Origin of the sequence: Exiguobacterium sp. E4787, assembly GCF_018618375.1 — a bacterium.
Classification (GTDB): domain Bacteria; phylum Bacillota; class Bacilli; order Exiguobacteriales; family Exiguobacteriaceae; genus Exiguobacterium; species Exiguobacterium chiriqhucha.
Map to the genome: position 1 here is coordinate 1 of NZ_JACSLY010000012.1, position 57671 is coordinate 57671.

Consider the following 57671-nt stretch of genomic DNA (forward strand, 5'->3'; position numbering starts at 1 on the left):
CTCACATACTAAATTTCACAGGTGACAGTTATCGCGTCACGCATGCGTTGTCGAAACACTAAAACCTAGCTGGCAAAGTTCTGTACTTTTCGTTGCATTATTGTGCACATTTGTATTGCAAAATACACGTCACAGCCGACGGAACATGGACGATTGAAATGATTCAAGAAATTTCAGACGAAGTCGTTTCAGGAAACTCAAGTAGTAAAGGCGATACAGCCTTATTCATGGGGTTAGAAGATGGTGCTCAAACGTTTAGCTTCACTCATGATGTTCAATCTAACTTTGCAGTTCAGGCCAATGACAGCGTACTTCTTGTAAACGAAATTGGTGCATATGAGGGATCGCAAGTTCAACGAGTCGATGATGCAGGAGTTTACTTCTTCAATATTACGGCCAATGGCAACTGGACGATTAGTGTTGAGTAACTAAATAAGAGCAAACAAAAACCACCCGTTAAAAGGTGGTTTTATCGTTGATAAGATTAATTCAAATTTTTACACGACTCTCTTTGTGTTTACCATTAACTCCATAAAGAACCATTGATAAACCAATAATTAAACAAATTAGACCACCAAGGCCCGTAGTAACAATTGAAAGTTGTTCATCGAAAAAAGCTTTACTAATACCTAAAAATAATACGAATATCCATCCTATAGTATTAATCTTATGTTTTTTTGACAATTCAACCCCTCCTCACCAATTAAAAGTTTATTAACTAATTAAAGTGATCAATACCTTACTAGCGTTATATAAGCAGCAGGATAATTAGATGTTGTATTTGGTTTAACAGTTAGTTTCACACCTTTAATTTTACCTCTCCAAATCATAATCGCTGAATCCTTCCACCAAGCTGTTTGACGGTTAGCAAGATCGGCTGCACTCCATGCTGTTGCAGTAGCAGCAATAATCGCGAAATTAGGAATTTTAGTGAGCACTGCGACTCCGGCTGCAACCGCAGAATCAGTTACTGGGTTAGAGAAATATCTTGGCCAATCATGTGTATTATCAATTGAATCAATTATCCTAAGAATATCATTTTTAGTCATATATCTAACATAACCTTTAGTGCCACCATCAGGTGGTTGAACCACGGCCATTGGTGAAATGCTAGACTTTGATAAAGAAGCAACAAACTTTGTAGGAGCAGTTAGATTTTCTTCTGGACCTACACTTTTTTGGATTTCTGAATTTCTAAATGCTGGATTTTCAAGCTTAGCTCGGTACTCTAACACATGCTCCTTTGGAACTTCAGACATAATCACTCTTGTGTCGTCTGAATATAGTACAACTTGAACCGTTTTCTCTAACGTTCCTTCTAAATTACTTTCTGCAGATGCTTTTTGGAATGGAATTAATGTTCCTGTTACCAGCATCATAGCACAAAAAATTCCGATTAACTTCTTCATTCCCTTTCCCCCTATATCTCTATTTCGTTACCAAATAAAAGGTAAATTACTTTTAAACAATAATTGTAATTACCATTTATTTCAACCTTAAAATACTTTTTATCGGGCTTGAGATACTTATGAAATAATTATCTCACCCTAACAAACTAATTAGCTTATGCTATTGAATAACTAAATGAGCGCAAACAAAAACCACCTTGTAACAGGTGGTTTTTGTTTGCGCTGTTTAAGAATTCAATTTTTCATTCTTGTATGTTTCAAGTAACTCTTCGAGCTCATAACTTCTATCAAAAATGTCTGTCGTTACGCCATCAGATACTTCCACTACACTCAAAAGTTGTCCATCTTTGAATATGCAGAACATTTCGTATAAACCACGCAGAGACTATAAATGGCACATAGCCTCTTTGCTAGACCTTTAGCATAATGCATGTTTTATAAGTCTATGCACTGAACTGACGAGGTCTATGAAAGTACTCTGAAAGAATCATAATCAAGAATAACTTTATGAGTCTCCCGAAAAAGCAAGAGATGAATTAAAACTATTCTATAAGTAAAAAGCAGACATATCTATGCCTGCTCTCCATTCTTTACCCATTCATATACCCCCGTTGCTTCATGCTGACGTAATGGTCCTCCCCGATGATGACGTGGTCGAGACAAGCGATGCCGACGATATGGCCGGCCTCGACGAGACGCTCCGACACCTCGATGTCTTCCCGGCTCGGGGTCGCGTCCCCGCTCGGATGGTTATGCACGGCGATGAAACACGCCGCCGACAGTTTGAGCGCCTCGCGGAAGACGTCGCGCGGATGGACAATCGACGAGTTGAGTCCGCCGACGAACAGCGTCTTCCGGGCGATGAGCTGGTTCTTCGTGTTCAAATACAGGCAAATGAAATGTTCCTGATTCAACAGCCGGAGTTCATCACGGAGCAGTTCATAGGCGTCCTGCGGCGAACGGATCGTCGGCGTCTCCAATTTCGGTTCCTCGACGTAACGGAGACCGATTGCAAACGCCGCGAGCAACTGCTCGGCTTTCTTCTTCGTCATACCTTCAATCTGACAGAGGTCGCTCACGGTCGCCTGCGACAGCGCCCGGAGCGTCGGGTACACGTCGGACAGCCGTCGGGCCGTCTCATGTGGGTCACCACCCCTACCCCCGATTTGGAGCAGCCGGGCGATCGCGGATTCAACACTTCGGTCGAGCACCATGGTCATTCCTTCACCAACTTTCGCTTCATTCACAGAAAGCGCGGCGATACCCCGTGTCGTTCGAGCGTCTCGACGAGTGGACGAATCGGCAGACCGACGACGTTATAAAAGTCTCCTTCGAGCCGTTCGACGAACAGACCGCCCGATCCTTGGATGCCGTAAGCACCGGCTTTATCGTACGGCTCCGTCGAATCGAGGTAGCCGTCGAGCCACGCGTCCGGGATGTCGATGAACGTGACGTGCGTCGTCGTGACGAACAAGTCTTGCCGCTCGGGCCCGATGATGCTGACGCCGGTGAGCACTTCATGCGTCGCCCCCGATAGGCGTTGTAGCATGGCTCGCGCATCGTCCCGGTCTTTCGGCTTCTCTAAAATCGTCCCGTTTAAGACGACGACCGTATCCGATCCGATGACGATGGCGCCACGGTTGTCGCGGGCGACGTCCATCGCTTTCTCGCGGGCGAGGCGTCCGACGTACTCGTCCGGATGTTCCCGTCCGTTCGTTCCTTCGATGACGTTCGAGGGGATGACTTCATGCGTGATGCCGGCCTGGGTCAACAGCTCGGTCCGCCGCGGCGACATCGAGGCGAGGATGACACGTTTCTGTGTTGGTTTCATTGTAACGACTCCTTCCATATGTGCGTAACGGGCTTCTTTTCCGTATCACACTTCACTGTAGATTGTAGGCAAACGGGCACGCGAATACAATCAGAGACCTCTCAAAAAAACGCCCCTTCTTTTCGAAGGGACGTGCGGTCACGGTGTCGTATAGTCGTACACCGGGATGTCTTTCGGTGTGAACGTCTGGGCCGGTACGTAGCGGTCTTCGACGAGTTGATCGAGGTCCGGGCGATAGAAAGCGTCGAGTTCGACCGTGAAGTCGAGCGGCTCTGCCGTCTCGGTCGTATTCGGTCCCGTCTCCGTCGGTCCGGTGAATTGGACCGTGCGCAAGATGTGAATCCGATTCATCGACTCGACCGATTCGAGGAACAAGACGAGTGACTCGTACGTGTCCGCTTGGAGCGACACCGTCGAGCGGACCGATGAGGCGTTGACCGGCGTGATTTCAACCGGTTCGGCCGGTTCAGCCGTCGCGCTCACATCGTTCGGTTCCGGCTCATCGATGTCTTCCGGCACTTCCGATTCAGCGATGATGCCGTCGGCGAAAGCGATGCTCGTCACGCGAACGTCAGACAGTTGGCTCGCCTGGGACAGCGTCTCGACGACCGTGTCGAGGGCTGCTTCGGTCGGGACACGCGTCTGCAGGCGCTGCGAATCGGCGACGTCGACGACTTCGCCTTCTTGGCGCAACAGTTCGAGCTTCGTCTGTTCGAGCGACAGTTCCCGTTCGAGCGACTTGACGTTGCCTTGGTGGATGAAATACTGGTAACCGAAGTAAGAAGGTACGGCGATGGCCGCGAACAAACAGATTGTGAAAATTAAATAAATCGTCGAGCGTTTCATTCGCTCACCACCTCCTCATCGGTCGTCTCTTCCGTCTCGCCGTCCGGTGTCTCACCATCTGGGCTCTCCCCTTCCGGCGTCTCCGGTTCGGCATCGATGAACGTGAAGGTGAACTCACCGATGTAGCGTGGGAGCGGTTCGTCTGTCGAATCGAGCACGCTCGGCGACAGCGTCGAATCTGTTTCGATGTCTGTCTCTTCCTGTTCCGTCTCCGCTTTCGTCTCGGTCGTCACGCCGAGCAGTTTGACGTTCTCAAACCGCACGTCGTTCAAGAGCGAGCGTTGGAACACGTTCAAATCGGCGAGCGTCTCGAACTGGGTGCGCACGCTCATGAGCGAACCGTCGGCGTAGTTATACGTCAACACGTAGCCCGTCGGCGGCAGTTGTTCCGTCAAGGCCCGTAGTGCTGGCACGGCCAACTTCTCTTCGGCCGTGAGCGCCGTCACCGTTTGGTCGAGCGATAGGACTTGCTGCCCCTTCGAGTTCACTTGCTCGGTCTGGTAGATGCGGACGAGCTGTAACTGTTCTTCGAGCTGCGCTTCGTTCTGTTTCATCTCGTTCACTTCATAGAACAAGTATCCAGTCGCCCCGCCGCCGATCAACAACGCGAGCAGGCTCGCGATAATCGGCCACCGGAGTGTGACATCGGTCGAGTTGATGAAGTTGGCGTCGTGCTCCTTGTCGAGCGTCGCCATTCCGAGGAGTGGCAACATCTGGTGCGACAACGGTGTCGCATGAGAGAGCGGGAGCGGGTCGGCGATACGTTTGACCGGCACCATCGCCTCGCTTTCAATCGTCCGGACGAGGTCGTCGAGGTTCGGGACCGTCCCAGAGACGAGTAACTCGTCAATCGGACGACCGTCCGTCCGGAGCGAGTAGCGATAGAAGTCGAGGAAGCGTGCGAGTTCGTTCAACCACTCGTCCGTTTGCGTCGCGAGCGTCTCCTTCGAGCCGCTATATGTATACGTGATGATTCCGTCCGTCGTCTCGGCGCGGTACGGGAGGTCCGTCTCGATGGCCCGGATAAACCGAACTTGCCCTTCCTCAAGAACGAGCAACTGGTGCGCGAACGGTGTCACGTGCCAGAGGAGCGTCGATTTGAGCGGGTCGAGTGTCTCGAGTCGGCTCACGCCGTTCGCGATGGCGACCGGGCGTGGAACGATTTTCTTCAATTGGAATCCTCGTTTTTTCATGTAAGCGCGGATGGCTTTCGTCAATTCGACCGAGACGGCGTGGAGCATGACCTCGGTCTTCGTCTCCGTCTCGCCGAGCACCTCGTAGTCGAAGGCGACGTCGTCGAACGGCAAGATGATCGAGCTGCCGATTTCCATGAACAGATAGCCGCGAATCTCATCTTTCGGAATCGTCGATGGAATCTCGACTTTACGGGACAATACCTCGGTCTCGGCCATATCGACGGCACAGACCATCCCTTTTCGTACTTTCAGTTTACGGCAAAGTTCATCGAAGGCGAGACCGAATGCGTTCTCGTCTTCAATCCGTCCCCCCACGTAGGCGCCTTTCGCCAATTGCACGGACGCGCTACGCTTGAACACGCCTTGTTTAATCACGGCCCCGTGGATGCTGAGCGCATCGAACGAGAAATACGCGACCGTTCCTTTCTTTATAGACCGGCTCATGCTGGTTTCCCCCTACATCAAATCAAAATACCAATCAAAGAAGCGTTCGCTGAACCAAAACGTCAGCATCGTACCGAGTGCGATCGACGGTACGAACGGAATCGGCTGTTTGCGATCCATCCGTTTCAAGCCGATGAGCGTCAATCCGACGATGGCGCCAATCAAGCTCGATAAAAAGAGTGCGACGAGGACGTCGCGCGGCCCGAGGACGAGCCCGATTACTGTAAATAGTTTGACATCGCCGGCCCCAAGTCCCCCCTTGGAGACGAAAAAAACGGTGGCGAGGACAGCGAAACCGAGTGCCGCTCCGGCAATCGGGCTCCACCAGGCCACACCCGCGCTATAGGCGAGCAATAGGAGGACCGGTGCCGTGAACATGAGAATCACGTTCGGGACGAGCATCGTCGACAAATCCGACATCGCCAAGGCGAGGAGCGTCGATAAGAAGACGAAGGCGAGAAGCGTCGTGAGGCTAAAGCCATATAGCCAGAAGCTATAGGCGTAACCGACCGCTCCAAGCAGTTCAAAGAGCGGGTACGTCGGCGCGATCCGCCCGCCACAGCCGCGGCACTTCCCGCGCAGGAACACGTAACCGAAGACCGGAATCAGTTCCCAAGCGGATAAGACGTGTCCACATGACGGACAGTGCGAGCGCGGTGTGACGATGGACTGTTTGTGTGGCACGCGGAGCCCGACGACGTTCGTGAATGACGTGATGACGGCCCCGAGGACGAGGCTATAAATGAGTCCGATGAGTTCAACCAATCAAGGTCACTTCCTTACTTGTAAGTATATGCCAAAAACAGAAAACCGGCTAGGCTGAGCGAGTGCCCAGCGCCAGCCGGAGGAATATAAAATGAGTTAATAACCAAATTTATGGAGTTGCAGAACCACTTGTAGTATCAACTACATTCGCTCGTTTGATATCATTCTCAGCTACAGCAGTAGATTGACCAATTGATTTGTCGCTACCTACCAGTTGAACTTTGTAAGTATACTTACCATTCGTTTCATCAATAATCACTTGTGCAACTGTGTATGAAGCATCACTAAATGGATCTTTTAAGCCATTGATGTAATCGAGTCCATCTTCACCGTCTGTAAATTCTAAAGTTGCATCCCCAGGATTAGACGTAGAGTGAATTTTAGCCGCGCTCACCATCTGTTTCGCATCGGCAACCATCGCATCTTTACGTGAGTTCTCGATAATCCCACCAATCGCGACAACGGCGATGGCTGCGATAATCCCCAAGATAACGACGACGACGAGCAACTCGACGAGTGTGAGTCCGCGCTCATCTTTCAATTGTTTGGCATCTTGCCAAATCATTTTCATTTTCTCTAACATGATTCATTCTCCCCTTTTGTGTGTTGTGCTGTGTTGTGTGCTGCATGCATTACCTTTGACCTAATAATAAGTAGAACAATTTTACTATACATTCAAAATTTAGGATTGAAAAGATGGAAATCTGCAAATAAATAAAAAGTTTCTACTGATTTTGGATATCGCCATAAATTTGGAACATCGGGACGACAATTGCGATGACGATGACCCCAACGATACTTGCCAAGACGACAATCAACAGTGGCTCGATAATCGATTTTAGGCGGTCCGTCGTCGTCTCGACCTCGGTCTCATAAAATTCCGCGACCTCGTTCAACATCGAGTCCAAATCTCCGCTCTCCTCGCCGACCGCAATCATTTGCGTCATGAGCGGTGGAAAGCTATCGTTCCGTTCGAGCGGTTCATGGAGTGGGATTCCTTGTGCCATCATCTTGCGTGCTTGAGCAAGACCTTTACGGATGACCCGGTTCGAGACAATCTTCTCGGTAATCTCGATTGCCGATAAAATCGGGACCGCCGCTTGAAGCAAGACGGCCAAACTTCGCGTCAATAACGCAATTTGCGATTTTAGGACAATTGGCCCAAAAATCGGCATCTTCAACAACAGTCCATCGATCACGTACCGTTCCTTGTCGCGCTTCAACATCCATGTGAAGACGAACAGTGCGAGAAATGCCCCGCCGAAGATGAGCCACCAATAGGCGGCGACGAAGTCCGATACGGCAACGACGATGCGCGTGATGAGCGGCAGTTCCCCGCCGAGCTGTCCGAAGATGCTCGCGAACGTCGGGACGACGTTCACCATCAGGAACGCGACGACACCGATGGCGACGATTGAGACGACGAGCGGATACGTCAACGCCGAGATGACTTTCCGTTTGACGTCATATTGTTTCTGGAGCTGGAGCCCGATTTGGTCAAGCGCCTCCTCCAAGTTCCCGCTCGCCTCACCCGCGAGTGCCATCGAACTGAAGAAGTTCGAGAATACGCGCGGATGTTTCTTGATCGCCTCCGAAAAGGCGATCCCTTCGCGTAAATCGTCCTCGACTTGGCTTAGCGTCTTCTTCAACACTTTCGATTCGGTCTGGACGCGCAAGATGGACGTCGCCCGAACAATTGGCACGCCGGCCCGGATGAGCGTCGCGAACTGGCGCACGTACATAATCAAATGTTCAATCTTGACTCGCTCGGGGAGCAAGTTCACTTCTTTATTCAGTCCGGTCGACTCGAGTTCAGCGAGCTCGGTGACGAGAATCGATTCTTGGCGCAGCTTTTCTTTCGCCTCCCGGAGCGAGACGGCGGTGACCCGCCCTTTCTTACGCTTCCCGTTCAGCAGTTTACCTTCGTATTGGAAGATGGCCATTCAGTCACCTCTCTTCATTTGGTACGGCGTTCGGGTTGATGACGCCTTGACGGACGAGCTGTTCGATCGCCATGTCCATCGTCTGCATCCCGTTCTGCCGGTTCGTCTGGATGACGGTCGGGAGTTGGAACTCCTTCTCGTTCCGAATCAAGTTGGCGACGGCCGGATTGCCAATCATAATCTCCATCGCGGCAACACGACCTTTCGGAACGTCGACGCGCGGGAAAAGACGCTGACTGACGACACCGAGCAGGACGTTGGCGAGCTGGGTCCGAATCTGGTCCTGTTGCTCGGCCGGGAACGCGTCGATGACCCGACTGACGGTCGACATCGCGCTCGATGTGTGGAGCGTCGCCATGACGAGGTGGCCCGTCTCGGCAGCCGTCATCGCCGTCGAAATCGTTTCGAGGTCACGCATCTCCCCGAGCAAGATAACGTCCGGGTCTTGACGGAGCGCGGCTCGAAGGCCGTCGACAAACTTCATGACGTCCGAGCCAATCTCGCGCTGGTCAACGATGCTCTGGTCGTGCGAGTGCAAATACTCGATTGGATCCTCGAGCGTGATGATCCGTTTCCGCTGCGTGCGGTTAATCTCGTGAATCATCGCGGCGAGCGTCGTCGACTTCCCCGACCCGGTAGGACCCGTGACAAGGATGAGACCGTACGGCTTCTCAATCAACCGTTTTAACACTTGCGGCAAATCGAGCTCGTTCATCGTCGGGATTTCCCCGGAAATAGATCGGAACGCGATGGCGACCGTGCCCCGTTGGTAATAGGCGTTGACGCGGAACCGCGATACGCGCGGGACCCCGAACGAGAAGTCGAGGTCGCGTTGCATCTCGAGCCGGCCCCGCATCTCTTCGGTCATGATCTCTTTCAAATAACTCTCGATATGGAGCGGCAACACTTTCTCGTCACCCATCGTGATGAGGCTGCCGTCGACCCGGATGATCGGCGGCGAGCCGGCGGTCAAATGGATGTCCGATGCGCGTTGTTCGACCGCTTTCGTTAAAATCACTTCAATCGATTGATGGATCATAGGCTCACTCCGTTATCACTGTTCTCAATATTTCTTCGGTGTTCGTCAGTCCGAGTGCGACTTTCTCAAGTCCATCGGCGAGGAGGAAGCGGACGCCTTGTGCTTTCGCATAGGCGACCATCTCGGCCTCTGTCGCCTGGTTCATAATCAACCGGCGCAACCCTTCATCGATCGGCACGACCTCATGGATGGCGAGCCGTCCACGGTATCCCGTGAAATTACAAGAGGCGCAGCCGTTGCCGCGCATGATCCGTTCGATAGGAATGCCTTCAGCAGCAAACAGTTCCTGTTCCCGTTTCGAGACCGGCTGTTCGTGCCCGCAGTCCCGGCAGACGCGACGGACGAGCCGCTGGGCGATCAGTCCGGACGTCGACGCGGCGACGAGGAACGGTTCGACCCCCATATCGATCAAGCGTGTGATCGAGCTGATGGCCGAGTTCGTATGTAGTGTCGATAACACCAAGTGGCCGGTCAATGACGCCCGGATGGCAATCTCGGCCGTCTCGGTGTCCCGAATCTCCCCGACCATGACGATGTTCGGGTCTTGTCGCAAAATCGAGCGCAGCCCCGACGCGAACGTCAAGCCGACTTTCGAATTGACTTGCACTTGGTTGATCCCGTCGAGCTGATACTCGACCGGGTCCTCGACCGTGATGATGTTCTTCGATTCATCGTTCAGTTCGCGCAGCGACGCATATAACGTCGACGACTTCCCTGACCCGGTCGGTCCGGTGATGAGGATAATCCCGTTCGGCCGTTTCAGCATGTCGCGGTACACCGCCTCGTTCTCGTCGCCGAAGTCGAGCTTCGTCAAATCGGTCAACCCTTCCGAGGAGTCGAGCACCCGGATGACGATTTTCTCGCCATACATCGTCGGGAGCGTCGAGACGCGGAAGTCGTACGGGCGGCCCCGAAGCGTATATTTGATGCGCCCATCCTGCGGTAAGCGGCTCTCGGTGATGTCTAAGTTACTCATGACCTTGAGCCGTGTCAGCATGACGCTTTGAATCTTTTTCGGATAAATCGCTTCGGTCCGAAGGTCACCATCGACCCGGAAGCGGACGTGCAACTGCTTCTCATGAGGGTCGAAGTGGATGTCCGAGGCGCGTTGGTCAATCGCGCTCAAGAACAGCTGATTGACGAGCCGGATGACCGGTGCGTCATCCCGCGACGCCATCTCTTCGCGTTCGAGTTCTGGTGCTTCTTCTTTTAAAATCTCGATGAGTGACGCGTCCATCTCGTAATAGCGGCCAATCGTCTTGCGAATCTGCTCGCGCGTGGCGATGCCGACCTCGATGTTCATTCCCGTCTGGAGCCGGACGTCATCGATGGCAATCAAGTCGAGCGGGTCCGCCGTCGCGATGAACAGCGTGTTCCCTTGTAGCGAGATTGGCATGATGTCATGTTTTTGGGCGATGACTTTCGGGACGAGTTTCGTCACGGTCACGTTGATGTCTTGGGCATATAATGAAATGACCGGCACGTTCAACTGTTCGTGCAACACTTGAATCAATTGCGTCTCGGTCAAATAGTTCAATCGCATGAGCGCATCCCCGAGCTTTTCCCCGGTCCGCTTTTGTGCGAGCGCTTCGTCGAGCTGGGCTTGCGTGATGATTCCCGCCTCGACGAGCATCTCGCCGAGCCGTTTTTTTGTTCGTCTCAACTTACTTCACCATCCTCTGAGGTTCCTCCCGAGGCACCTCGTGTGCGAAGCCCCGTTGTTCAATGAATGAACTAAGCGCCGCTCCACCAATCAAACCAAGAGACAGGAGGACCCATACCCACCATGCCCGCTCGAGACCTTCATCAAAAATGGTATACACACCAAGGGAAAGCAAAGCTACAAATAGTGAAATAGTAACTTTCGTCTCACGCTTTCGAATGTATGGGATCGACAAGGCGAATACCGTCAATGTGGCGAGTACCCAAAAGGCAATCAAAATTAAATATCCGATCATCCGACTGCCCCCTCACTTGGTACCGGGTCAGTGTCGTGAACCGGTGGCTGTTCTGGCTGTTCATTATAGTCATTTATGTTGTCATCTTGTACATCGTCATTTGGTAGCCATTCATTTAGCCATTCCTCTGGATTTTCTGGCAAAATCGGAATAATAATTGGTTCGGTCGGTTCTGGTTCCGGTTCTGGTTCTGGAATCGGTACAGAACTCTTTGTCAAAATTTCTGGAATTGGTTCGTAAAAGTCAAAGCCGAGTAGTTCAATCGACTCACCCGTTTCAGTAATGCGGATACGATACAATTTACCTGATTCCCCGGTTTGCCCAGATTGGGTGACAGATGAACTACCAGCAGTAAGTGAAGGTGAAAAACGAACGATATTTTGATACGGTACGCTCGTCACGTCTTCTACACGCGACTCATATGCTCCAACGAACGCCTTACCAAGTAACTGAATCGTCATTGTGTTGCCTTCTTCTAACACGATGAGCGCATAAGGCGTCTGTTCCGTGTTCTGGACGGCGAAGTTTGAACGTTCGTCAACTTTAACGTCATAGCCAAGCTCAATGCCAGCTGGAAGAGTCTCATGTTGAACACGTTCAAGGATTTGAAACGGTGTTGCCGCGAATAATTGATACATCGATGACCCAAGCGTACTAAGTGCTTCAAAGTCTTCGCCAAATGTTTTTAGACTAAAAATGTCTCCCGCTTCCATCTCAAAGCCATTCATTCGTTCAATCGCTACTCTCATTTCTGGTGTTGGACTGACAGTAATTGTCGCAACGACTTCACTCTCTGCCGTAGTCGTTTCCAAGACAATGTCTGAATTGAAGCTTGAAGCTGCCTCAACAAGTGGCGGGGTGACCATTGTGAGCGTCACTGGTTGATTATTTAAGTAGGGAGTAAGTAATTCCTCATCAACTGTCGTGACAAGAGAATATTCTCCAGAAGTTTCAATTCCATCGAGCGTCGCATCGACGTTGAACGATACGACATCTTTGCCGATTTCAAGCGCCGTTCCATCGACGAGGGTTACGATAAAGGGGGTATTATTAAAATCTTTAATTGCATTATCGAGCCGAATGATCGCTTCTTCTCTCGTCATCCCCGATACATCAATGCCGGCAACCGTTGTCTCTTTGTATGTAGCACTTGTCTTCGCCGATGCCTCGAGATAATTGACAAGTCCAATCGTCGGCAGCGATACGAGTAAGACAAGTCCAATGAGGATGGAGACATGCATTCCAAACTGTTTCATTTTAAATTCCTCCACTTTGTAAAAGTTCTCATGGGTTAGTAATCTCTCTAACAGTCCCTTTCTTTACAATCAAGTTTGTTTCTGAACTTGCCTCTCCAAAGAAAGGTAAGTCATCTAATTCAATGGATGCTGCATTGACTTTCGCCCCACCACTGATTGTGAAAGTGTCGGAAACAATGCCCCCATTCACCGTACCACCCTCGATGATTTCAACATGAGCGTTCGGCGCAAAAATCAATTTTTTCGGTGCATTGATTTGAGTCGCGCCGGTTACTTTCACATTTTGCCCACCTGACAAAATACTTCCATTCAAGGAGGCCGAACCAACGAACTCTAAGTTGGCATCTTTCGCATAAATCGAGGCATTAAATTTTCCATATCCAGAACTCTTTACTAGTTTCGTTTGACCATTAGAAGGTCCGATATATATGAACAAATCATTCCCGTCGCTTTCGTTCACATGACCGTTTAATGAAATGTTGTCAGCTAGGTAAATCGTCAAACTCCCGCCCGGTTGACTCTTCACATCTAAATGTCCGATTCCTTGAATCGAATTAACGTATAAGGACACATCCTTATCTTTTACGTTAATCGTCAAACGATAGTTACTACTCAAGTTAATGTCGTTCACTTTATAATCTTGATCCAAAATGAGCTCATAATCACTGACAATCCAGTTCGAAATATTGATATTACCTTTTGAAATCACTTGGTACTGACTGCTGCCCGCTTTAAAAGTAGTATCGGGAATCATCTTATAATTGAAATCATTTGCTGATGGAAAGTCAGGAAGTGTTAAGCCTAAGTTAAAGTCTTCTTTGTAAATTATAGGTCGCTTTTGATCCAGCCACCAATCCGGCGCCAAAATAGTTTTGGAATGAGACGAGGGTAACGTGTAGACAGCTCCGTTGATTGTCGGGTTGCCGGTAACCTCTAACATATTTTGAGCGTTCGATTCTAGGAGGATATTACCTGTCACGACCCCGTTGGCGAGCTTCATTTTTCCTTTGGAGTATATTCCTAAGTTGGAAGGAAGGGTTGGTCCCGGCTTCCGCTCGAGATCCAACGAGTAACTTGTTTGCAACGTTTTTTTTCGCACACCGACCTGTCCAGTCGATGTGATGATGTAGTCTCTAACCGTTCGATCTGATGAAACGTTACTCATCTTTACAGTTACCGTAGCCAATGGTTGAATACCTTTCTGTTTCTCAAAAGAAGAAAACACTCGAGGTTGAGTACCAGTTAAAATGTTGGCATTTACATAGTTATAGTACTGTTCATCCGTCATTTTGTTTAAATTTTCCACCTCATCGAGTGCTTGTTGAATCTGATCAAGTGTATATGTAATACCACTTTCAGCGATGTAATAGGCAGATTGTTCTTTGACTTCTCCGTCCGAAAGAGACACGGAATTCAAGCTAGACTGAATCATGCTTAAACCAATTGAAGAAAATAGTAAAATCACTATCAAGACTAAGATGAGAGTATTCCCTTTTTCTTCTTTGGCGAGGCGCCAATTATTCCAAGTTTTCAACTGCCACACCTTCCCCGATAAACAGTTTTGTCGTTACGACTTTTGAAGGCTGATTGACACCCTCAAGTTTTAAATCGATTGTTAACATTTGATCCTTGAAATTAAACGTCAACGATTCGACGCCTCGCGCAATCACTTCATTGTTTCGATAAATGACTCCATTACTCTCTTTGTATGTACGGCTATTCACAGTCAAAGCCGAGGAATTCATTTCAAACGTGTTGCTTCTGCGAACATCAGTAGTAATCATCTTAATGACTAATCGCATCTCTGCCGTTTGATGATCTCGTAATTTTTCGGATTGATTGAATTGAACAAGACCAGTCAAAATATTTGCCAATACGATTATTACAATTGAGCTAATGACTACTGTCACCAGCAATTCGACTAAAGTAACGCCTTTTGATTCATTACGGATTTTGATAACAAATTGCTTCATCCCCACCTCAAGACGCCCTCCAGTTTTGTATTAGAGTCAATCGTTGCCTCTTCAAACACTTCAATAATGACTCGATTTAAAGCTGAGGGACTATTCTCCACCCTTAAAACGATGCGCCGATTATCCAGCGGAATCGTTTTTGAGAATTCCAGCCATGCCGACCCATTTATTGAGGACGTTTGTCGATAGGTATAGCCGAGTTCTTCAACTATTTGAATTCTCGTCTTGCCACTAGTCTCCTGCCCTTTTGCTTTCATCAACTCGAATTCATTTTGAGCAACGTAAGATAAATCCATCATCGTCCGAGAAACCGTATTAGTTTGGGCACTTTGAACGAGAAGTCCATAAAAGCTTGTAAAAATAATACCGAGGAGAACAATAGAAACTAATACTTCTACTAATGTGAAACCTTTCTCACTCTCCATACTGCACCTCACTACTCCTCAAAGTGGATTCCCATTCAGTTTATCCCAATCTAAGACTATTATCCCATATCTATAATCTTTTTCTTACATTTTTTGAATATCTTTAGCTAAATGATTTCTGACTTCACTGATAAAGTAGAGCGACCCCGTCACGACGAGCGTCTCGGATTTCGGTGCTTCGAGCCATGCGGACAACCAATCCTGCCAGTCCACGTAACGAGCACCGTCCGCAATCAGACTGTCTTTCGTTCGGGTACGCGGGAAATCGAACGTCGTCTCATAGACGTCCGCGACTATCTGGAGCGACGCGACCATCGCCTCGCGGTCCTTGTCAGCGAGAATGGCTGCGAGGACGGTCACGTCACGCTCGAGTTTCAGTTGTTCGACGAGTGCGGCAACACCTTCCGCGTTATGCGCCCCGTCGAGCACGATGCGCGGCTGTCTCGAGATGAGCTCATAGCGTCCCGGATGTTGCGCCGACGCCAGCCCCGCTTGAATCGCTTCTGTCTTCCATCCAAGATGACGGGCGACCGCGACGGCACATGCCCCGTTGTATGCTTGATGATGTCCGGTCAATCCGAGCGTCACCGGAGGCAAACCGTCATAGGTCACAGTCGTCTCGGACCCGTCCTCGATTGACGTGACGAGCGGCGTGACGTCGTGAATCGGCGCATCCATCTCTCGTCCTTGTTGTTCGAGCAAGGCGATCAACCGCTCCTCCATCAAGCTATGGAACATCGGCACGCCATGTTTCATGATGCCGAATTTCTCGAGGGCAATCTCTTCGAGCGTGTCGCCGAGAATCCCTTGATGATCATGTCCAATCGACGTCACGATGGTCGCGAGCGGCTTCTGTAACACGTTCGTCGAGTCAAGCCGGCCGCCGAGCCCGACTTCCCAAATGACGAGGTCGGGCTGTTGTTCGTGGAAATAGAGCCAGGCCATGACCGTCAGTAGCTCGAACTCCGTCAACGTCTCTGGTGATGTTGACGCACAGTCACGAACTCGGTTGGCAATATTGACGAGGTCGTCCTCACGAATCGGTTCCCCGTTCAACATAATCCGCTCTTCGAACTGGATAATGTACGGTGAGATGAACGTCCCGACGTTCAACCCTTGTTTCATCGCCATCGCCCGCAAGAAAGCGACCGTCGACCCTTTCCCGTTCGTCCCCGCCACATGAATCGAAGGCAACTCTTTGACCTGTAGCGCGTTCAACATCCACTCGATTCGTTTCAAGCCCGGTTTAATCCCGAACCGCAGCTGGCCATGTAGCCAATCAAATACATCTTGTCTCGTCTCCATCTTCCATCACTCCCGTTTTCACACTTCCCTCTCATCTTACCAAAATTCGCGAAGCGCTACGCACGGAATCGGCTGTGCTATACTCGAGGCGAAGAAGGAGGAATCACCATGACAACCAACTGGAACTTCGAGGCGACCTACCTCGATCTCCGTGACATCTTTTACGACCAGGGACCGGTCCATCCGGTCGACAAGCCCGAGATCGTGCTTTGGAACGAACCACTCGCCGAGACACTCGGCCTCGACGCCGAGGTACGCCAAGACATCTCGCTCTTCGCTGGGAATCGCCAGACCGACACGTCGTTCTCGCAAGCGTATGCCGGCCACCAGTTCGGCCATTTCACAATGCTCGGTGACGGACGAGCACTCGTGCTCGGGGAACATGTCACCCCGAACGGCAAGCGTTTCGATGTTCAATTGAAAGGCTCAGGTCCGACCGAGTATTCCCGTGGAGGCGATGGACGGGCCGCTGTTGGACCGATGGTGCGCGAGTTCCTCATCAGTGAGGCGATGCACGCCCTCGGCATCCCGACGAATCGGGCGCTCGCCGTCGTCACGACCGGTGAGCCAATCATGCGTCAAGGACCGAAGCATGGTGCCATCTTGACGCGCGTCGCGTCGAGCCACTTACGCGTCGGCACGTTCCAATATGCCGCTGCGGCCGGATCGATTGATGATGTCATCGCTCTCGCCGACTATGCGATTCGTCGTCATGACCCTGACCTTGAAGGACAGCCGAATCGCTATGAACAATTCCTCGGCCGCGTCATCACCCGTCAGGCGAAGCTCATCGCGGATTGGCAACTCGTCGGATTCATCCACGGTGTCATGAACACGGACAACACGTTCATCAGCGGTGAAGGGATCGACTATGGCCCGTGTGCATTCATGGATACGTATCACCCGAACACCGTCTTCAGCTCCATCGACCGCGAGGGACGCTACGCCTATGCGAACCAACCATATATCGGGTCGTGGAATTTGGCCCGCCTCGCCGAGACGCTGTTGCCGCTCCTCGCTGACAAGCAAGAAGCCGCCGTCGATATCGCCAACAAGCTGTTGAACGACTACACGGAAACGTATAAAGAGGCGTACTTTACTGGGCTCGCCCATAAAATCGGGCTCTATGTCCGAAAAGACGGGGACGATGCACTGACGGACGAACTGCTCCGACTCATGATGGAGTCTGAGGCTGACTTCACGAACACGTTCCGAGCGCTCACACTCGACGACACGGACGCGCTCTTTTTTGCTAAACAGGACGACGGCAAGGCGTGGCTGTCCGCTTGGCAAAAACGCCTCGGGGAGCAAGGTCTCCCGGATTCAGACGTCATTCGGCTCATGCGTCAGCATAACCCGGCCGTCATTCCACGCAATCATCATGTCGAGGCCGCCCTCATGGCAGCCGAACGCGGTGACTTCGGTCCGACCCATGCACTGCTCGACGTATTGCGAAAGCCGTACGATTACGAAGCAGACTATGGACGATATGTCTCTCCCGGACCGCCTCGCAGCTATCCTTATCAGACGTTTTGTGGCACATGAACCATTCTGCTTCGGCAGGATGGTTTTTTTGGAACCTTTTTTATGTTCGAACGTAAAGTGGATAACATCACTTTTAGGAGGTTCAACATGCTTCTACTCACTTCACTCATTTCGTTAGGGTTTGCCTGCTTGATGTCAATCGAGCTATTGCAAGGACCTTTCATAGACGGCTGGGCATGGCTCATGCCCGCCTTTTTCTTAGCTGTTTCGTTTTCGACTTTCATGAGATATTTGAATAATTTTGATTGGGACGAATCGAAATGAAGATGACTGTCTTGCTCATGACGATTATCGTCGTGTCCACGTCCTATCTCGTCTACAGTTTTTATTTATCGTTGACGGGTCAGCCGATTCAGCCGCAAGTAACCGGACTCGCAATCGGCGCCTTGCTCACGTCATCTTATTTCGTGACAACCGGTCGCCTCCCGTTTTGGATAGAACCAGAGGAAGAGGACGTATAAAGGTTCTTTATTCCATCTTACTAGGATTCGGAAGCATCCTTTATGTCGTCTATGCCACTCATCTATTCCCCATTGGCCATCCTCAACCGCTCTTCTTGCATGTTTTGATTGCCACCACTGTATTTGGCATCATTTATATCGGACGCAAACACAACCCCGAACATCGATAACGATGCTCGGGGTTGTTCTTTCATATAGACTTATAGTCCGAAATGAATCATGTCCTTCTGTTCGACTTGGGCTTGAGCGATTTTCGAGATGAGTCGATGCAGTTCGTCTGATTCATGCGTGTACATTACCTGTTTGACAACTTGATAGAACAGTGCCAGTGACTCATGTGGAATGAGCGTGATCCCGCATTCGTCTAATCCGAATCCAGGACGGTCATAGGAGTGGAAATACGTGCGCATCTCGTTCAGCTCCTCGATAAACCCATCCACCCACTCTCCATCCACCGAGACACAGTCAAAACGTTCAGGTGTATACGTATCATATGATGATTGACGATTTGTTGAATCCAATACACCGAATTCGTGAGTGTACGACATAATATTCCCTCCTCCTGAATGATTGCTTACTTTATCGGAAAGTCAGCCGACCACACCTCCGGCAGCGAGTCCGAGAGGTTTAGCAACACTTCTTCCGGCACATTGCCCGTCACGACGATGAGCTTGCCTTGATCCAGATAAAACAAGCCGTTCCCTTCTGGTTGATTCAATCGATACCGCTCATTTGACACGTCTCGCCGTTCAATCAATTCTCCGTCGGCCACACTGGACGCATCGGTCACTAAAATCGTGATGCATTGAGTTTCATCATACAACGTCCACATCTCCACCGGTCGCTCGAGCTGATTCATCTCGAAGTTGTCGACAAACAGCTCTTCTTCAGGCAAATCCAACCCGTGATGGACTTTTTCGGCCGCCTCGGGAATCGTAAAGTTTTGGATGCCATGCAGAGCCCATTCCTTGTCCCGCGAATAGTTGAACACGCCGAACGAATCGTCGCGGTTTGGCAACTGAATGGCGATGAGTCCGAGGTCATCAATGACCGTCTCATAGAACACACCGTCTCTCGCTGGTCGCTCGGACGTACCATCTTTATATTGAAGTGTGTATTGGGACGTGACCGCATCGACTAGTCGAACGGTCCCTTTCGGCACGTCCTCAATCATCGAGCCGAACACTTCTTTGTCCGTCGTTACGGGCATATCCTTGGAAGACGTCTCTTCTGCACTTTCATTAATTGTCACTCCTAATTCCGTCGGTTCGATCGGCTCAGCGCGTTCCGCCACACACCCACCCAATCCCATCACTGCCAAACTTAACGTCATTCCGATTCGTCTCATGTCACGCCACCTTTACATTGTCTCCTCTCCTAAATTCCACCAAACGACAAAAAAACCTTCTTCGGAGAACAGGTCTCCAAAGAAGGTTGATGTCTTACTTACGCAACTCTTCCAAACGGGCGCGAACCGCGTCACGTTTATCGAGGTAGTCTTTTTCTTTCGCCTTCTCTTCGTCGATGACGTGAGCCGGGGCCTTGCCAGTGAAGCCTGGGTTGCCGAGTTTCTTCTGAACGCGCTCGACTTCCTTCTCGTACTTCGCCACTTCTTTCTCAAGACGGGCGATTTCTTCTTCAAAGTTGATGAGGTCGGCGAGCGGGATGAACAGTTCCGCACCCGTCATGATGGCCGACATCGACTTATCAGGAGCCGTCAAGCCACGTCCGATTTCGAGCTCAGTCGCGTTCGTGAACTTGCCAATTGTTGCTTCGTTCGCGCTCAAGTAATCTTGAGTCGCCTCATCCGACGTCGAGATGAAGAGCTGAATCGGTTTCGACATCGGGGCGTTCACTTCCGAACGGATGTTACGGACCGAACGGATGACGTTCATGACCGCTTCAAACGCTGGTACCGAGTCCGCGAAGTGGAGCTCGTCGCGACGTGTCGGGTAGCTCGCACGGACGATTGAGTCACCTTCGTGCGGCAAGTGCTGCCAGATTTCCTCTGTGAGGAACGGCATGAACGGGTGCATGAGACGCATGATCGAGTCGAGCGTGTACGCGAGCACTGAACGTGTCGTCGCTTTCGCCGCCTCGTCCTCACCATAGAGCGTGAGTTTCGCCATCTCGATGTACCAGTTACAGAACTCTTCCCAAATGAAGTTGTACAAGTAACGGCCGGCTTCGCCAAACTCATACTTGTCGACGAGACGTGTCACTTGGTCGATTGTGTCGTTCAAGCGAGTGAGAATCCACTTGTCAGCGAGCGTCTTCTCACCTGACAAATCGATGTCCTCATACTTCATGCCTTCCATGTTCATAAGGGCGAAACGGCTCGCGTTCCAAATTTTGTTCGCGAAGTTCCATGTCGATTCGATTTTCTCCCAGTAGAAACGAAGGTCGTTCCCTGGTGTCGATCCCGTGAGGAGGAACCAGCGGAGTGAGTCCGCACCGTATTGGTCGATGACTTCCATCGGGTCGACGCCGTTACCGAGCGACTTCGACATCTTGCGGCCTTCCGAGTCGCGGATGAGACCGTGGATGAGCACGTCGTTGAACGGCTGCTTCCCAGTGAACTCGAGCGATTGGAAAATCATGCGTGATACCCAGAAGAAGATGATGTCGTAACCCGTGACGAGCGCGCTCGTCGGGAAGTAACGTTTGAAGTCTGCTGAGTCCGTATCCGGCCAGCCCATCGTCGAGAACGGCCAGAGCGCTGACGAGAACCATGTGTCGAGCACGTCTTCGTCTTGGTGCCAGTTCTCACTGTCCGCCGGTGCTTCTTTGCCTACATAAATCTCACCTGTCTCGTTATGGTACCACGCCGGGATGCGGTGGCCCCACCAGAGTTGACGGCTGATACACCAATCACGGATGTTCTCCATCCAGCGAAGGTATGTGCCTTCGAACCGCTCTGGGATGAAGTTGACTTTCGTATCATCATGTCCTTGTGCTTCGAGCGCAGCTTTCGCGAGCGGCTCCATGTCGACGAACCACTGTTTCGAAAGATACGGCTCGATGACCGCGCCTGAACGTTCCGAGTGGCCGACCGAATGCGTGTGCGGCTCGATTTTGACGAGCGTGCCGTCTGCTTCCAAATCTTTGACGAGTTGTTTGCGGCATTCAAAGCGGTCGAGCCCTTCGTACTTGCCGGCGTTCTCGTTCATCTTGCCGCCTTCGTCCATGACGAGGATGCGCGGGAGTTCGTGGCGGTTCCCGATCTCAAAGTCGTTCGGGTCGTGCGCCGGTGTGATCTTGACGCAACCTGTACCGAACTCCATGTCGACGTAGTCGTCAGCGACGATCGGAATCTCGCGGTTCATAACCGGAAGCATGATCGTCTTGCCGACGAGGTGCGCGTAACGCTCATCTTTCGGGTTGACGGCAACGGCCGTATCGCCGAGCATCGTCTCCGGACGCGTCGTCGCGATCTCGATGTGGCCTGAGCCGTCCGCAAGCGGATACTTCATGTGGTAGAACGCGCCTTCGACTTCTTGATAGATTACTTCGATATCCGAAACGGCCGTCTTTTGCGCCGGGTCCCAGTTGACGATATATTCGCCGCGGTAAATCAAGCCTTTCTCATAGAGGCGGACGAACACTTCCTGGACCGCTTTCGAGAGTCCTTCGTCGAGCGTGAAGCGCTCACGTGAGTAGTCGAGACCGAGGCCAAGTTTTGACCATTGGGCACGGATCGTATCGGCGTACTCGTCTTTCCATTCCCACGTCTTCTCGAGGAACTTCTCGCGTCCGAGGTCATAGCGCATGATGCCGTCCTCACGGAGCTTCTGTTCGACTTTCGCTTGCGTCGCGATCCCGGCGTGGTCCATCCCTGGGAGCCAGAGGACGTCATAGCCTTGCATGCGCTTGAGGCGCGTCAGCAAATCTTGGAGCGTCGTGTCCCACGCGTGTCCGAGGTGAAGTTTCCCTGTTACGTTCGGTGGCGGGATGACAATCGTGTAAGGCTGTTTTGAATTATCCTCGTCTGCTTTGAATACGTCGTTCTCTAACCAGTAGTCATACCATTTCGCTTCCGTCGCACTTGGATCGTACTTCGTCGGCATGGTGATTTCGTTTGTCTCGTTGGCCATATGCCCAACCTCCTCTAATAATGTGGACAAAAAAACGGCTACTCTCGTCCTTAACGCTAAGGACGAAAGAAGCCGTATCTTCCGCGGTACCACCTTAGTTCGCCACTTGTGGCGCCCTCAAAATCGAATAACGGTCGATGGACCGGACCTTCCTACTTCGTTCAAAAGGTCAGCTCCGAGGCGACTTCCGCACCATCCTTCGCGGCCTCGCACCAAGCGGCCGCGTCTCTGAAAATGGATGTTGATTGCGTACTATTCCTCATCGTAGCTTTTGTTCGTATCTGTTAAACAATTGTAGCGACAGAAGCTGTTTCCGTCAAGATTACAATGAAAACTCTTGTTGCAGCTCTTTGAACGTCGCCTCGACCGCTGCGAGCGTCAAGTCGATATCTTCGTCCGTATGAACGGTCGAGAGGAACAATCCTTCGAACTGTGACGGTGGCAAGAACACGCCGCGCGCCGCCATCTTCTGATAGTAAGCACGGAACAAGTCGAGGTTCGCCGTCTTCGCCTTCTCGAAGTTCGTCACTTTCTCGTTCGTGAAGAAGAATCCGAACATCGATCCGGCCCGGTTCGTGTCGTGCGGGATGTTATACTTCTCGGCCGCTTTCGTATAGCCTTCGGCGAGACGGTCCGCTTTGCGTTCGAACTCGGCGTAGTGCTCAGGCTTGAGTTGCGACAACGTCGTGTAGCCGGCGATCATCGCGAGCGGGTTCCCTGAGAGCGTTCCTGCCTGGTAAATTGGTCCTTGTGGCGCGATTTGTTCCATAATCTCGCGTTTCCCACCGTAGGCACCGACCGGAAGACCACCACCGATAACTTTCCCGAGGCACGTCAAGTCCGGCGTCACGCCGAAGTAGCCTTGGGCACAGTTATAGCCGACCCGGAATCCGGTCATGACCTCGTCAAAGATGAGGAGCGAGCCGTACTGTTCCGTGATCTCGCGGAGTCCTTCGAGGAAGCCAGGTTGCGGTGGCACGAAGCCCATGTTACCGGCCGCCGGTTCGACGATGACACCAGCGATATCGTCGCCGAACTTCTCGAAGGCGATGCGGAGAGCATCCAAATCGTTATATGGCACCGTGAGCGTCTGGCTCGCCAAATCTTTCGGTACGCCCGGCGAGTCCGGGAGACCGAGCGTCGCGACGCCCGAACCGGCCTTGATGAGGAGCGAGTCGCCATGACCGTGGTAGCAGCCTTCGAACTTCAAGATTTTCGTCTTGCCCGTGTAACCGCGTGCGAGGCGGAGTGCCGCCATCGTCGCTTCCGTACCCGAGTTGACCATGCGCACCATCTCGATCGATGGGACGCGCTCGATGACGAGCTCGGCCATTTTCGTTTCGAGCTCGGTCGGTGTCCCGAACGTCCAGCCTTTCTCAGCTTGCTCTTGAATCGCCTTCGTGACGACAGGGTCGCGGTGGCCGAGGATGAGTGGTCCCCATGAGAGGACGTAATCGATATATTCGTTGCCATCGATATCGTAGATGCGTGAACCTTCACCGCGTTCAGCGAAGATTGGCGTCATGCCGACTGATTTATAGGCACGGACCGGGCTGTTTACCCCACCCGGCATGAGCGGACGTGCTTGTTCGAACGCCGCTTCTGAGCGTGTTTGTTTGTAGGTCATGCGTAGTCTCCTTCCAAATAGCGACAGACGTCTTTTGCGAAATACGTAACGATGAGGTCCGCACCGGCCCGTTTGAAGCCGACCATCGTCTCCATGACGATGCGTTGCTCATCGACCCAGTCGTTCAAAGCAGCCGCTTTGACCATGGCGTACTCTCCGCTCACGTTATACGCCACAATCGGCATATCGAGCGAGTCGCGCATGTCACGGATGATGTCCATGAACGCGAGCGCCGGTTTGACGATCATGAAGTCGGCGCCTTGCTCGACGTCCGATTGTGATTCACGGAACGCTTCACGGCGGTTGGCCGGGTCCATCTGATAGCCTTTGCGGTCGCCTTCACCAGGTGCCGATTGGGCTGCGTCACGGAACGGTCCGTAGTACGCCGATGCGTACTTGACGCCGTAACTCATGATCGGGATATGGTTGAACCCGTTTTGGTCGAGCCCTTCACGGATGGCGGCGACGAAGCCGTCCATCATCGAGCTCGGCGCGATGATGTCAGCGCCTGCTTGCGCTTGCGTGATGGCCGTCTGGACGTGAAGTGGTAGCGACGCGTCGTTATCGACGTCACCGTTCTTCACGATGCCGCAGTGGCCTGTCGACGTATATTCGCACAGGCACGTGTCCGCGATGACCGTGAGCTGTGGTGCCCACGCTTTCACTTTACGGATCGCTTCTTGGACGATGCCGTGGTCATGATACGCTTCCGTACCTTCCGGGTCTTTATGTTCAGGTACGCCGAACAAGAGCACCGATTGAATACCAAGGTCGACGATCTCGTTGATCTCGTCTTCGAGACGGTCGAGCGAGAAGTTGAAGACGCCTGGCATCGAGCTGACTTCGCGTTTAATGTCTGTCCCTTCGATGATGAAGAGCGGGTAAATCAAATCTTCTTTCCGAACATGATTTTCACGTACGAGTGCACGCATTGACTTCGATGAACGAAGACGACGATGACGGTCAAACTGGTTCATGAAAAATCCTCCCCTATACACTGTATTAATGCATCCATAGTATAACACTCAGGCACTCGGACCGGTAACGTCGACACTTCCCGGACGGCGCGCTCGGTCACTTCACCGATGGCGTACCACGTCCCGTGGAAATGGTCGAGATATGGCGTGAGGGCATGGACGGCGGACGGGCTGAGGACGAGGAGCGCCTCGATTCCTTCGAGCGCCTCGACTTCCGTCTCTGTCAGTTCACGGCCGATTGTCTCATAGACGACCCAGTCGTGGACGTTTTCGAGCTTTGCCATATGCGCCGTGTTCGCCAAGTCGCCCCGGGCGAACAAGACGACCTCGTCTGCTTTTACGACAGTCGCAAGGTCACGGAACAACGCCTCGCCTGTAAACGTCTCCGGCATGAGCGCGACGGTGAATCCTACGGTCTCGAGTGCTTGTTTCGTTTTCTCGCCGACGGCCGCGACTTTGACGTCACGCGGGACGTCACGGAGTGCCGGCACCGCTGTCTGGCTCGTCACGACGAGCCAATCGAATCGACTGATCGGCATCTGATTGTGCGTCAATCTCGTCTCGATGAGCGGGACGTGATGAACGGAAAGACCGCTCGCGGTGAGCCGGGCTCGCTGCGAAGCGGTCAGTCGTTTTGTCCCTGTGTACCAGACGTCACACATTGACCGAGGCGAGAATTTCGCGCCCGCCGCGTCCGAGCAAATCGTCTGCTACGTCTTTCCCGAGTGCGACCGCGTCTGACGACGTCTTCGTCACACGGAGCACTTCTTTGCCGTCGACCGAGGCGATGAGGCCTGTGAGTGTCACGTCGTCGCCATCGACCGTCGCATAACCGCCGACCGGTACGTGACAGCTGCCTTCGATTGCCTTGAGGAACGTCCGCTCGGCCGTTGCGGCTTTCGCCGTCACGTCGTCATGGAGCAATTGTAGAATTGCCGTCACTTCAGTGTCGTCCTTCCGGCTTTCGATGGCAAGCACACCTTGTCCGACGGCTGGGACCATCATATCGGCGTCAAGCGCTTCGAAGTCGACGCGGTCCGTCCAACCCATGCGCTCGAGCCCGGCTTTGGCGAGCAAGATGGCGTTGAAGTTTTCTGTCTCGAGTTTTTTAAGGCGCGTGTCGATGTTGCCGCGAATCCATTGAATGTCGAAATCCGGGCGGGCGGCGAGCATTTGAGCACCACGGCGCAGTGAGCTCGTCCCGATGACGGCACCTTCTGGGAGCGTCTCGAGCGTATAGCCGTTCTCGCAGATGAGCACGTCACGGGCGTCGACGCGTTTCGGCATGCAGCTGATATAGAGTTCTTCCGGCAACTCGGCCGGCACGTCTTTCATGCTGTGGACGGCGAAATCGATGTCACCAGCGAGCATCTGTTGCTGAATCTCTTTGACGAACAATCCTTTGCCGCCGACTTTCGATAGTTGCACGTCGACGATTTGATCCCCTTTCGTCACAATCTCTTTGATTTCGAACTCGTTTTGAGCTCCGGCTTTCTTCAATTGGTCGATGACCCATTTCGTCTGTGTCATCGCAAGTTGTGAGCGGCGTGAGCCGACGATAATTTTACGCATGATCGGTTATCCCCTTCATAGAAAAAGGCGACGAGATCCGCCGCCTTTTTTTGTTTTGTATTAGCGCATCAAGGCGCGAAGTGGTGCTTTCGCTGACATCGCTTCGGCTTCTTCCGTTTCTGGTTCGGCGTCAGGGACGTCGACATCCAGACCGAACGTCTCCACAAACTGATTGATGCGTGTGTTCGCATCCGGTTGCGCGGCGGCGTCTTTGATGTAATCAATCGGTTCACGAAGCATCTGGTTGATGATTGACTTCATATGCTTACCGATGACTTTTTTATCGCGGTCCGACAGATGATCGAGCTTGCGTTCGAGGCTTTCCATCGTCTCTTCTTGAATGTTGAGCGCACGGGCGCGCAATTCATTCATGATCGGGACGACACCGAGCGTGATGAGCCACGTTTGGAACTCTTGAATCGCCTCATCGATTTTGATTTCAATCTTTTCGGCTTCGATGAGACGGGCCGCCAAGTTTTTATTGACGATGCCGTTCAAGTCATCCACATCGAACAAGTGGACGCCCGGAAGCGCCCGGACCGCTGGATCGATATCTCGCGGCACGGCAATGTCGATTAATAACAGTGGACGTTCCCGGCGGAGCAATTGAGCTGCGGCGACGTCATCATAGGCGATGACCGCTTCTTTCGCACCGGTCGAGCTGATTAAAATATCGGCGTCAAGCAAGCCACAAGCAATCTCACGGATTGAGTGGGCCCGGCCTTTGAACTTGTCGGCGACCGCTTTCGCTTTGCTCTCGGTCCGGTTAAAGACCGCAATCTGTTTCGCACCGGCCTCGAACAAGTTGAGCGTCGTCAACTCGCCTGTCTCCCCCGCGCCGACGACGACGACTTGTTTGTCATCGAGCGACGAATACATTTCTTGGGCGAGCGTGACTGCTGCCGCGCTGACCGATACCGACATTTCCCCAATCTGCGTGTCAGTATGGGCACGTTTGGCGAGCGTCACGGCTTCTTTGAACAGTTTGTTGAATACCGTTCCCGTCGTCCCGTTCTCTTGGGCGCGGAAGAAGCTCGATTTCACTTGTCCTAAAATCTGTGTTTCCCCAATGATCATCGAATCGAGTCCAGACGTGACGCGGAACAAGTGGCGAATCGCCTCTTCTCCTTCACGAATCGATAAATAAGGGGTGAATTGGTCCATCTCTAAATCAAACCAGTTCGCTAAAAACCGTTTTGTATAATAACGACCCGTATGGAGCTGGTCTGTGACGACATATAGCTCTGTTCGGTTACAAGTCGACAAAATAACCGATTCAAATATGCTTTTCTCTTCGCGAAGTGCAATCATCGCATCCACGATTTCTTGCTCCCCAAACGAGAACTGCTCCCGAATCGCGACAGGGGCTGTCTTGTTATTTAGTCCAACGACGACAATATGCATGTATCTCTTCCCCTCATCCAAAATCCACCGACGGTTGTCTTTTCTTTTTCAATCTCTACCGTACATTATAACAGTTCTTATCTGGTAACTATAATCTTCTGTTTGATTTTCCTGAAATAAAATAAGAACTTTTTGTGACGAAAAAAAGTAGAAACGGACATAGAGACCATTTCTACTTGATTCCTCATTTTAGAGAGGATGGATCGGTGATGATTGTACTTTCTTGTACCTTTTCTTCTTCCGCTTCGAGGTAATGCTTCCGTTCCCTCAGCTTATAGATGCGGACGATATTTTGAACGACGACTTTCGCCACCGCATAGAATGGGACCGCGATGAGCATTCCGATAATCCCAGCCAAGTTCCCGGCGACGAGCAAGACGATGATGATTGTCAATGGGTGCACCTTCAGCGACTTACCTTGGATGAGCGGTGAGATGACGTTCGATTCGATCTGTTGGACGATGATGATGACGACGATGACCCAAAGCACTTTAATCGGATCTTGGATGAAAGCGACGACAACGGCCGGTGCCGCACCGAGGAACGGTCCGACGTACGGGATGATGTTCGTCACCATCATGAAGAGCGCGAGTAGGATGGCATAGTCGAGTCCGATAATCCATAATCCGATGAGCGACGTGATTCCGACGAAGAACGCCACAATCAACTGGGCATGGACGTAGTTTTTAACCGTCGTGTGCATATCATGTAAGATGTTGCGTGTCTCACGCTCATAGCTCGACGGCAACAACTTCACAATCGAGTCCGGAAGACGTTTCCCGTCAAGTAACATATACAAAAGCATGAACGGAATGACGACGATTGTGATGACGGCCGACGTGATGAAGCCGACAAGACGACCGACCGATGACGCGACATTCCCGAAGACGTCTCCGAGATACGACGTCACGTTGTTCGTGAAGTCGGTGAACATATCGTCATTCTCGGCGATGAAGCGTGACAAAAACTCATTTTGCATGAGCGAGTCACGGACGGCGAACGCCTGTACCTGTAATTCCTTCGCAATGCTCGGCATCGCGTTAACGAGTGAAGTCACCTGCTCCGCGAGCACCGGGCCGAGAATGCTGAAGACGAGCGTAAAAATCAGCACGAGTCCCCCAAGCGTAATCCCGACGGCGAGCGGCCGTTTGCCTTCCATCCGTTTTTCTAAGAAATCGACAATCCCGACTAAGAAATAATAAAAAAGTCCGGCAATGATGAGCGGTACCGTGACGAGCGCCAAAATGACTTGGACTGGTTGGAATACGAAAGAAATTTCCGTCCCGACCCAGATGACCAAGAAAATCGTCAGCGTCCAAAATAAAAAGCGGTACCATTTGTTCTGAAACATGATTTGCATCTTTCCACCTCGTTCTCTATTCTCTTGTCTTATGTAATTAGGACAATTATACGATACTTACCCGCTCACGTAACCCTGAAAACAAAAAAGACGAGGGGTTCCCTCGTCTTCGATCAATCTTCTTCACGTGTCAATAAATCGTAAATCGCTTTCCACGCTTCGTCTTTTCCCTCTGCCGTCTCCGCCGAGAACGCGACGAATCGGTCAGTCGATTCAAACTGAAGCTTACGTTTGACGGCCGCCTCATGTTTTTGACGCTGCGCTTTCTTGATTTTATCGAGCTTCGTTGCCACGACGATGACCGGAATTTCGTAATGCTTCAAGAAGTTGTACATCGTCACGTCATCACCCGTCGGCTCATGACGGATATCGACCAACAAGACGACGCCGCGAAGCGCGCTCTGTGACGTCAAATACTGCTCCATCATGACGCCCCACTTCTCACGCTCCGTCTTTGAGACTTTCGCGTAGCCGTAGCCCGGGACGTCGACGAACATAATTTCATCGTTGATGTTGAAGAAGTTCAGCGTCTGCGTCTTCCCTGGCTTCGAAGACGTCCGTGCAAGTGCTTTGCGCTGACAAATCTTGTTGATGAACGATGACTTCCCGACGTTCGAACGTCCGGCGAGTGCGACTTCCGGCAACTCATGAATCGGGTAATGCTCCGGTGCGACGGCACTCGTGACAAATTCTGCTTTAGTGATTTTCATTATTTAATTTCCTCCAAATGCTACTTCTAATACTTGATCGAGCGTCGTGACCGGGACGAACGTCAGTTTCTCACGGACGGTGTCTTGAATGTCATCGATGTCACGCTCATTGTCTTTCGGAATGACGATGGTCGTCAAGCCGGCTCGGTGTGCGGCGAGCGCTTTCTCTTTCAATCCACCGATCGGCAGGACGCGGCCGCGGAGCGTGATTTCCCCGGTCATACCGATGTCACGGCGGACTTTCTTCCCAGTCAACGCCGAGATGAGCGCCGTCGCGATCGTAATCCCCGCCGACGGACCGTCTTTCGGGACGGCACCTTCCGGCACGTGGATATGCACGTCTTGGCGCTCGTAGAACGTCGGGTCAATCCCGAACCGTTCCGCGTTTGAACGGACGTAGCTATACGCGGTCTGCGCCGACTCTTGCATGACGTCACCGAGTTTCCCCGTCAACTGGAGCTTGCCTTTACCAGGTGCGAGCGCGACTTCAATCGTGAGCGTGTCGCCCCCGAACGCAGTGTAGGCGAGTCCGGTGACAGCACCGATCGAGTCTTCCGTCTCCCCTTTGCCGTAGCGGTACTTCGGTTTCCCTAGGTAGTCGCCGAGGCTCTTCAATGAGACGGTGACGCGTTTCTTCTCGCCGATGGCGATTTGCTTCGCCGCTTTCCGGCAAAGCGAACCGATGACCCGTTCCAAGTTCCGGACACCGGCCTCACGCGTGTAACGGCGAACGACTTCGTAAAGTGCGTCCTCTTTAATCGTGAGCTGGCTCTTCTTCAAGCCGTGCTCTTTATACTGTTTCGGTATCAAGTGACGCTTAGCGATCTCGACTTTCTCGAGTTCCGTGTAGCCACCGATTTGGATGAGTTCCATCCGGTCAAGGAGCGGTGCCGGAATTTGCGAGACGTCGTTCGCCGTCGCGATGAAGAGCACGTTTGATAAGTCGAACGGTTCCTCGATATAGTGATCCGAGAACGAGACGTTCTGTTCCGGGTCGAGCACTTCGAGCATCGCCGACGCTGGGTCGCCCCGGAAATCGGACGCCATCTTATCGATCTCGTCGAGCAAGAACACCGGGTTTTTGCTCTCGGCCTGCTTCAAGCCACGGATGATGCGGCCTGGCATCGCCCCGATATACGTACGACGGTGCCCCCGAATCTCAGCCTCGTCACGTACCCCACCGAGCGAGACACGGACGAAGTGACGTTCGAGCGCCGACGCAATCGAGCGGGCGAGAGACGTCTTCCCGACCCCTGGAGGTCCGGCGAGACAAAGAATCGGCCCACGGAGCGAATTCGTCAATTGACGGACGGCCAAGTACTCGAGGATCCGGTCTTTCACCGACTCGAGCCCGTAATGGTCGTCATCTAACACATCGGCCGCATGTTTGACGTCGAGTTTATCTTCTGTCTCAATGCCCCACGGGAGTGAGGCAATCCAGTCGAGATAGTTACGGATGACGGCATACTCGGGTGACGTCGCCGGGACGACGTTCAACCGCTCGGCTTCGCGCATGACGTTCTTCCGTGTCGTCTCAGGCAAATCGAGCGCCTCGAGCTTCTCACGGAGACGGTTCGGTTCAGACTCTTGCGACTGGTCACCGAGCTCTTGCTGAATCGTCTTCATCTGTTCGCGCAAATAATACTCTTTCTGTGCCTGTTCAATCGTCTTCTTCGTCCGTTCGCGCAACTCTTGCTCGAGCTCGATGATCTCGACCTCGTGCGTCATAATCTCGAGCAGCTCTAAGCCGCGTTTGACGGCGTCCGGTTCTTCGAGCATCGCTTGGCGGATATCGACGTCGACATCGAGCTTCGACGCGATATAGTCGGTCAACGACTCGAGCCGTTCATACATCTCGAAACGACGACGCTCGTCCGGTGACAATCCTTTGATGGATCCGACGAGTTTTCCGAACTGTTCTTTCAATAAGCGCACGAGTGCCGTCCGCTCGACTTCTTCCCCTTCGACGAGTTCAAGTGGCTCGACGTCTGCGAACCAGCCTTCCTTCGTTTCTTCGATGGAGTTGATTTTGACGCGTTCTTTCCCGACCAAGCGGACGCGGACCGTCTCGTTCGACAGCTCGCTCATCTTGGCGATATGGACGCGTGTCCCGATCGCGTACAAGTCTTCCGGTTCGGGTGATTCTTTCCCCGTCTCTTTTTGTGTCACAACAATCAAATCTGTCTCGTGTTCCTTTGCGGCAAGGAGTGCTCGTAGGGAGAGCGGACGCCCCACGTCGATTGTCACTCCGATGAGCGGATACACCACGACTCCACGCAAAGGAAGGATTGGTAATTGTTCCATTACAACGCCTCCTGTGCAAAAAGGCCCAAAACTCGGATGTGCCGAGTGTTTGAGCCTTTTTCGTTCAAAATTATGCTGTCTCTTTATTGTCGCCTGTCTGTTCGACAGTACCATCGCGAAGGACGTATTTCGGACCGGCAAGACCCGTAATCGTTTCATCCGTGATGATGACTTTCTCGATATCGTCGCGCGATGGGACAGTGAACATCACATCGAGCATCATTTCTTCGATAATCGAGCGGAGACCGCGTGCGCCTGTCTTACGTTTGATCGCAAGTTTGGCGATTTCAACCAACGCCTCGTCTGTGAACGAGAGTTCGACATCGTCGAGTTCGAGCATTTTCTCGTACTGACGAACGAGGGCGTTCTTCGGCTTCGTCAAGATCTCGACGAGTGCTTCTTCGTCAAGCGTCGTGAGCGTCGCCATGACCGGTAAACGACCGATGAATTCCGGAATCAATCCGAACTTCTGAAGGTCTTCCGGAAGCGCGCGGGCGAGCAAGTCTTCTTGCGTCAACTCGCGATTTTCTTGGTCGTTCCCAAATCCGATGACTTTCTTACCGATGCGGCGTTTGACGACCGCTTCGATGCCAGCGAACGCGCCGCCGACGATGAACAAGATGTTCGTCGTATCGATTTGAATGAACTCTTGATGCGGATGCTTACGTCCACCTTGCGGCGGCACGCTTGCGACCGTTCCTTCCAAGATTTTAAGAAGTGCCTGCTGAACGCCTTCACCCGATACGTCACGCGTGATTGATGGGTTTTCCGACTTACGGGCAATCTTATCGATTTCATCGATGTAGATAATCCCTTTTTCAGCCTTCTCGACATCATAGTCAGCCGATTGAATCAACTTGAGCAAGATGTTCTCGACGTCTTCCCCGACGTAACCGGCTTCCGTCAAGCTCGTCGCGTCCGCGATTGCGAATGGGACGTTCAAGACGCGAGCCATCGTCTGAGCGAGAAGTGTCTTACCGCTACCAGTTGGTCCAATCATGACGATGTTCGACTTCGAAAGTTCGACATCATCAGAACGGCCACCGGCGTTGATACGTTTATAGTGGTTATAGACAGCTACTGAAAGCGCACGTTTGGCGCGGTCTTGACCAATGACATAATCGTCTAGGATGTTACGAATCTCTTGTGGTTTTGGAATGTCTTTAAATTCGACTTCTTCCTCCACACCGAGCTCTTCCTCAACGATTTCATTGCAAAGTTCGATACATTCGTCACAAATGTATACGCCAGGACCGGCGACTAATTTACGGACTTGTTCTTGCGATTTTCCGCAAAACGAGCACTTGAGTTGCCCCTTTTCCTCGTTAAATTTGAACATTCGGTACACCCCTTCTAAATGAAAATGGATGTAAGTGCGATAAATCGCCTATTTGTATTCCCAGGTGCGCATGCACCGTGAAAAGACATTTACATCTCTGCGTTGCAATAATTGTAGCATGAACAAATCACTTCATCAAAGATAAACACATGCAAAGTGTCGTGACGAAAAAAAGGACGACTGCTAGGCAGCCGTCCTTCTGTCATCCGATTACTTCGCTTTCCCGTTTTCAACGAGAACGTCGATCGCTTTGCGGAATTTGAGATCACCTTTAAGTGTCTCGATTCCGCCTTGTGGAGCGAGCATCGTGCGGAGTTGATCCGGTGCGATGTTGTAAAGTTTAGACATTTCTTCGAGTTCTTTCTCAGCATCTTCGTCAGACACTTCAATCGCTTCTTTCTCAGCGATTGCTTTCAAGACGAGACGAGCTTTAACGCGCTCTTCAGCTTGCTCTTTCATCTCTTCGCGCATCGCTTCTTCAGTCGTTCCAGTAAGCTGGAAGTACATGTCGAGGTCGATTCCTTGTGAAGAAACACGTGTGCCGAACTCTTGAACCATGCGGTCTACTTCTTGGTCAACGAGTACTGCTGGTACGTCGATTGTTGCGTTAGCTGTTGCTTGCTCGACGAGTTGGTCGCGCATTGTGCCTTCTGCTTCTTGTTTCTTCGCAGTTTCTAAACGCTCACGGATTTTCGCTTTCAACTCGTCGAGTGATGAAACTGACTCGTCGATGTCTTTTGCGAACTCGTCGTCGAGCTCAGGAACTTGCTTCGCTTTGACTTCGTGAAGTTTGACTTTGAATGTCGCTGGTTTACCCGCCAAGTTGTCAGCGTGGTACTCTTCAGGGAATGTTACTTCAACGTCTTTTTCTTCGCCAGCCGTCAAGCCGACCATTTGCTCTTCGAATCCAGGGATGAATTGGCCTGAACCGATTTCGAGCGTGTAGTTTTCAGCCGTGCCGCCTTCGAATTGCTCTCCGTCAGCGAAACCTGCGAAATCAAAGACAGCTGTGTCGCCGTTTTCGATTGCGCCTTCTTTAACAGCAAGCTCTGCGCCTTGCTGTTGAAGCGCGTCAAGTTCAGCTGCAACTTCTTCGTCAGTGACTGTTGTTTCAACAGCTTCGTACTCGAGACCTTTGTATTCGCCAAGCTCAGCTTCTGGCTCAACGACGAACGTTACTTTGAACGTTACTGGTTTGCCTTTTTCGAGCGTGCCGTCTACATCGATGTTTTCGAGAGCGATTGGTTCGAAACCAGCTTCTTCGACCGCACCTTGAACTGTGTCACGGTAGAGGATATCGAGCGCATCTTGATAGAGTGCTTCTTCTCCGTACATTTTGTTGAACATTGGGCGTGGCAATTTCCCTTTACGGAAGCCAGGCACGTTCAAAGTTTTGACGACATCTTTGAATGCGGCGTCGACTGCTTTATCAAAAGCTTCTGCAGGTGCTTCGTACGTGAGTACGCCTTGGCTACCTGATGTTTTTTCCCATTTTGCTGTCATGCTAAGTCCCTCCAACAATTCGTTTATACGTACAAGAATGTACAACAATCCGTATTATAGCATAAATCCGGCGACTGCACACAAGGATTTAGTCTAGAAACGCCTCGGTGAAACGCATGTCCGCCTCGAGAATTTCCGCTGCCAGGCCGTCCGTTTCCTCGTGTTGCAAGATGGCCGTTTTCGCCTGTCCTATCGCCGCCTCCACGTCAGGCGCTTCTCGCGGTGTGAACGGGTAGTGCGTGTACATGTAATTCATAAGCAGTTGTGTCGCGATTTCGTCCCCATATACGACCCGCTGCAATTGATTCGTCATCGCTTCCCACGCTTGTGTATGCACGGTCGCCGCGTCTCGCGTCAACCGATGCCGTGTCCCAAGATCGGTCCATTCGATGACCGGCAACTCGTCGAACGCTTTTTGAAGCACGATCAACTTCATCAATTTTGGGCGGTCGGCGACGAGAAGTTCTTTCAAGACGTTGTCGAGGACGTCGTCGATGTTGAAATGGACGTGTTCAAGCGTCTCAATCTGTTCGCCGATTCCGCCACGATTCAGGATCCGCTTCACTTTGGCGATTGCCGCCGGGAACTCGGTCAACTTCAACACTTGCAACACTTGATGCGCTTGCGTGTTGACGTGATCGGTCTTCTCTTGCCATTCGAGATAGCGATTGATCCAATGGGCCGCCTCGAACGGTTGGTCACGCATGATGTAATACTGGGCGATTTGAAGCCCGCCGGCTGCAGGTTCTTCTGCGACCGTCATCTGAGTCGTGACGAGTTCTTCGAGTTTCTCAAGCGTCTCCGGTTCTTCAGGACGTTCCATCAGACATTGGAATAGTTCCATGAAAACAAAGGGATCACCGGGCACTGCCTCATACCAATCCCATAGAATTGGTTCGACCCGTTGCCGTTCTCCGGCCGTGTCCGCTTCTTGAATCATCTTCTGAAGCCGCGACCAGTTCCCAGGAAACGGGTAAGCTTTCTCTTTTGCCATCTCTCCACACCCTTTCCATTCATCTCCATCTTCCGTTAGGAATCGATTCGTTGTCAATCAATACCCCGAAAAACGAAAAAAGAGACAACCTCCGTGGAGGCTATCTCTATTTTAAATGGAAGTGTCCCAAGAGGGATTCGAACCCCCGACCGACGCCTTAGCTTACCACCATGGCTTTCGCCACCAACGTGTGTTGTTTGTAGTCTGGACTATATCTTCACCATTTCAGGTGCGACACGTGTAGTCTCTACGGAACCTCACGAGCAAACTGCTCCTTCAATGGCTCTACCTCTAAAGAATGACCTTTAGTCCTTCGAACCATCTTGTCCCCGAAAGGAAATAAGTTTCCTCGGTATTACCATCAGCATCATCTGTTAAGGCTTCACCGATATAGTGTCGTCCACTCTATAGGTTTCTGTTTCCCTATAAAGGCTCCTATTTGTCTTGAAGGGCGTTGCTCTATCCAGCTGAGCTATTGGGACATTGACAAGAAAACTATAATAGAAAAATGGTTTGCTGTCAATTCCTTCTTTTCATTCCGTCACAGCTTTCCGCTCACATCGAGATCCTCGACGGCTGAACCATCCTCAGACCGATAAAAGCGGACGTTGGCCTGTCCGTTCTCGAGATCCATCAGTACATACGTCTTGTCACTCCGCCCGCGCGGCATCCGAATCGAACCCGGGTTCACATAGAGCACCCCGTCCTCAATCAACGCCCCGGCGACGTGCGAGTGGCCGAACAAGACGACGTTCGCCCCGACCTCTTCGGCCCGGTAACGCAACCGGTTCAAGTCGTACTTCACGTCGTGATGATGGCCATGGACGATGAGAATCGTGCCTTCGGCCGTCTCCTCGATTCGCTCGAGCGGCAAGTCGCCACCGAAATCGCAATTGCCGCGCACCGTGTGATACGGGAGCAGATGCTCGTCGACGAGCGCGAGTTGCGAGTCGCCACAATGATACGCATCGTCGATTTCTTGTTCGTGCCGATTGAAGATGATCGATAGTTCTTCGGTCAATCCGTGACTGTCACTGACTACGAGAAAACGCATACGGGTCACCCTTTCATGAACGGAATGATTTCTGCCTCTAACTTTCGTAGTGCTTGACCGCGGTGACTGACCGCCGCCTTTTCGTCGCGTTCGAGTTCGGCTGCCGTTTTATGGAGCGACGGGACGATGAAGAGCGGGTCATAACCGAAACCGTTCCCCCCGTGCGGTGCGTAGCCGATCGTCCCTTCGATCGTACCGCGTACCGTCAACGTCTCTCCCGTTGGTTTGGCCAGGCAGAGGGCACAGATAAAGCGTGCCGTCCGGTCCGTCGCGCCGTTCAACTTTTCGAGCAAGAGCGCGTTGTTCGCCTCGTCCGATTTTTCCGGTCCGGCGAAGCGGGCCGAATGGACACCCGGTGCCCCGTCGAGCGCGTCGACTTCAAGCCCCGAATCGTCGGCGAGGACGGCATGGCCGAAGTAGCGCGCCGCCTCCGTCGCCTTCAGTTCGGCGTTCGCTTCGAACGTCGTGCCCGTCTCGTCCGTCTCCGGTGCGTCCGGATAATCGAGCAATGATTCGACCTCGAAGCCGAGCGGTGTGAGCATCCCTTCGATTTCTACGACTTTTCCTTTATTGCGTGTTGCGACGATGAGTTTCATGTTGTCTCCTCCAATTGTTCCCCGACATACCACCACGAGGCGCCGAGCGCGTCTTCGGCCGCTTTGAATAGCGTCTCGATCCCGCTTTGGGCCATCTGGAGCATCTCGTTCATCTCGAGCAACGTGAACGTTGCTTCTTCCCCCGTGCCTTGTACTTCGACGAAGCGTCCGCTCGCCGTCATGACGACGTTCATGTCGACCTCGGCCGCGGCGTCTTCTTCGTAGTTCAAGTCAAGGAGCAATTCGTCGGTCCGTCCGACCGAGATGGCCGCGACGCCTTCTTTAATCGGCGTGTCGTCGAGCTTACCTTGACGGATGAGCGCGTCGACCGCAAGGACGAGGGCACAGAAGCCGCCCGTAATCGAGGCCGTGCGCGTACCACCGTCGGCTTGGATGACGTCACAGTCAATCCAAATCGTCCGTTCGCCGAGCCGTTCCAAATCGACGACCGAGCGGAGCGAGCGGGAAATGAGACGCTGAATCTCCATCGTCCGGCCCGACTGTTTCCCTCGGACCGATTCGCGGACCGTACGGTTGCCTGTCGCGCGCGGGAGCATGGCATACTCGGCGTTAATCCAACCTTGCTTCTTGCCGCGCAAAAAGTTCGGGACGCGTTCTTCGACGGTCGCCGTACAGATGACTTTCGTGTCCCCGATCGAGATGAGGACCGATCCTTCCGCATGCTTGTTCACATGGGGAACGATTTCGACGGGCCGGAGCTCGTCATGGTTTCGTTCGTTACGCATCGACACCGGACACCTCTACTTTCTCCGCTCTCACGGGCTGACCGAGCCACTCTGTCGCGAGTCGGTCAAAGATGACGACGTCCCCCGTCGCATAAAACTGATGCGACGGGACCGTGTCGAGGTCGTTCTCGAGCTCTTTGAAATCAAGGATGGCCGCCACTTCGAGCGCCGTCTCGTCACCAGACGAAATCAAATGGACGTCCGGTCCGACGACGTCTTGAATGACCGGAGCGAGTAGCGGATAGTGCGTGCAACCGAGGATGAGCGTATCCATCTCGGAAGATTGGAGCGGCCGAATCGTCTCGGCGACGATCGTACGGACGCGTTCCCCGTCGAGTTCGCCGGCTTCGACGAGCGGGACGAACGGCGGACAGGCGAGCGAATACACATCAATCTCGCCGGCCACGTGCCGGAGCGCCGTCTCGTACGAGTTACTCTCAATCGTCATCTTCGTGCCGATGACGCCGATATGTTTGTTGCGCGTGCCTTTGACGGCCGCACGGGCTCCCGGGTCGATGACACCGATGACCGGGATGTTGAGGCGTTTGCGCGCTTCTTTCAAGACGACCGCTGTCGCCGTGTTACAGGCGATGACGATCATCTTCACGTTCTTGCTTAACAGGAACTCAATCAGTTCCCACGTATAGGCTTCAATCTCATCGTGCGGGCGCGGGCCATACGGGCACCGTTCCGTGTCGCCGATATAGATTATTTCTTCTTTCGGTAGTTGGCGCATCAGTTCTTTGACCACCGTCAAGCCGCCAACTCCTGAATCGAGTACTCCAATCGCTCGTTTCATGATCATCACTTCCATTCCCATCTATCTTACCAAAAAAGCCGATTCTGAAAAAGAAACGGTCTCGTGACAAACAAAAAAGACGAGGTAGCCGATTGGCCGCCTCGTCCGTCGCTCAATTACTGAGCAAGACCTTCGCTTGTGAGCATGTCAGAAAGCGTGTTAACCGCTTCTTCTGCATCGTCACCAGCTGCAGTGATTTTGATTGTAGAATCTTTTGCGATTCCGAGTGAAAGAACACCCATGATCGACTTGAGGTTTACTGTTTTACCGTTGTACTCAAGGTTGATATCTGATTGGAACTTAGAAGCTGTGTTAACCAACTGTGTAGCTGGACGAGCGTGAATTCCTGAATCTGCAACGACTGTGAACGTTTTTTCCATGACGTGATAGTCTCCCTTCAAATTTCAATTCTACAGGCGGACCTGCAAAATAATTGTTTGTGAACTCATTATCAAATGATAGCGGATTCGCAAAAATTCTGCAAGCGGTTTTTATATTCTGGAGTCCATTCGGTCGGACGACCGGATTTCGACAAGTGCACGAGGCTCGTGCGCCCCGCGAACATGAGCTGTTCTCCGTCATATGCCCCGTAATGAATATCACATGAAGTGTTTCCGACCGTCAAGACATTGGCATACACCTTGATCGATTGGCGCGGCATCACCTGGCGGACATAGTCGCACTGGGCATCCGCGACGACGACGAACCCATCTTTCAACGAGAACCCTGTCGCTTCAAGCAACTCAATTCGCGCATCCTCGAAATAGATGAACGGAATCGTGTTATTCATGTGGCCGTACGGGTCGCACTCCGAAAATCGGACTTTGACGTCTAGCGCGACCCCTGCTCTGACACGTGTTTCCCAATCGGCTTCCCGGAAGTACTTCGTCATCCGTAACCCTTACGCCTCGACCGCAGAACCGGTGCGGCCTTTGTCGCTACCGAAGAACGATTTGAACGAGTGAAGCGTCGTCTGACGGTTCATCGCAGCGATTGACGTCGTGAGCGGAATGCCTTTCGGACAAACTTCGACACAGTTTTGTGCGTTTCCGCACTGTGCGAGGCCACCGTCTTCCATAAGCGCTTCCAAACGGTCTTCCGCGTGGAAGGCGCCAGTTGGATGCGAGTTGAACAGACGGACTTGCGAGATGGCAGCCGGTCCGATGAAGTTCGATTTGTCGTTGACGTTCGGGCATGCCTCAAGGCAGACACCGCACGTCATACATTTCGATAGTTCATACGCCCATTGACGCTTGTTCTCTGGCATCCGTGGTCCTGGTCCGAGGTCGTACGTTCCATCGATTGGGACCCACGCCTTCACTTTTTTCAACGCGTCGAACATGCGTTGACGGTCGACTTGAAGGTCACGGACGACCGGGAACGTCTTCATCGGTGACAGACGGATTGGCTGCTCGAGTTTATCAACGAGTGCCGTACACGATTGGCGCGGCTTGCCGTTGATAATCATCGAACAAGCGCCACACACTTCCTCGAGACAGTTCATGTCCCAGTTGATTGGTGTCGTCTTGTCCCCATTCGCGTTGACCGGGTTTCGGCGGATTTCCATCAGTGCCGAGATGACGTTCATATTCGGACGGTACGGGACGGTAAACTCTTCCGTATAGGTCGGTTGATCCGGCCCGTCCTGGCGTTCAATGATAAAACGAATGTCTTTTTGATCTGCTTGCATCGGCGTCGTCATTTCGTCTTCGCCCCTTTCTTCGAGTAATCCCGTTTACGTGGCGGGATTAACGAAACGTCGATCTCTTCAAACGAGATATCGACTTCCCCATTGTCGTAACGTGCCATCGTCGTCTTCATGAAGCGCTCGTCATCACGTTCCGGGAAGTCCGGTTTGTAATGAGCTCCACGGCTCTCGTCGCGTTTCAAGGCGCCAAGTGTGATGACGCGTGCGAGGTCAAGCATGTGGTCGAGCTGTCGGATGAACGATGCCCCTTGGTTGCTCCAGCGGGCCGTATCGGTCGCGGAGATGTTGTTATAGCGTTCACGAAGTTCACGGAGTTTGAGGTCCGTCGCTTCGAGTTTATCGTTGTAACGAACGACCGTGACGTTGTCGGTCATGAGTTCGCCGAGCTCACGGTGGATTTGATACGCGTTTTCCGTACCGTCCATCGCGAGGATGTCGTTGAACCGCTCGATTTCTTCACGTTCGTTGAAGTTGAAGAGTGCTTCTGGCACGCTCTCTGTCGCTTGGTCGAGACCGCGCATGTAATGAACGGCCGCAGGACCGGCTTCCATCCCGCCGTATACGGCCGAGAGGAGCGAGTTGGCACCGAGACGGTTGGCACCGTGCATCGAGTAATCGCACTCACCGGCAGCGAATAGCCCTGGGATGTTCGTCATCTGGTCGTAATCAACCCAAAGTCCGCCCATCGAATAGTGAACGGCCGGGAAAATCTTCATCGGGACTTTCCGCGGGTCGTCGCCGACGAACTTCTCGTAAATCTCGAGGATACCGCCGAGTTTGATGTCGAGCTCTTTCGAGTCTTTATGCGACAAGTCGAGGTACACCATGTTCTCGCCGTTGACGCCGAGCTTCTGGTTGACGCAGACGTCGAAAATCTCACGCGTCGCGATATCACGCGGCACGAGGTTTCCGTAGGCCGGGTACTTCTCTTCAAGGAAGTACCATGGCTTGCCGTCTTTATACGTCCATACACGTCCGCCTTCACCACGTGCTGACTCACTCATGAGACGAAGCTTGTCGTCCCCTGGGATCGCCGTCGGGTGGATTTGGATGAACTCGCCGTTCGCATAGACGGCGCCTTGACGGTAAACCGCTCCAGCCGCTTGTCCGGTGTTGATGACCGAGTTCGTCGATTTACCGAAGATGACGCCTGGGCCACCTGTCGCAAGGATGACCGCATCCGATGGGAACGCTTTAATTTCCATCGAGCGTAAATCCTGACAGACCGCACCACGGCAGACGCCTGATTCGTCGATGATGGCACGGAGGAACTCCCAGCCTTCATACTTCTCGACAAGCCCTTGCGCCTCATAGCGACGGACCTGCTCGTCTAGCGCGTAAAGGAGCTGTTGCCCTGTCGTCGCACCGGCGTAAGCCGTGCGGTGATGGAGCGTGCCGCCGAAACGTCGGAAGTCGAGAAGACCTTCTGGCGTCCGGTTGAACATGACGCCCATCCGGTCGAACATGTGGATGATTTTCGGTGCCGCTTCCGCCATCTTTTGGACTGGCGGTTGGTTGGCGAGGAAGTCGCCCCCATAGACCGTATCATCAAAGTGTTGCCAAGGAGAATCCCCTTCCCCTTTCGTGTTGACGGCACCGTTGATGCCGCCTTGTGCACAAACTGAATGTGAACGCTTGACCGGTACAAGCGAGAATAGTTTTACCGGAACACCCATCTCAGCCGACTTGATTGTCGCCATGAGTCCAGCTAGACCGCCACCGATGACGATCAAACTTTGATTTGCCATGTACTTTTCCCCCTATTACAAGATGCCAGCGAACGTCAAGATTGAACGGATGCCGACAAAAGATAGTGCCATGAAGACCGCGCCTGAGACGTAGCTCATGAAGCGCTGTGAACGAGGCGACTGTGTGATCCCCCACGTGATGGCAAACGACCAGAGACCGTTCGCGAAGTGGAACGTAGCCGAGAGGATCCCGACTATGTAGAAGATAAGCATGAGCGGATTGTCGACGATGTTTTGCATCATCTCCGCATTCACTTCAACGCCACGTAACTTCGCCAAGCGCGTTTCCCAAACGTGCCAAGCGATGAAGATTACGAGGAAGACGCCCGTGAAGCGTTGGAGCATGTACATCCAGTTACGGGCGTATGAGTAACGGTTCGTGTTAATCGAACCGAGAAACGCATAATACACGCCATACACGCCGTGGAAAATCATCGGCAAAGCGATGATGGTGACTTCAAGGAAGTACAAGTACGGTAAGCTCTCCATGAATTTTGCTGCCTTGTTAAACGACTCCACCCCATCGACGATATAGTAGTTGACCGACAAGTGGACGATCAAAAACAGGCCGATTGGGATGACCCCAAGTAGCGAATGGACTTTACGACTGAAATAGTCACGCTGCGAAGCCATTCTAGTTCCCCCTTTGTACGAGCCCTTGGCTCGTTTTGTAAATAAAAGCGTTTTCAAATGTAAATATAGCTTTCTGTCTCCTATTCTACTCTTGTGAATTTTGTATGACAAGACAACCTGACCGATTTGTGACACATTCTTTTGCAAAATACCCGGTGACCAAAAGCCGATTCGTCGTTATAATGGTATAGAGAGATTGGAGTGATGGAAGAAGATGGAAACGATGAGCCAACCCACTTTCGCGATCGAACTGTTGCGCGATTATGTGTTGACGGATTTGCTTGGGGACGATTACGCCCAAGTCATCTATTGGTCGGGTAAACGGGTCGCACGCAAGTTCCCGGTCATGCCCAATGAGGAACTGAGCGCCTTCTTTAGTGAGGCCGGCTGGGGAGATTTGACGCTGTTGAAAGAAAAAGGAAATAAATTCTTGTTCGAGCTCACGCCCCCACCCGCGACCCAAGAGAAGGCAACGGGCTACTTCCAGCTCGAGGCTGGCTTTTTAGCCGAACAGATTGCGGGTCGTTTCCAATGCGTCGCCGAAGGATACGCCGACGTGACGCGCAAGGCCGTCCACATCACCGTCCAACTAGACCGAAAAGATACGTATGAATGAGAAAGAGCCGATGCGAGTTGACCCGCATCGGCTCTTTCTTTTTGCATCAATCCTCCGACTCATCCGTGTCTTCATACGGGAAGAGACGCTCGTTGGCGAAGATATAAAAGTCGATGAGCTCCGACCTTGAGAACGTGCTGTCTTCGCCCGCATACGCCGCTGCCGCTTTTTGAATGACGTGCAGAAGATCAGACGGAATCGGTTGTCGCTTCGCCCACTCGAGCACTTCTCGTTTGGCGAGCACACGTCCATCCGTCTCGTAGGCCATCACCCGCACGAGGTTCAATACGCTGTACACGGGATGGTTATCAAGCGAGCTCAGGCAATCCAATGCGTCGTCCTTGATCGCCTCTCGGTAGTGTCCATCCTCAAATCCGACCACCAACTCATTCATCGGGGCACCGAACAAGACACGGCCCCGCTCCATGATGACTTTGAGGTGAGCGGCCAAATCCGGATCTGTCATTCCGCGTTGCTCACGGAGCAGCTCGTCGATCGATGTTTTTTCCAACCGCATGCGCCACTGCTCACTATAATGAAACTCGAACGGACTCGGATGGACCCATTCCTGTAACGCTCGTTCCGTCAGCACTGTCAACTCGAGCGGATAAGGCTGCGCCGATGTCGCCAGGCACAGTCGCATCAAACCGATCCGCTCCTCGTCCGACAGGTCTCGGTCGCTCACGAACAGTAAATCGACGTCACTCTGTCTCGGATGAAAGCCTCCCATCGTCACAGACCCGTGCACGTACGCATGTTGAATCGCGTCGGTCACGTCCGAAAGGTCACGCACGAACTGTTCAATAAAAGGGGATGTCTCGTCTGGAAAATCGGCTAACGCGTCTCGGTTCATTCATCGGTCTCCTCATGGACGTATTGGATTACGGTCTCGGCCAACTTCTCCGGCAGACCCGCTTCTTTCAACTGTTCGAGCGAGGCGAGACGGATCTGCTTCATCGACCCGAAATGACGGATCAACTGCTGACGCCGCTTCGGTCCGACGCCCGGTATATCGTCGAGCACCGACTTCGTCATCTTCTTCGTCCGCAGGCTGCGGTGGAACGTGATGGCGAAGCGGTGGACCTCGTCTTGCATACGTTGGAGCAAGTAGAACGCGCTCGAACGTGAGTTCAATTCGACGACCCCGCCGCCTTCCCCGAACAAGAGCTGGCTCGTCCGGTGACGGTCATCTTTCTTCAACGAGCCGACGGGCAAGTCGAGCCCGAACTCGTTCTGCAGGACGTCGAGGGCAGCGTTCAATTGCCCGATGCCCCCGTCAATCAACAGCAGGTCCGGCAGACGTTTCTCTTCCGTCAACAGACGGCGGAACCGACGGCGCACGACCTCTCGCATCGTCTCATAGTCGTCCGGTCCTTGGACGGTACGAATCTTGTACTTGCGATATTCCTTCTTGAGCGGCTTGCCATCCTCGAAGACGACGAGCGCCGAGACGGCGTCCGCCCCTTGGATGTTGGCGTTGTCGATGATGTCGACGCGCGACAAGTTCGGGATACCAATCGCTTCCCCGAGTTCACGCATCGCGAGGAGCGTCCGCTCTTCGTCGCGGGCGAGCAACTCGAACTTCTCGTTCAAGGCGATGCCTGCATTTTTCGTCGCCAGGTCGAGCAACTGTCGCTTCGCCCCCCGTTTCGGCTGCATCACTTTCGTGCCGATCGCCTCGTTCAACAGCTCGATGCGGACGATCTCGGGAACGAGCACTTCCTTCGGCAATACGTTCTGCTCGTAGAACTGGACGATGAAACTCTCGAGCTCCTCGGACGGTTCCCCATGAAGCGGGAACAGGGACACGTCGCGCTCGATCATCTTGCCGCCTCGCATATAGAACACTTGGACGCACATCCAGCCGCGGTCGAGTGTGTAGCCAAAGACGTCGCGCGCAGTCGGGTCGGCCGTGATCATGTTCTGTTTGTTCATAATCGATTCGACGGCCCGGATTTGGTCACGGAGCTCGGCCGCCCGTTCGAACTGCATGTCTTCGGCAGCCTGTCCCATGTCGACTTGAAGTTTGGCGAGCGTCTCGCTCGTCTCCCCGTTCAAGAAGCGTCGAATCTCTTGGACGATCTCTTTTTGCTCGTCCGTGTCGATGGCAAGCTCACACGGTCCGAGGCACTGGCCGATGTGGTAATACAGACAGAGCTTGCGCGGCATCGGTTGGCATTTCCGGAGCGGATACAACTTGTCGAGCAACCGCTTCGTCTCGTTGGCGGCATAGGCGTTCGGATACGGGCCGAAATAGAAGCCGCCGTCCCGCTTCAGCTTCCGCGTCGTGAGCAACCGCGGGTACGGCTCGTTCGTGATTTTGATGTACGGGTACGACTTGTCGTCTTTGAGACGGATGTTGTATTTCGGGTCGTGCTTTTTGATGAGCGTCATCTCGAGCAGGAGCGCCTCGAGCTCGCTCGCCGTGACGATATATTCGAAATCGCGAATCTCGGCCACAAGGCGCATCGTCTTGATGTCGTGCGCCCCGGTGAAATACGACCGGACCCGGTTCTTCAGATTTTTCGCTTTCCCGACGTAAATGATTTCCCCGTACTCGTTCTTATGCAAGTAACAGCCGGGCTCGTCCGGGAGGAGCGCCAATTTATGTTTAATGTGGTCAGAATGACTCAAATTCAATCACCTCAGTTTAGGTTCCTTCCAGACGGGAAAAAATTGATGAAGTCTCAGAGGGAGGGTTTTGGAATGAAACGGTACGATGTCATCATCATCGGCAGCGGCTCGGCAGCGAGCCAAGCCGCCAGCGTGTTACGTGACGCCGGTAAACAAATTGCGATTGTCGAGAATTGGACGTTCGGCGGGACGTGCCCGCAGCGCGGGTGTGACCCGAAAAAAATGCTCGCGGAAGGAGCCGAGCTGATTGCCCGGGCCGAACGGATGAAACCGCTCGGTGTGACCGGCGAACTGAAGCTCGACTGGCACGCCTTCAAACATCGTGTCGACGAATACCGCTTTGCCGTCCCGACGACGAAGATGCATCATTGGCAAGAACACGGCATCGATTTGTTCGAAGGCGAACCACATTTCATCGACGAAGACTCAATCGTCATCGAAGGACATGAAATCTCGGCGCATCAATTCTTGATCGCATCGGGGCAAATTCCGCGTCCACTCGACATCTCCGGCGGAGACGCTGCCATCACGAGCAACGACGTCTTCGACCTTGAGGTATTACCGCATCACGTCATCATCGTCGGAGCCGGTTATATCGCCTTCGAATTCGCCCATATTCTGCGCCGGTTCGGATGTGACGTGACGCTCCTCGTCCGGTCGCGGGCGTTGAAGTCGTTCGACCGTAAAGTCGTCAAACGGCTCGTCGATGAGACGATGCAAATCGGGATCGATGTCCGTTACGGAATCGAGCCGGTCGACATCAATGGCGACGTCGTGACGCTATCAGATGACTCTACCCTTGAAGGGCTAGTGCTTAACGCCACCGGGCGGATTCCGAGCATCGAGCGACTTCGCTTGGATGCGGCCGGCATCGAGTCCGACCACGGCGGCGTCTTGGTCAACGAGTTTCTCCAGACGACGAATCCGAACGTCTATGCGGCCGGAGACGTCGCCAAGAGCCGCAACCCGGCCCTCACCCCGTTCGCCGGACAGGAAGGTCGCATCGCCGCGCTCAACCTGCTCCGCAACAACACGCGTCCGCTCCCCGAGCGTCCCGCCCCGACGGTCGTCTTCACGACACCACCGATTGCCAAGGTCGGGCTGACGGTCGATGAGGCCAAGGCGCAAGGCATCGACTATGAATGTAAAGACAACGACTTGTCCCATTTCCTCACGTATGAGCGGATCAACGACACGACGGCGTTCTCCCGCATCTTGTTAAGCAAGGACGGTCATGTGCTCGGCGCCCACTTGATTGGGCAACACGCGCCGGAATTGATCAACCTGTTCTCATTCATTATACAAAACAATATGACCCATCAACACGTCAAACACTTGGAGTTCGCGTATCCGACGTCCGCGTCCGATATCTCGTACATCATCTAAAAAGGCTCTTCCATCGTGCGATGGAAGAGCCTTTCGTCATTCGATTCCTTTATCCTTATCTTCTTGCAAGGCGTCCTGGAGCGATTTGTCCCAGAGCTTTACCCCTTGAGCGTGAGCCGCCCGAGCGATCAAGTGTCCACCGACCGGAGCCGTTAACAAGACGAAGAACAAACCGAGCAGGAGTCGTGCGTCAAAGATGCGCTGGTCGACCCAGACGTGCAGGAGCGCCGCGAACAAGACGAACAAGACGCCGAGCGTCGCGCTCTTCGAGGCCGCATGGGCCCGCGAGTAGATGTCCGGCAGCCGGATGAGACCGATGGCCGCGACGACGGTGAAGAATACTCCGATGATCGCGAAGACACCGGTTAAAATGTCATAAATCATTGTTGCGGTCATGTTGGATGATCTCTCCCTTCTCGAGGAATTTCGAGAACGCCACCGTTCCGATAAAGGCTAAAATCCCGAGCAAGAGGATGACTTCGAAGAACATCGTCGTGTCGAGCAGAATCGACAACAGCGAGACGACGGAGATCAAGCCGATTCCGATCGAATCGAGCGCGATGACACGGTCAGCCGTCGTCGGTCCTTTGATGACCCGATACAACATTCCGAGCATGGCGAGCACGAGGATGGCGAGCGCCACGTAAATGATGATATCTAACATTAGCTGGTCGCCTCCTTAATCTTCGTCTCAAAGTTGTCGTAAATATCGCGTCTGAGTGACTCTTTATCCGGCATATGGAGCGCGTGGATATAGAGCGTCTTATTGTCGTCCGACACTTGAACGACGAGCGTACCTGGTGTCAGCGTGATGAGCATCGACAGGCAACTGACCTTCCACCCGGCATCGAGCTCGGTATGGTACCGGAAGATGCCTGGTTTAATTTTCAGTTTCGGGCTGAGGACGAGCCGGAGCACCTCGACGTTGGCGAGGATGAGCTCCCGACAGAAAATCAAGAACAGTTTAAATAGTTTCAAGACGCGGATGAAATAGAAGTCCGTGTTCTTGAAGAAGCGGCGCATCATGAAGATGACGAGTAATCCGAGCAAATAGCCGATGATGAATCCGCTCGTCGTGAACGTACCCGTGAAGAACATCCAAATGAACGCCAGGAAAAAGTTGATGAGTAGTTGGTAAGCCATCTCTAAATCACTCCTTAATCACGGCATCGATATAGATTTCGGGTTGCACGAGCGGTTCAATTGCCTGGGTAATGAACGGATGCATCGCCTCGGCGCCAAAGCCGTAAGCCACGGCGACGGCGACGAGCAAGAACGTCGGCACGATGAGTTTCTTCATGTGCGGAACGAGCGGACCGTCGTAGGCACGCTTCTCTTCTCCCCAGAATCCGTACAAGAAGATTTTGATGACGGAGAAGAGGACGAACAAACTCGACAGCAAGATGAGGAGCGGTCCGAACAGGCTGCCCTCGGCGACCCCACCTTGAACGATTAACAGTTTCCCGAAGAATCCGCTAAGCGGCGGAATCCCGGCGAGCGACAAGGCGGCGATGAAGAACGTCCAGCCGAACAGCGGGAACCGGGTAATCAAGCCACCCATGTCGCGTAACTGACCAGACTTGGTGATGCCGATCATCATGCCGACGAGCATGAACAGGGCTGCCTTGATCAACATGTCATGAATCAAGTAGTAAAGCGCCCCTTCGAGCGAAGTCTGCGTGTTGAGCGCAATCCCATAGAGAATCACGCCGACCGCGATCATGATGTTGTAGATGATGATCAATTTGACGTCATTATAGGCGATGGCGCCGATCATCCCGATGACGATCGTCAACACGGCGAGAATAATCAAGAAGTTCTGCGTGAACGACCCGACATCAAACAGGAGCGTGTATGTCCGCAAAATCGAGTATACCCCGACTTTCGTCAGAAGTGCCCCGAACATAGCGAGGATTGGCGTCGGTGCCACGACATACGAGCCCGGGAGCCAGTAGTGTAACGGTACGAGTGCACCCTTTAAACCGAAGACAATCATGAACAATACCCCGATCACGACGAGAACGGATTGATTCTCGACGAGCGGAATCTTTTGCGCGAGGTCAGCCAAGCTGAGCGTGCCGACCGTTCCGTAAAGTAGCGCGACCGCCATGACGAACAACGCCGAGGCGATGACGTTCACGAGCAAGTACTTGATTGACTCGCGAAGTTGGACCCCTTTCCCGCCGAGGACGATCAACACGTACGACGAGATGAGGAACACTTCGAAGAAGACGAACAAGTTGAAGATATCGCCTGTCGTAAAGGCACCGTTCACCCCGACGAGGAGGAACAGCATCGCGACGTAGACGTAGTTCGATTCATACGCGTCCGAGAAGTAATGCGTCGCGAACCAGACGATGAAGAAGACGATCAACGTCGACGTGGCGACGAGCAATGCCGACAGCATGTCCGAGACGAGCGTGATCCCGAACGGTGCTGGCCAGTTTCCTAAGTTGACGGTCAAGATGCCGTCCTGTGACACGGTGAAGATCAGCAGCACCGTCACTGCAAACGTTACAAGTAAAGCCCCGAGTGCCACTCCGCGTTGCAGACGAATCTGCTTCGGCGCGAAGAGGAGGATGATGGCCGCAAGCGCCGGGATGACAATCGGAAAGATCGGTAAGTTAATCATTCGATTCCGTTCCTTTCATTTCCTCAATATTATCCGTATTCAGTTCTTGATAGGCCCGATACGCGAGCACTAGGAAGAACGCGGTCACCCCGAAGCTGATGACGATAGCCGTCAAGACGAGCGCTTGCGGGAGCGGATCGGTATATTCCGTCACCCCGTCGACGAGGACTGGTGGCGCTCCGGTCTTCAACCCACCCATCGTCAAGACGAGCAAGTGGGCGGCGTGACTGAGCAGGCCGGTGCCGATGATGATGCGCAACAAACTCTTTGAGAGAATCATATAGACAGCGCTCATCGTCAAGACACCGATGATGATGCTAACGAAGATTTCCATTATTCACTCTCTCCAATCGTTTGAATGATCGTCATCGTCACACCGATGACCACAAGATAGACGCCGAGGTCGAAGGCGATCGCCGTGTGAAGCGTCTGTTCGCCTAGAAGCGGCAAGTCGAACTTATCGTACGCATGCGTCAGGAACGGACGGTCCCAGAAGATGCTGTGCAGCGACGTCAGTAACGCGATGGCGAGACCGAGCGCCGTCATCTTGCGATAATCGAACGGGAGCACGTTGGCGAGCGTCTTCGAATCGAAGGCGAGCAACAGCAACACGAGCGCCGCGGCCGTCATCAAACCACCGATGAACCCTCCGCCCGGCGAGTAGTGCCCGGCGAAGAAGAGGTTAACCGAGAACACGATGATGATGAAGAAGATGATCACCGCGGCCGTCTGTAAGATGACGTCATTGACTTGATCATTTTTTCGGTTCATGTTCACGTGCTCCTTTCGTACGTTCTGTCGTTCTGAATTTGATCATCGTGTAAATCCCGATGGCCGCGATGGCAAGGACGACGATCTCGAACAACGTATCAAAGCCACGGAAGTCAACAAGGACGACGTTGACCATGTTTTTCCCGGCTGCTAAATCATAGACATTTTCTTTATAGTACTCTGAGATCGACGACAGGGAACGGTTCGATAGCGCCATGAAGCTGAGGAGCATGACCGTCACCCCGACGACTATCGAGACGATTGCATTCTCGATTTTGAATTTGACGCGCACTTCTTTCTTGCTGATTTCCGGCATATGGTAGAAGACGAGCAAGAACAACGCGACCGATACCGTCTCGATGACGAGCTGCGTCAACGCGAGGTCCGGTGCATTGAAAAAGACGAAGAACAACGCGACCGAATACCCGACGACACCGAGCAAGATGATTGACGGGAGACGCGAGCGCATGAACGTGATCGCGAGCGCCGCCAAGATGACGACGGCCCCGAGGACGTATTCATACGGCGCGACCGGTTCCATCTCGCCGAACGAGAAGTTGAACAAATCGAACCAATACATCGAGAACAACATCATGCCTGACAAGAACAAGAAGATGTAAACCAAGTACGAGCGGATGAAGCCCGTCATATAGTTATCTTTGAAGCGGTACGCCGCCTTGTTCGACCAGACGAGCGTCCCGTCATACATGCCGTTGAGCGTCAAGCGGTGTGGGATCCGGTTATAGATGCCCATCCACTTGTTAATCGTGTAGAACATGAGCGTCCCAAGCAAGATGACACCGATCGTCATGAACAGTTCAGGCGTCAATCCGTGCCAGAAGTAGATGTCGACTTTGACCTCTTGTCCGCTCGCGACGAGCGTCGGATAAATCGATTCGACGGCCGGTTTGATGAGCGAGTTCGATAAGACGTTCGGCACGAAACCGAGCACGACGACGAGGATGGCGAGAATCATTGGCGGAATGAGCATCCCGATCGGTGCCTCGTGCGGCTGTTTCGGCAACTTGTCGAACTGGGCTTTGCCCATGAACGTCCGTGTAAAGATAATCAAACTGTAGATGAACGTGAACACGCTGGCGATGAATGCGACGACCGGAATCAAGATGCCGATCGTATCGAGCGCGAAGAAGTCCATCGAGAACACTTTCGTCGTCGCCTTCAAGAACATCTCTTTACTGAGGAAGCCGTTGAACGGCGGTAACCCAGCCATCGACAATGAACCGATGACGGCGATCGTGAACGTGATCGGCATGACGGTCATGAGACCGCCGAGTTTGCGGATGTCACGCGTCCCCGTCTCGTGGTCGACGATTCCGACCATCATGAACAGCGAGCCTTTGAACGTCGCATGGTTAATCAAATGGAAGATCGCAGCGATTGTCGCGACCATATAGATGTTGTCATCCATCCCGTCATAATGTAGCGCCGCAGCACCGAGGCCGAGGAGCGACATAATCAGACCGAGCTGACTGACCGTCGAGAAGGCGAGAATCCCTTTCAAATCGGTCTGTTTGACCGCGTTGAACGATCCCCAGAACAAGGTGAACGTCCCGACCGCGGCGATTGTCCAGAGCCAAATCGGTGACTCTTGGAATACCGGACTCATCCGTGCGACGAGATAGAGACCGGCCTTGACCATCGTCGCCGAGTGGAGGTACGCACTGACCGGGGTCGGTGCTTCCATCGCGTCCGGCAACCAGATGTGGAACGGGAATTGCGCCGACTTCGTGAAGGCGCCGAGCAAGATGAGAATCATCGCCGCGATAAAGAACGGGCTGTCTGCAATCACCGCCTGATTGGCGACCATCTCGCGGATGCTGAACGAACCGACGATCGACTCGAGAATCACAATCCCACCGAGCATCGACAGCCCACCGAACACGGTGATCAGCATCGATTTACGCGCGCCGTAACGCGAGCGCTCTTTCTCGTACCAGTACCCGATCAACAGGAACGACGAAATCGACGTGAGTTCCCAGAACATGTACATGACGACCATGTTGTCCGAGAGGACGACACCGAGCATCGCGCCCATGAACAAGAGCAGATACACATAAAAATGACCGAGCGACTCCTTGTCTTTATTCAAGTAATAAATCGAATACAAGACGACGAGCGCCCCGATCCCTGTAATCAGGAGGGCAAACAAAAGTCCGAGCCCGTCCACGTAGGCCGTGAAGTTGATGCCGAGCGATGGCATCCATTCGACCGTTTCCGTCACCACGTCCCCCCCGCTCGTGATTCCGATGAAGCGGAAGAAGTACACGAATAGGACGACCGGAACGATTAAGACGAACCAACCCGTATGGATTCGTTTCAGCGCCCGGAACAAGAACGGGATGAACGGTGCCGCGAGAAGCGGCAATAAGATAGCTAAATGTAACAACGACAAGAAAATTCCTCCTTCGAACAGAGTCTTACAAACGATGGCTAAATTATTAAGGTCATTTGACGCCATCACGTCTTCTTCATGAGTATAGCGTAAATTTTCAGTCTGTTTCCATGATAAAACCTTGCCGCATTTTCCAGTCTCCTCAAAAATTCCCGAACTGTTAAATATGAAGGGAGTCGACAAAAAGCGACGAAAAAAAGTTAGAATCGTCCGCTATATGTATACGTTTTCAGCGGTTGAGTTTTCCGAATTCTCGCCCTCAATCCGTACTGAACCTTAACCGTTGTTATTCCATGCGACACGACTAAACTCCTTCTTCCCTAACATGCCCAACAAAAAACAGCCGACCGGTTGCCCGGTCGGCTGTACGTGATTATTGTGCTGTTGCGATAAACTCTTTGAGTGCTTCTTTTGGTTGGAAGCCCATTGTTTTCGAAACAGGTTGTCCGTCTTTGAACATCATAAGTGTTGGGATACTTTGGATTTGGAAAGCGCCCGCTACTTCTGGGTTCTCGTCAACGTCGAGTTTGACGATTTGGACTTGGTCGCCCATCTCTTGATCAAGCTCTTCGAGTACCGGTGCGATCATGCGGCACGGTCCACACCAAGCTGCCCAGAAATCGACGAGGACGACGCCCTCTTTTACTTCTTGTTCAAATGTTTGAGTCGTTGCGTGTTTAATAGCCATTTGGTAAATACCTCCCCAGTAAGATGTGAGAGCCGAATGAATCACTCTCATGCATTTCATGTTCAGAGTATACCACGGAGGGTACGTTTCCCCAAACGTTCTGCATATCAGCTATTGACGAGGTGTTTGCGGAACTCTTCCGTCAAGAGTGGGACGACGTCGAACAAGTCGCCGACGATGCCGTAATCGGCCACGCTGAAGATGTTCGCTTCCGGGTCTTTGTTGATGGCGACGATGACTTTGGCGTTGCTCATCCCAGCCAAGTGTTGAATCGCGCCCGAGATGCCGCAGGCAATATATAAGTCCGGCGTGACGACTTTCCCGGTCTGACCGATTTGAAGCGCATAGTCACAGTAGTCGGCGTCACATGCTCCACGTGAAGCACCGACGGCACCGCCGAGCAGTTCAGCGAGTTCTTCGAGCGGCTTGAAGCCGTCTTCGCTCTTGACGCCACGGCCACCGGCGACGATGACTTTCGCTTCCGTCAAATCGACTTTCCCTGTCGCCTTGCGGACCACTTCTTTGACGATCATAGCAAGATCTTTCAGTTCAACGCTCGGTGTCTCGACCGTTGCGCTCGCTCCGGCTGTGCGCGGGAGTGCGTCGATGTTGTTTGGGCGGATTGTGAAGAACATGACCGAGTCTTTGAATTTCACTTTCTCGAACGCCTTCCCTGAATAGATCGGGCGGACGAACTCGGCGTCTTTGCCTGATCCTTCGATTGAGACGACGTCACTGATGAGACCTGCGTCGAGACGCGCCGCGAGTTTCGGAGCGATGTCTTTTCCGAGTGCTGTATGACCGAGCACGATCATGTCCGGCGACTCTTGCTCGATGACTTGGCGGAGCACTTGCCCATAACCGTCCGGCGTGTAGTGCTTGAGACGCTCGTCTTCGATGACGAGGACGCGACCCGCGCCGTACTCCCCGAGTTCCGTCGCGAGTGCTTTGACATCATCCCCGATGACGACTGCCGTCACGTCGTCCGTCAATTGCTTCGCTGCGGCGATTGCTTCAAATGATACGTTCCGTAACGCGCCTTCACGCGCTTCTGCGAGTACTAAAGCTTTCATCTATGTGTCCCCCTTAAATGACTTTGGCTTCCGTGCGAAGTAATTGAACGAGCTCGCTCACTTGTGACGACGTATCCCCTTCAAGGATGCGCCCGGCTTTCTTCTCTTCCGGCAAGAAGCGTTCGATTGTCTCGATTTTCGCTTCGATCTCGTCTTCATCGAGGTCGATGTCAGACAGTTCGAGTTCTTCGAGTGGCTTCTTCTTCGCCTTCATGATGCCTGGAAGGCTCGGGTAACGCGGCTCGTTCAATCCTTGCTGCGCGGTCACGAGGAGCGGGAGCGCCACTTCGATCACTTCAGTGTCCCCTTCGACGTCGCGTGTGACCGTCGCCGTCGTGCCGTGGATGTCGAGTTTCGTGATCGTCGTCACGTAGTTCATGTCCAACAGTTCAGCGACACGTGGTGCGACTTGGCCGCTGCCGCCGTCAATGGCGACGTTCCCCGCGAAGATGAGATCTGGCGCCTGCTCTTTCAAGTACGTGGCGAGCACTTTCGAAATCGTCACATGGTCTGCGTCCTCGACGTCATCCTCGATCGAGATGCGGACCGCTTTATCCGCACCCATCGCGAGCGCCGTCCGAAGTTCTTTGTCCGCGTCTTCTGGTCCGACCGTTACGACCGTGACTTCTCCCCCGAGATCGTCACGCTTACGGATGGCTTCTTCGACCGCATATTCGTCATACGGGTTGATGATGAACTCAGCGCCGTCTTCTTGAATTTCCCCATTCTCGAGCTGAATCGCTTCCTCTGTATCGAACGTACGCTTCAGCAATACAAAAATATTCATCGTAGTTCCCCCTTATAAGTTGTTCGCACCATCATTCATGAATCAGCGTTCATTTTTTGAGCTAGCGAGAGGGCTTACGGTTAAGCAAGCCCTTTTTTTAACATATGGTGTACTTTCGGTAGCGTCGACATCAAGTCATACTTGAAGCCGCTCGCCATCCAACTCGTGACCACTTCGTCGATCGTGCCGAAAATCATCTGCCGAGCGAGTCGATAGTCGAGGTCGCGATCGAATTCGCCCGTGTCGATTCCGTGTTGTACGACCGCATCGATTAAGTTCAAGTACGGTTTGAGCACTTCGCTAATCTTTTGACGGAGCGCCAAGTTCGACTGACGGAGCTCGATTTGCGTCACGACGGCGAGGTCGTAATCGGCAGATAATTGCTTCAAGTGCGACTCAATCAACTGATACAGCTTGTCGCCGGCTGTCGTCTCCCGCTCGATTTGTTGTTTCGAGTAGTCGATGAACAGGCCCATCTTCGTCTGGAACAATTCAATTAACAGATGTTCCTTGTTTTTGAAGTACAGATAAATCGTTCCGTCGGCGACGCCCGCCTCTTTGGCGATGGCCGTCACCTTTGCACCGTGATAGCCATGATCCGCAATCACTTTCACTGCCGCATCGATAATGCGGTCACTTTTTGATCCATTCTTTGTCATAAACACCCAAGCTCCTTACCGCTGCTTAAAAATGAATGATGGTTCATTCATTTATTATTCTATCATGTGACACGCTTGTGTCAACTGCTTTGTTTCACTTGTTTCGCCTTCTCTTCGTCGACGAGGACGCGACGTAAAATCTTACCGACGAACGTCTTCGGCAACTCTTCTCGGAACTCATACAGCTTCGGTACTTTATACGCTGCGAGTTTCTCGCGACAGTGCTTGTCGAGCTCTTCTTCCGTCACGCTGGCGCCGTCACGCGTCACAATGAACGCCTTGACCGTCTCACCGCGATACGGGTCCGGTACGCCGATACAGACCGCTTCCTTGACGGCCGGATGTTCGTATAGCACTTCTTCGATCTCACGCGGATAGACGTTGAAGCCTCCGGCGATAATCATGTCTTTCTTCCGGTCGACGATATAAAAGAACCCGTCCTCGCCCA

The 57671-nt window shown here is 52.7% G+C and carries 59 protein-coding genes and 1 other annotated feature (1 of these 60 running past the window's edge); of the genes, 5 read left to right on the top strand and 54 right to left on the bottom strand.

All coding sequences use genetic code 11. The features are described 5' to 3' along the window. Positions 1 to 158: 158 nt before the first annotated feature. Complete coding sequence (locus tag KNP80_RS12615; protein ID WP_214834856.1) at positions 159 to 428, top strand: hypothetical protein; 270 nt, start codon at positions 159 to 161, stop codon at positions 426 to 428. A 61-nt stretch (positions 429 to 489) separates the two neighbouring features. Here KNP80_RS12615 and KNP80_RS12620 read toward each other — a convergent pair whose 3' ends face one another. The 17 genes from KNP80_RS12620 to KNP80_RS12700 all read right to left on the bottom strand — a co-directional run bounded on the left by KNP80_RS12620 (position 490) and on the right by KNP80_RS12700 (position 16390). Next, positions 490 to 684 carry a hypothetical protein gene (locus KNP80_RS12620; RefSeq protein ID WP_214834857.1) on the bottom strand — a complete coding sequence of 65 codons (195 nt, stop codon included), beginning with the start codon at positions 682 to 684 and terminating at the stop codon, positions 490 to 492. A 47-nt stretch (positions 685 to 731) separates the two neighbouring features. Further along, a complete protein-coding gene (locus KNP80_RS12625; RefSeq protein ID WP_214834858.1) occupies positions 732 to 1409 on the bottom strand; it encodes a hypothetical protein in 678 nt (225 codons plus the stop codon). A 590-nt stretch (positions 1410 to 1999) separates the two neighbouring features. After that, positions 2000 to 2656: a RadC family protein gene (gene radC / locus KNP80_RS12630; RefSeq protein ID WP_353048000.1), complete on the bottom strand. Its 657-nt coding sequence runs from the start codon at positions 2654 to 2656 to the stop codon at positions 2000 to 2002. Continuing rightward, positions 2653 to 3240 carry a Maf family protein gene (locus tag KNP80_RS12635; RefSeq protein ID WP_251132395.1) on the bottom strand — a complete coding sequence of 196 codons (588 nt, stop codon included), beginning with the start codon at positions 3238 to 3240 and terminating at the stop codon, positions 2653 to 2655. The genes radC and KNP80_RS12635 overlap by 4 nt, the downstream gene beginning before the upstream one ends. A 138-nt stretch (positions 3241 to 3378) precedes the next feature. Next, on the bottom strand, positions 3379 to 4086 hold the full coding sequence (locus tag KNP80_RS12640) for a hypothetical protein (protein ID WP_058763221.1): 708 nt from the start codon (positions 4084 to 4086) through the stop codon (positions 3379 to 3381). Then, positions 4083 to 5726, bottom strand: coding sequence for a pilus assembly protein PilM (pilM, locus tag KNP80_RS12645; RefSeq protein WP_214834860.1), 1644 nt, complete (start codon positions 5724 to 5726; stop codon positions 4083 to 4085). Before pilM ends, KNP80_RS12640 begins: the two co-directional genes overlap by 4 nt. 12 nt (positions 5727 to 5738) lie before the next feature. Further along, positions 5739 to 6491 (bottom strand): prepilin peptidase, encoded by a 753-nt coding sequence (locus KNP80_RS12650; RefSeq protein ID WP_214834861.1) that lies wholly within the window; start codon positions 6489 to 6491, stop codon positions 5739 to 5741. Between the two features lie 109 nt (positions 6492 to 6600). Continuing rightward, complete coding sequence (locus KNP80_RS12655) at positions 6601 to 7074, bottom strand: prepilin-type N-terminal cleavage/methylation domain-containing protein (protein ID WP_214834862.1); 474 nt, start codon at positions 7072 to 7074, stop codon at positions 6601 to 6603. Between the two features lie 142 nt (positions 7075 to 7216). After that, complete coding sequence (locus KNP80_RS12660; protein ID WP_214834863.1) at positions 7217 to 8434, bottom strand: type II secretion system F family protein; 1218 nt, start codon at positions 8432 to 8434, stop codon at positions 7217 to 7219. Between the two features lie 4 nt (positions 8435 to 8438). After that, positions 8439 to 9473, bottom strand: a complete 1035-nt coding sequence (locus KNP80_RS12665; protein WP_021066866.1) for a type IV pilus twitching motility protein PilT — start codon at positions 9471 to 9473, stop codon at positions 8439 to 8441. A 4-nt stretch (positions 9474 to 9477) separates the two neighbouring features. Then, on the bottom strand, positions 9478 to 11136 hold the full coding sequence (locus KNP80_RS12670; protein WP_214719932.1) for a GspE/PulE family protein: 1659 nt from the start codon (positions 11134 to 11136) through the stop codon (positions 9478 to 9480). A gap of 1 nt (position 11137) precedes the next feature. Then, a complete protein-coding gene (locus tag KNP80_RS12675) occupies positions 11138 to 11431 on the bottom strand; it encodes a hypothetical protein (RefSeq protein ID WP_214834864.1) in 294 nt (97 codons plus the stop codon). Further along, on the bottom strand, positions 11428 to 12687 hold the full coding sequence (locus tag KNP80_RS12680) for a VanW family protein (RefSeq protein WP_214832442.1): 1260 nt from the start codon (positions 12685 to 12687) through the stop codon (positions 11428 to 11430). The genes KNP80_RS12675 and KNP80_RS12680 overlap by 4 nt, the downstream gene beginning before the upstream one ends. A 28-nt stretch (positions 12688 to 12715) precedes the next feature. Then, positions 12716 to 14230, bottom strand: coding sequence for a DUF7305 domain-containing protein (locus tag KNP80_RS12685; RefSeq protein ID WP_214834865.1), 1515 nt, complete (start codon positions 14228 to 14230; stop codon positions 12716 to 12718). Next, positions 14205 to 14660 carry a prepilin-type N-terminal cleavage/methylation domain-containing protein gene (locus tag KNP80_RS12690; protein ID WP_286038204.1) on the bottom strand — a complete coding sequence of 152 codons (456 nt, stop codon included), beginning with the start codon at positions 14658 to 14660 and terminating at the stop codon, positions 14205 to 14207. The genes KNP80_RS12685 and KNP80_RS12690 overlap by 26 nt, the downstream gene beginning before the upstream one ends. Beyond that, positions 14657 to 15085, bottom strand: coding sequence for a type IV pilus modification PilV family protein (locus tag KNP80_RS12695; RefSeq protein WP_214832447.1), 429 nt, complete (start codon positions 15083 to 15085; stop codon positions 14657 to 14659). The genes KNP80_RS12690 and KNP80_RS12695 overlap by 4 nt, the downstream gene beginning before the upstream one ends. Before the next feature lie 84 nt (positions 15086 to 15169). Further along, positions 15170 to 16390, bottom strand: coding sequence for a bifunctional folylpolyglutamate synthase/dihydrofolate synthase (locus KNP80_RS12700; protein WP_214832448.1), 1221 nt, complete (start codon positions 16388 to 16390; stop codon positions 15170 to 15172). A gap of 108 nt (positions 16391 to 16498) precedes the next feature. Between KNP80_RS12700 and KNP80_RS12705 the strand changes: the two genes are divergently transcribed. Together KNP80_RS12705 and KNP80_RS12710 are read left to right on the top strand one after the other, a co-directional pair. After that, entirely contained in the window at positions 16499 to 17935 is a 1437-nt protein-coding gene (locus KNP80_RS12705) for a protein adenylyltransferase SelO (protein WP_214832449.1), read from the top strand. A 260-nt stretch (positions 17936 to 18195) separates the two neighbouring features. Then, entirely contained in the window at positions 18196 to 18396 is a 201-nt protein-coding gene (locus KNP80_RS12710; protein WP_214710484.1) for a hypothetical protein, read from the top strand. Positions 18397 to 18596: 200 nt separating this feature from the next. Here the strand turns inward: KNP80_RS12710 and KNP80_RS12715 are convergent, their stop codons facing one another. The 23 genes from KNP80_RS12715 to KNP80_RS12825 all read right to left on the bottom strand — a co-directional run bounded on the left by KNP80_RS12715 (position 18597) and on the right by KNP80_RS12825 (position 43564). After that, positions 18597 to 18944: a short-chain dehydrogenase gene (locus KNP80_RS12715; RefSeq protein ID WP_214719941.1), complete on the bottom strand. Its 348-nt coding sequence runs from the start codon at positions 18942 to 18944 to the stop codon at positions 18597 to 18599. A gap of 26 nt (positions 18945 to 18970) precedes the next feature. Next, the gene (locus tag KNP80_RS12720; protein ID WP_214834866.1) at positions 18971 to 19744 is read right to left on the bottom strand and encodes a hypothetical protein; all 774 of its coding nucleotides are present in this window, start codon (positions 19742 to 19744) and stop codon (positions 18971 to 18973) included. A 94-nt stretch (positions 19745 to 19838) separates the two neighbouring features. Further along, positions 19839 to 22490, bottom strand: coding sequence for a valine--tRNA ligase (locus KNP80_RS12725; protein WP_214834867.1), 2652 nt, complete (start codon positions 22488 to 22490; stop codon positions 19839 to 19841). Between the two features lie 55 nt (positions 22491 to 22545). After that, positions 22546 to 22765: a binding site (T-box leader), on the bottom strand. A gap of 47 nt (positions 22766 to 22812) precedes the next feature. Beyond that, the gene (hemL, locus tag KNP80_RS12730) at positions 22813 to 24117 is read right to left on the bottom strand and encodes a glutamate-1-semialdehyde 2,1-aminomutase (protein ID WP_214832454.1); all 1305 of its coding nucleotides are present in this window, start codon (positions 24115 to 24117) and stop codon (positions 22813 to 22815) included. Continuing rightward, the gene (gene hemB, locus KNP80_RS12735; protein ID WP_021066852.1) at positions 24114 to 25094 is read right to left on the bottom strand and encodes a porphobilinogen synthase; all 981 of its coding nucleotides are present in this window, start codon (positions 25092 to 25094) and stop codon (positions 24114 to 24116) included. Before hemB ends, hemL begins: the two co-directional genes overlap by 4 nt. Further along, positions 25091 to 25756: a uroporphyrinogen-III synthase gene (locus KNP80_RS12740; RefSeq protein ID WP_214834868.1), complete on the bottom strand. Its 666-nt coding sequence runs from the start codon at positions 25754 to 25756 to the stop codon at positions 25091 to 25093. Before KNP80_RS12740 ends, hemB begins: the two co-directional genes overlap by 4 nt. After that, positions 25749 to 26666 carry a hydroxymethylbilane synthase gene (gene hemC, locus KNP80_RS12745; RefSeq protein WP_214834869.1) on the bottom strand — a complete coding sequence of 306 codons (918 nt, stop codon included), beginning with the start codon at positions 26664 to 26666 and terminating at the stop codon, positions 25749 to 25751. The genes KNP80_RS12740 and hemC overlap by 8 nt, the downstream gene beginning before the upstream one ends. Positions 26667 to 26726: 60 nt before the next feature. Beyond that, positions 26727 to 28070: a glutamyl-tRNA reductase gene (gene hemA / locus KNP80_RS12750; protein WP_021066849.1), complete on the bottom strand. Its 1344-nt coding sequence runs from the start codon at positions 28068 to 28070 to the stop codon at positions 26727 to 26729. 184 nt (positions 28071 to 28254) lie between these two features. Then, positions 28255 to 29430 (bottom strand): AI-2E family transporter, encoded by a 1176-nt coding sequence (locus tag KNP80_RS12755; RefSeq protein WP_214832460.1) that lies wholly within the window; start codon positions 29428 to 29430, stop codon positions 28255 to 28257. A 113-nt stretch (positions 29431 to 29543) separates the two neighbouring features. Beyond that, positions 29544 to 30140 (bottom strand): ribosome biogenesis GTP-binding protein YihA/YsxC, encoded by a 597-nt coding sequence (gene yihA, locus KNP80_RS12760; protein WP_214834870.1) that lies wholly within the window; start codon positions 30138 to 30140, stop codon positions 29544 to 29546. A gap of 3 nt (positions 30141 to 30143) precedes the next feature. Next, entirely contained in the window at positions 30144 to 32444 is a 2301-nt protein-coding gene (lon, locus tag KNP80_RS12765) for an endopeptidase La (protein ID WP_214832462.1), read from the bottom strand. Between the two features lie 70 nt (positions 32445 to 32514). Next, the gene (gene clpX / locus KNP80_RS12770) at positions 32515 to 33783 is read right to left on the bottom strand and encodes an ATP-dependent protease ATP-binding subunit ClpX (RefSeq protein ID WP_021066845.1); all 1269 of its coding nucleotides are present in this window, start codon (positions 33781 to 33783) and stop codon (positions 32515 to 32517) included. Positions 33784 to 33993: 210 nt separating this feature from the next. Further along, positions 33994 to 35286, bottom strand: a complete 1293-nt coding sequence (gene tig, locus KNP80_RS12775) for a trigger factor (protein WP_021066844.1) — start codon at positions 35284 to 35286, stop codon at positions 33994 to 33996. 88 nt (positions 35287 to 35374) lie between these two features. Next, positions 35375 to 36280: a hypothetical protein gene (locus KNP80_RS12780; protein ID WP_214834871.1), complete on the bottom strand. Its 906-nt coding sequence runs from the start codon at positions 36278 to 36280 to the stop codon at positions 35375 to 35377. A 541-nt stretch (positions 36281 to 36821) separates the two neighbouring features. After that, positions 36822 to 37334, bottom strand: a complete 513-nt coding sequence (locus KNP80_RS12785) for a metallophosphoesterase family protein (RefSeq protein WP_214719951.1) — start codon at positions 37332 to 37334, stop codon at positions 36822 to 36824. A 5-nt stretch (positions 37335 to 37339) separates the two neighbouring features. Next, positions 37340 to 37930: an XTP/dITP diphosphatase gene (locus tag KNP80_RS12790; RefSeq protein WP_214834872.1), complete on the bottom strand. Its 591-nt coding sequence runs from the start codon at positions 37928 to 37930 to the stop codon at positions 37340 to 37342. Then, entirely contained in the window at positions 37927 to 38676 is a 750-nt protein-coding gene (gene rph, locus KNP80_RS12795) for a ribonuclease PH (RefSeq protein WP_029595858.1), read from the bottom strand. The genes KNP80_RS12790 and rph overlap by 4 nt, the downstream gene beginning before the upstream one ends. Continuing rightward, positions 38669 to 39475 carry a glutamate racemase gene (gene racE, locus KNP80_RS12800; RefSeq protein ID WP_285801586.1) on the bottom strand — a complete coding sequence of 269 codons (807 nt, stop codon included), beginning with the start codon at positions 39473 to 39475 and terminating at the stop codon, positions 38669 to 38671. Before racE ends, rph begins: the two co-directional genes overlap by 8 nt. Positions 39476 to 39591: 116 nt before the next feature. Next, positions 39592 to 39855 carry a phosphocarrier protein HPr gene (locus tag KNP80_RS12805; protein ID WP_021066838.1) on the bottom strand — a complete coding sequence of 88 codons (264 nt, stop codon included), beginning with the start codon at positions 39853 to 39855 and terminating at the stop codon, positions 39592 to 39594. Between the two features lie 71 nt (positions 39856 to 39926). Then, entirely contained in the window at positions 39927 to 40367 is a 441-nt protein-coding gene (locus KNP80_RS12810; protein WP_029595860.1) for an acyl-CoA thioesterase, read from the bottom strand. A 9-nt stretch (positions 40368 to 40376) separates the two neighbouring features. Then, the gene (gene sdhB / locus KNP80_RS12815; RefSeq protein WP_214834873.1) at positions 40377 to 41177 is read right to left on the bottom strand and encodes a succinate dehydrogenase iron-sulfur subunit; all 801 of its coding nucleotides are present in this window, start codon (positions 41175 to 41177) and stop codon (positions 40377 to 40379) included. Next, complete coding sequence (gene sdhA, locus KNP80_RS12820; RefSeq protein ID WP_214719955.1) at positions 41174 to 42931, bottom strand: succinate dehydrogenase flavoprotein subunit; 1758 nt, start codon at positions 42929 to 42931, stop codon at positions 41174 to 41176. The genes sdhB and sdhA overlap by 4 nt, the downstream gene beginning before the upstream one ends. A gap of 15 nt (positions 42932 to 42946) precedes the next feature. Beyond that, positions 42947 to 43564, bottom strand: coding sequence for a succinate dehydrogenase cytochrome b558 subunit (locus tag KNP80_RS12825; RefSeq protein ID WP_214834874.1), 618 nt, complete (start codon positions 43562 to 43564; stop codon positions 42947 to 42949). A gap of 223 nt (positions 43565 to 43787) precedes the next feature. Here KNP80_RS12825 and KNP80_RS12830 point away from each other — a divergent pair, with 223 nt between their 5' ends. Continuing rightward, complete coding sequence (locus tag KNP80_RS12830) at positions 43788 to 44180, top strand: YslB family protein (protein ID WP_235045180.1); 393 nt, start codon at positions 43788 to 43790, stop codon at positions 44178 to 44180. Positions 44181 to 44226: 46 nt separating this feature from the next. Here the strand turns inward: KNP80_RS12830 and KNP80_RS12835 are convergent, their stop codons facing one another. Both KNP80_RS12835 and uvrC read right to left on the bottom strand, forming a co-directional pair. Beyond that, a complete protein-coding gene (locus tag KNP80_RS12835) occupies positions 44227 to 45033 on the bottom strand; it encodes an aminoglycoside adenylyltransferase domain-containing protein (RefSeq protein WP_214834875.1) in 807 nt (268 codons plus the stop codon). Further along, positions 45030 to 46814 carry an excinuclease ABC subunit UvrC gene (uvrC, locus tag KNP80_RS12840; protein WP_214719957.1) on the bottom strand — a complete coding sequence of 595 codons (1785 nt, stop codon included), beginning with the start codon at positions 46812 to 46814 and terminating at the stop codon, positions 45030 to 45032. The genes KNP80_RS12835 and uvrC overlap by 4 nt, the downstream gene beginning before the upstream one ends. Before the next feature lie 72 nt (positions 46815 to 46886). Between uvrC and KNP80_RS12845 the strand changes: the two genes are divergently transcribed. Continuing rightward, positions 46887 to 48200, top strand: coding sequence for a dihydrolipoyl dehydrogenase family protein (locus KNP80_RS12845; RefSeq protein WP_214834876.1), 1314 nt, complete (start codon positions 46887 to 46889; stop codon positions 48198 to 48200). 36 nt (positions 48201 to 48236) lie between these two features. On the opposite strand, the gene mnhG is transcribed toward KNP80_RS12845, so the two are convergent. From mnhG to KNP80_RS12905, 12 genes are all read right to left on the bottom strand, one after another. Continuing rightward, complete coding sequence (mnhG, locus tag KNP80_RS12850) at positions 48237 to 48596, bottom strand: monovalent cation/H(+) antiporter subunit G (RefSeq protein WP_214834877.1); 360 nt, start codon at positions 48594 to 48596, stop codon at positions 48237 to 48239. Continuing rightward, entirely contained in the window at positions 48574 to 48864 is a 291-nt protein-coding gene (locus KNP80_RS12855) for a Na(+)/H(+) antiporter subunit F1 (protein WP_214719960.1), read from the bottom strand. The genes mnhG and KNP80_RS12855 overlap by 23 nt, the downstream gene beginning before the upstream one ends. Further along, a complete protein-coding gene (locus tag KNP80_RS12860) occupies positions 48864 to 49343 on the bottom strand; it encodes a Na+/H+ antiporter subunit E (RefSeq protein ID WP_214834878.1) in 480 nt (159 codons plus the stop codon). The genes KNP80_RS12855 and KNP80_RS12860 overlap by 1 nt, the downstream gene beginning before the upstream one ends. A 7-nt stretch (positions 49344 to 49350) precedes the next feature. Further along, the gene (locus KNP80_RS12865) at positions 49351 to 50832 is read right to left on the bottom strand and encodes a Na+/H+ antiporter subunit D (protein WP_021066826.1); all 1482 of its coding nucleotides are present in this window, start codon (positions 50830 to 50832) and stop codon (positions 49351 to 49353) included. After that, positions 50825 to 51166 (bottom strand): Na(+)/H(+) antiporter subunit C, encoded by a 342-nt coding sequence (locus KNP80_RS12870; RefSeq protein WP_214719962.1) that lies wholly within the window; start codon positions 51164 to 51166, stop codon positions 50825 to 50827. The genes KNP80_RS12865 and KNP80_RS12870 overlap by 8 nt, the downstream gene beginning before the upstream one ends. Continuing rightward, positions 51166 to 51603: a Na(+)/H(+) antiporter subunit B gene (locus KNP80_RS12875; RefSeq protein ID WP_214719963.1), complete on the bottom strand. Its 438-nt coding sequence runs from the start codon at positions 51601 to 51603 to the stop codon at positions 51166 to 51168. Before KNP80_RS12875 ends, KNP80_RS12870 begins: the two co-directional genes overlap by 1 nt. Next, the gene (locus KNP80_RS12880; RefSeq protein ID WP_214834879.1) at positions 51587 to 54016 is read right to left on the bottom strand and encodes a Na+/H+ antiporter subunit A; all 2430 of its coding nucleotides are present in this window, start codon (positions 54014 to 54016) and stop codon (positions 51587 to 51589) included. The genes KNP80_RS12875 and KNP80_RS12880 overlap by 17 nt, the downstream gene beginning before the upstream one ends. A 373-nt stretch (positions 54017 to 54389) precedes the next feature. Next, on the bottom strand, positions 54390 to 54704 hold the full coding sequence (gene trxA / locus KNP80_RS12885) for a thioredoxin (RefSeq protein WP_021066822.1): 315 nt from the start codon (positions 54702 to 54704) through the stop codon (positions 54390 to 54392). A gap of 107 nt (positions 54705 to 54811) precedes the next feature. Continuing rightward, entirely contained in the window at positions 54812 to 55777 is a 966-nt protein-coding gene (locus KNP80_RS12890) for an electron transfer flavoprotein subunit alpha/FixB family protein (RefSeq protein ID WP_214834880.1), read from the bottom strand. Positions 55778 to 55790: 13 nt separating this feature from the next. Next, positions 55791 to 56564: an electron transfer flavoprotein subunit beta/FixA family protein gene (locus KNP80_RS12895; RefSeq protein WP_214834881.1), complete on the bottom strand. Its 774-nt coding sequence runs from the start codon at positions 56562 to 56564 to the stop codon at positions 55791 to 55793. A gap of 80 nt (positions 56565 to 56644) precedes the next feature. Beyond that, entirely contained in the window at positions 56645 to 57223 is a 579-nt protein-coding gene (locus KNP80_RS12900) for a fatty acid metabolism transcriptional regulator FadR (RefSeq protein WP_021066819.1), read from the bottom strand. Positions 57224 to 57303: 80 nt separating this feature from the next. Then, positions 57304 to 57671 carry the 3' portion of an AMP-binding protein gene (locus KNP80_RS12905; protein ID WP_214832478.1) on the bottom strand. The gene runs 1306 nt beyond the window's last position, so 368 of the gene's 1674 nt are visible here — the last part of the coding sequence; the start codon falls outside the window, past its right edge — the gene reads right to left on this strand; its stop codon occupies positions 57304 to 57306.

Coding starts and splice junctions, on each gene's coding strand:
- KNP80_RS12635 (WP_251132395.1), bottom strand. CDS start 3,240: ATGAAACCAACACAGAAACGTGTCATCCTCGCCTCGATGTCGCCGCGG.
- yihA (WP_214834870.1), bottom strand. CDS start 30,140: ATGAAAATCACTAAAGCAGAATTTGTCACGAGTGCCGTCGCACCGGAG.
- KNP80_RS12895 (WP_214834881.1), bottom strand. CDS start 56,564: ATGAATATTTTTGTATTGCTGAAGCGTACGTTCGATACAGAGGAAGCG.
- KNP80_RS12640 (WP_058763221.1), bottom strand. CDS start 4,086: ATGAAACGCTCGACGATTTATTTAATTTTCACAATCTGTTTGTTCGCG.
- KNP80_RS12790 (WP_214834872.1), bottom strand. CDS start 37,930: ATGAAACTCATCGTCGCAACACGCAATAAAGGAAAAGTCGTAGAAATC.
- KNP80_RS12890 (WP_214834880.1), bottom strand. CDS start 55,777: ATGAAAGCTTTAGTACTCGCAGAAGCGCGTGAAGGCGCGTTACGGAAC.
- KNP80_RS12805 (WP_021066838.1), bottom strand. CDS start 39,855: ATGGAAAAAACGTTCACAGTCGTTGCAGATTCAGGAATTCACGCTCGT.
- KNP80_RS12740 (WP_214834868.1), bottom strand. CDS start 25,756: ATGTGTGACGTCTGGTACACAGGGACAAAACGACTGACCGCTTCGCAG.
- KNP80_RS12825 (WP_214834874.1), bottom strand. CDS start 43,564: ATGGCTTCGCAGCGTGACTATTTCAGTCGTAAAGTCCATTCGCTACTT.
- KNP80_RS12700 (WP_214832448.1), bottom strand. CDS start 16,390: ATGGAGACGAGACAAGATGTATTTGATTGGCTACATGGCCAGCTGCGG.
- hemA (WP_021066849.1), bottom strand. CDS start 28,070: ATGCATATTGTCGTCGTTGGACTAAATAACAAGACAGCCCCTGTCGCG.
- KNP80_RS12785 (WP_214719951.1), bottom strand. CDS start 37,334: ATGCGTTTTCTCGTAGTCAGTGACAGTCACGGATTGACCGAAGAACTA.
- KNP80_RS12860 (WP_214834878.1), bottom strand. CDS start 49,343: ATGGCTTACCAACTACTCATCAACTTTTTCCTGGCGTTCATTTGGATG.
- sdhB (WP_214834873.1), bottom strand. CDS start 41,177: ATGACGACGCCGATGCAAGCAGATCAAAAAGACATTCGTTTTATCATT.
- KNP80_RS12680 (WP_214832442.1), bottom strand. CDS start 12,687: ATGAAACAGTTTGGAATGCATGTCTCCATCCTCATTGGACTTGTCTTA.
- KNP80_RS12870 (WP_214719962.1), bottom strand. CDS start 51,166: ATGGAAATCTTCGTTAGCATCATCATCGGTGTCTTGACGATGAGCGCT.
- KNP80_RS12615 (WP_214834856.1), top strand. CDS start 159: ATGATTCAAGAAATTTCAGACGAAGTCGTTTCAGGAAACTCAAGTAGT.
- KNP80_RS12720 (WP_214834866.1), bottom strand. CDS start 19,744: ATGAGACGAATCGGAATGACGTTAAGTTTGGCAGTGATGGGATTGGGT.
- KNP80_RS12830 (WP_235045180.1), top strand. CDS start 43,788: ATGAGCCAACCCACTTTCGCGATCGAACTGTTGCGCGATTATGTGTTG.
- KNP80_RS12665 (WP_021066866.1), bottom strand. CDS start 9,473: ATGATCCATCAATCGATTGAAGTGATTTTAACGAAAGCGGTCGAACAA.
- hemC (WP_214834869.1), bottom strand. CDS start 26,666: ATGCGTAAAATTATCGTCGGCTCACGCCGCTCACAACTTGCGATGACA.
- rph (WP_029595858.1), bottom strand. CDS start 38,676: ATGCGTAACGAACGAAACCATGACGAGCTCCGGCCCGTCGAAATCGTT.
- hemB (WP_021066852.1), bottom strand. CDS start 25,094: ATGAACCAGTTTGACCGTCATCGTCGTCTTCGTTCATCGAAGTCAATG.
- KNP80_RS12710 (WP_214710484.1), top strand. CDS start 18,196: ATGAAGATGACTGTCTTGCTCATGACGATTATCGTCGTGTCCACGTCC.
- KNP80_RS12780 (WP_214834871.1), bottom strand. CDS start 36,280: ATGGCAAAAGAGAAAGCTTACCCGTTTCCTGGGAACTGGTCGCGGCTT.
- KNP80_RS12725 (WP_214834867.1), bottom strand. CDS start 22,490: ATGGCCAACGAGACAAACGAAATCACCATGCCGACGAAGTACGATCCA.
- lon (WP_214832462.1), bottom strand. CDS start 32,444: ATGGAACAATTACCAATCCTTCCTTTGCGTGGAGTCGTGGTGTATCCG.
- KNP80_RS12625 (WP_214834858.1), bottom strand. CDS start 1,409: ATGAAGAAGTTAATCGGAATTTTTTGTGCTATGATGCTGGTAACAGGA.
- trxA (WP_021066822.1), bottom strand. CDS start 54,704: ATGGCTATTAAACACGCAACGACTCAAACATTTGAACAAGAAGTAAAA.
- KNP80_RS12660 (WP_214834863.1), bottom strand. CDS start 8,434: ATGGCCATCTTCCAATACGAAGGTAAACTGCTGAACGGGAAGCGTAAG.
- KNP80_RS12900 (WP_021066819.1), bottom strand. CDS start 57,223: ATGACAAAGAATGGATCAAAAAGTGACCGCATTATCGATGCGGCAGTG.
- KNP80_RS12705 (WP_214832449.1), top strand. CDS start 16,499: ATGACAACCAACTGGAACTTCGAGGCGACCTACCTCGATCTCCGTGAC.
- KNP80_RS12835 (WP_214834875.1), bottom strand. CDS start 45,033: ATGAACCGAGACGCGTTAGCCGATTTTCCAGACGAGACATCCCCTTTT.
- KNP80_RS12865 (WP_021066826.1), bottom strand. CDS start 50,832: ATGATTAACTTACCGATCTTTCCGATTGTCATCCCGGCGCTTGCGGCC.
- sdhA (WP_214719955.1), bottom strand. CDS start 42,931: ATGGCAAATCAAAGTTTGATCGTCATCGGTGGCGGTCTAGCTGGACTC.
- KNP80_RS12675 (WP_214834864.1), bottom strand. CDS start 11,431: ATGATCGGATATTTAATTTTGATTGCCTTTTGGGTACTCGCCACATTG.
- KNP80_RS12715 (WP_214719941.1), bottom strand. CDS start 18,944: ATGTCGTACACTCACGAATTCGGTGTATTGGATTCAACAAATCGTCAA.
- KNP80_RS12875 (WP_214719963.1), bottom strand. CDS start 51,603: ATGAACCGAAAAAATGATCAAGTCAATGACGTCATCTTACAGACGGCC.
- KNP80_RS12755 (WP_214832460.1), bottom strand. CDS start 29,430: ATGCAAATCATGTTTCAGAACAAATGGTACCGCTTTTTATTTTGGACG.
- KNP80_RS12655 (WP_214834862.1), bottom strand. CDS start 7,074: ATGTTAGAGAAAATGAAAATGATTTGGCAAGATGCCAAACAATTGAAA.
- racE (WP_285801586.1), bottom strand. CDS start 39,475: ATGAAACGAGCGATTGGAGTACTCGATTCAGGAGTTGGCGGCTTGACG.
- KNP80_RS12845 (WP_214834876.1), top strand. CDS start 46,887: ATGAAACGGTACGATGTCATCATCATCGGCAGCGGCTCGGCAGCGAGC.
- KNP80_RS12810 (WP_029595860.1), bottom strand. CDS start 40,367: ATGACGAAGTACTTCCGGGAAGCCGATTGGGAAACACGTGTCAGAGCA.
- clpX (WP_021066845.1), bottom strand. CDS start 33,783: ATGTTCAAATTTAACGAGGAAAAGGGGCAACTCAAGTGCTCGTTTTGC.
- mnhG (WP_214834877.1), bottom strand. CDS start 48,596: ATGACCGCAACAATGATTTATGACATTTTAACCGGTGTCTTCGCGATC.
- KNP80_RS12695 (WP_214832447.1), bottom strand. CDS start 15,085: ATGGAGAGTGAGAAAGGTTTCACATTAGTAGAAGTATTAGTTTCTATT.
- hemL (WP_214832454.1), bottom strand. CDS start 24,117: ATGACCTACAAACAAACACGCTCAGAAGCGGCGTTCGAACAAGCACGT.
- tig (WP_021066844.1), bottom strand. CDS start 35,286: ATGACAGCAAAATGGGAAAAAACATCAGGTAGCCAAGGCGTACTCACG.
- pilM (WP_214834860.1), bottom strand. CDS start 5,726: ATGAGCCGGTCTATAAAGAAAGGAACGGTCGCGTATTTCTCGTTCGAT.
- KNP80_RS12855 (WP_214719960.1), bottom strand. CDS start 48,864: ATGTTAGATATCATCATTTACGTGGCGCTCGCCATCCTCGTGCTCGCC.
- KNP80_RS12690 (WP_286038204.1), bottom strand. CDS start 14,660: ATGAAGCAATTTGTTATCAAAATCCGTAATGAATCAAAAGGCGTTACT.